Source organism: Gandjariella thermophila, from assembly GCF_005405885.1.
GTDB classification, from domain to species: Bacteria; Actinomycetota; Actinomycetes; order Mycobacteriales; family Pseudonocardiaceae; genus Gandjariella; species Gandjariella thermophila.
The window spans coordinates 1-57,671 of record NZ_BJFL01000020.1 but is presented as its reverse complement, the minus strand read 5'-3'; the positions used below and the strand labels follow the sequence as shown (position 1 = coordinate 57,671).

General features: G+C 69.4%; 55 protein-coding genes. 28 read left to right on the top strand and 27 right to left on the bottom strand.

The genetic code is table 11. The annotated features are described in order from the left end of the window. Positions 1-85 precede the first annotated feature (85 nt). The 9 genes from FFT21_RS18150 to FFT21_RS29220 form a co-directional block, all read right to left on the bottom strand. Positions 86-1,132 (bottom strand): GNAT family N-acetyltransferase, encoded by a 1,047-nt coding sequence (locus FFT21_RS18150; RefSeq protein ID WP_137815085.1) that lies wholly within the window; start codon positions 1,130-1,132, stop codon positions 86-88. Continuing rightward, the gene (locus FFT21_RS18145) at positions 1,129-2,103 is read right to left on the bottom strand and encodes a glycosyltransferase (protein ID WP_137815084.1); all 975 of its coding nucleotides are present in this window, start codon (positions 2,101-2,103) and stop codon (positions 1,129-1,131) included. Before FFT21_RS18145 ends, FFT21_RS18150 begins: the two co-directional genes overlap by 4 nt. Next, positions 2,100-2,753 carry a sugar transferase gene (locus FFT21_RS18140; protein ID WP_137815083.1) on the bottom strand — a complete coding sequence of 218 codons (654 nt, stop codon included), beginning with the start codon at positions 2,751-2,753 and terminating at the stop codon, positions 2,100-2,102. The genes FFT21_RS18145 and FFT21_RS18140 overlap by 4 nt, the downstream gene beginning before the upstream one ends. Further along, positions 2,734-4,143, bottom strand: coding sequence for a hypothetical protein (locus FFT21_RS18135; protein ID WP_137815082.1), 1,410 nt, complete (start codon positions 4,141-4,143; stop codon positions 2,734-2,736). Before FFT21_RS18135 ends, FFT21_RS18140 begins: the two co-directional genes overlap by 20 nt. Next, a complete protein-coding gene (locus FFT21_RS18130; protein WP_192909615.1) occupies positions 4,140-5,684 on the bottom strand; it encodes a lipid II flippase MurJ in 1,545 nt (514 codons plus the stop codon). The genes FFT21_RS18135 and FFT21_RS18130 overlap by 4 nt, the downstream gene beginning before the upstream one ends. 59 nt (positions 5,685-5,743) lie before the next feature. Next, positions 5,744-6,691, bottom strand: coding sequence for a GumC domain-containing protein (locus FFT21_RS18125; protein WP_137815080.1), 948 nt, complete (start codon positions 6,689-6,691; stop codon positions 5,744-5,746). Continuing rightward, entirely contained in the window at positions 6,688-7,797 is a 1,110-nt protein-coding gene (locus tag FFT21_RS18120; RefSeq protein WP_137815079.1) for a DegT/DnrJ/EryC1/StrS family aminotransferase, read from the bottom strand. The genes FFT21_RS18125 and FFT21_RS18120 overlap by 4 nt, the downstream gene beginning before the upstream one ends. A gap of 88 nt (positions 7,798-7,885) precedes the next feature. Then, positions 7,886-8,995 (bottom strand): Gfo/Idh/MocA family protein, encoded by a 1,110-nt coding sequence (locus tag FFT21_RS18115; RefSeq protein ID WP_137815078.1) that lies wholly within the window; start codon positions 8,993-8,995, stop codon positions 7,886-7,888. Between the two features lie 509 nt (positions 8,996-9,504). Beyond that, positions 9,505-9,936, bottom strand: a complete 432-nt coding sequence (locus FFT21_RS29220; RefSeq protein ID WP_192909614.1) for a phosphatase PAP2 family protein — start codon at positions 9,934-9,936, stop codon at positions 9,505-9,507. A gap of 27 nt (positions 9,937-9,963) precedes the next feature. Here FFT21_RS29220 and FFT21_RS29215 point away from each other — a divergent pair, with 27 nt between their 5' ends. The 3 genes from FFT21_RS29215 (at position 9,964) to FFT21_RS18100 (ending at position 13,495) form a co-directional block, all read left to right on the top strand. Beyond that, positions 9,964-10,134 (top strand): hypothetical protein, encoded by a 171-nt coding sequence (locus tag FFT21_RS29215; protein WP_192909613.1) that lies wholly within the window; start codon positions 9,964-9,966, stop codon positions 10,132-10,134. 536 nt (positions 10,135-10,670) lie between these two features. Further along, entirely contained in the window at positions 10,671-12,803 is a 2,133-nt protein-coding gene (locus FFT21_RS18105; RefSeq protein WP_137815076.1) for a hypothetical protein, read from the top strand. Continuing rightward, on the top strand, positions 12,803-13,495 hold the full coding sequence (locus FFT21_RS18100) for a hypothetical protein (RefSeq protein ID WP_137815075.1): 693 nt from the start codon (positions 12,803-12,805) through the stop codon (positions 13,493-13,495). The genes FFT21_RS18105 and FFT21_RS18100 overlap by 1 nt, the downstream gene beginning before the upstream one ends. Positions 13,496-13,510: 15 nt before the next feature. On the opposite strand, the gene FFT21_RS18095 is transcribed toward FFT21_RS18100, so the two are convergent. Further along, positions 13,511-15,241, bottom strand: a complete 1,731-nt coding sequence (locus FFT21_RS18095; RefSeq protein WP_225978529.1) for an EAL domain-containing protein — start codon at positions 15,239-15,241, stop codon at positions 13,511-13,513. Positions 15,242-15,757: 516 nt separating this feature from the next. Between FFT21_RS18095 and FFT21_RS30735 the strand changes: the two genes are divergently transcribed. Then, on the top strand, positions 15,758-16,879 hold the full coding sequence (locus tag FFT21_RS30735; protein ID WP_137815074.1) for a GAF and ANTAR domain-containing protein: 1,122 nt from the start codon (positions 15,758-15,760) through the stop codon (positions 16,877-16,879). A 45-nt stretch (positions 16,880-16,924) separates the two neighbouring features. Beyond that, complete coding sequence (locus FFT21_RS18085) at positions 16,925-17,680, top strand: GAF and ANTAR domain-containing protein (protein WP_137815073.1); 756 nt, start codon at positions 16,925-16,927, stop codon at positions 17,678-17,680. Positions 17,681-17,688: 8 nt separating this feature from the next. Here FFT21_RS18085 and FFT21_RS18080 read toward each other — a convergent pair whose 3' ends face one another. Genes FFT21_RS18080 through FFT21_RS18065 form a run of 4 tightly spaced genes read right to left on the bottom strand, consistent with a single transcriptional unit; the run spans position 17,689 to position 20,786 of the window. Further along, positions 17,689-18,792 carry an ABC transporter ATP-binding protein gene (locus FFT21_RS18080; protein ID WP_225978528.1) on the bottom strand — a complete coding sequence of 368 codons (1,104 nt, stop codon included), beginning with the start codon at positions 18,790-18,792 and terminating at the stop codon, positions 17,689-17,691. Beyond that, complete coding sequence (gene modB, locus FFT21_RS18075; RefSeq protein WP_137815072.1) at positions 18,789-19,607, bottom strand: molybdate ABC transporter permease subunit; 819 nt, start codon at positions 19,605-19,607, stop codon at positions 18,789-18,791. The genes FFT21_RS18080 and modB overlap by 4 nt, the downstream gene beginning before the upstream one ends. Then, complete coding sequence (gene modA, locus FFT21_RS18070) at positions 19,604-20,386, bottom strand: molybdate ABC transporter substrate-binding protein (protein WP_137815071.1); 783 nt, start codon at positions 20,384-20,386, stop codon at positions 19,604-19,606. Before modA ends, modB begins: the two co-directional genes overlap by 4 nt. Before the next feature lies 1 nt (position 20,387). Then, the gene (locus FFT21_RS18065) at positions 20,388-20,786 is read right to left on the bottom strand and encodes a TOBE domain-containing protein (RefSeq protein WP_137815070.1); all 399 of its coding nucleotides are present in this window, start codon (positions 20,784-20,786) and stop codon (positions 20,388-20,390) included. Between the two features lie 285 nt (positions 20,787-21,071). Here FFT21_RS18065 and FFT21_RS18060 point away from each other — a divergent pair, with 285 nt between their 5' ends. Together FFT21_RS18060 and FFT21_RS30730 are read left to right on the top strand one after the other, a co-directional pair. Next, the gene (locus FFT21_RS18060; RefSeq protein WP_137815069.1) at positions 21,072-22,637 is read left to right on the top strand and encodes an acyl-CoA carboxylase subunit beta; all 1,566 of its coding nucleotides are present in this window, start codon (positions 21,072-21,074) and stop codon (positions 22,635-22,637) included. A gap of 9 nt (positions 22,638-22,646) precedes the next feature. Next, complete coding sequence (locus FFT21_RS30730) at positions 22,647-22,859, top strand: acyl-CoA carboxylase subunit epsilon (protein WP_137815068.1); 213 nt, start codon at positions 22,647-22,649, stop codon at positions 22,857-22,859. Positions 22,860-22,906: 47 nt separating this feature from the next. Here FFT21_RS30730 and FFT21_RS18050 read toward each other — a convergent pair whose 3' ends face one another. From FFT21_RS18050 to FFT21_RS18040, 3 genes are all read right to left on the bottom strand, one after another. Next, on the bottom strand, positions 22,907-24,004 hold the full coding sequence (locus FFT21_RS18050; RefSeq protein ID WP_137815067.1) for an MAB_1171c family putative transporter: 1,098 nt from the start codon (positions 24,002-24,004) through the stop codon (positions 22,907-22,909). Positions 24,005-24,024: 20 nt separating this feature from the next. Continuing rightward, complete coding sequence (locus FFT21_RS18045) at positions 24,025-24,381, bottom strand: hypothetical protein (RefSeq protein WP_225978527.1); 357 nt, start codon at positions 24,379-24,381, stop codon at positions 24,025-24,027. Positions 24,382-24,631: 250 nt separating this feature from the next. Next, entirely contained in the window at positions 24,632-25,087 is a 456-nt protein-coding gene (locus FFT21_RS18040) for a helix-turn-helix domain-containing protein (protein WP_137815066.1), read from the bottom strand. 528 nt (positions 25,088-25,615) lie between these two features. On the opposite strand from FFT21_RS18040, the gene FFT21_RS18035 reads away from it, so the two are divergent. From FFT21_RS18035 to FFT21_RS18025, 3 genes are all read left to right on the top strand, one after another. Further along, on the top strand, positions 25,616-26,437 hold the full coding sequence (locus FFT21_RS18035; RefSeq protein ID WP_225978526.1) for an AfsR/SARP family transcriptional regulator: 822 nt from the start codon (positions 25,616-25,618) through the stop codon (positions 26,435-26,437). A 217-nt stretch (positions 26,438-26,654) separates the two neighbouring features. Beyond that, positions 26,655-27,200 carry a TetR/AcrR family transcriptional regulator gene (locus tag FFT21_RS29205; protein ID WP_192909611.1) on the top strand — a complete coding sequence of 182 codons (546 nt, stop codon included), beginning with the start codon at positions 26,655-26,657 and terminating at the stop codon, positions 27,198-27,200. Positions 27,201-27,399: 199 nt separating this feature from the next. Beyond that, positions 27,400-29,010 (top strand): MDR family MFS transporter, encoded by a 1,611-nt coding sequence (locus tag FFT21_RS18025; protein ID WP_225978525.1) that lies wholly within the window; start codon positions 27,400-27,402, stop codon positions 29,008-29,010. Between the two features lie 72 nt (positions 29,011-29,082). Here the strand turns inward: FFT21_RS18025 and FFT21_RS18020 are convergent, their stop codons facing one another. Then, positions 29,083-30,333, bottom strand: coding sequence for a cytochrome P450 (locus FFT21_RS18020; RefSeq protein ID WP_192909610.1), 1,251 nt, complete (start codon positions 30,331-30,333; stop codon positions 29,083-29,085). 214 nt (positions 30,334-30,547) lie between these two features. Between FFT21_RS18020 and FFT21_RS18015 the strand changes: the two genes are divergently transcribed. From FFT21_RS18015 to FFT21_RS17950, 14 genes are all read left to right on the top strand, one after another. Beyond that, positions 30,548-31,591 (top strand): methyltransferase, encoded by a 1,044-nt coding sequence (locus tag FFT21_RS18015; RefSeq protein WP_137815062.1) that lies wholly within the window; start codon positions 30,548-30,550, stop codon positions 31,589-31,591. Between the two features lie 35 nt (positions 31,592-31,626). After that, entirely contained in the window at positions 31,627-32,655 is a 1,029-nt protein-coding gene (locus FFT21_RS18010) for a cytochrome P450 family protein (protein WP_137815061.1), read from the top strand. Between the two features lie 2 nt (positions 32,656-32,657). Then, positions 32,658-33,899, top strand: a complete 1,242-nt coding sequence (locus tag FFT21_RS18005) for an activator-dependent family glycosyltransferase (protein ID WP_225978535.1) — start codon at positions 32,658-32,660, stop codon at positions 33,897-33,899. 40 nt (positions 33,900-33,939) lie between these two features. Next, positions 33,940-34,233 carry a muconolactone Delta-isomerase family protein gene (locus FFT21_RS18000; RefSeq protein ID WP_225978524.1) on the top strand — a complete coding sequence of 98 codons (294 nt, stop codon included), beginning with the start codon at positions 33,940-33,942 and terminating at the stop codon, positions 34,231-34,233. After that, the gene (locus tag FFT21_RS17995; protein WP_137815059.1) at positions 34,234-35,448 is read left to right on the top strand and encodes a class I SAM-dependent methyltransferase; all 1,215 of its coding nucleotides are present in this window, start codon (positions 34,234-34,236) and stop codon (positions 35,446-35,448) included. A gap of 63 nt (positions 35,449-35,511) precedes the next feature. Continuing rightward, entirely contained in the window at positions 35,512-36,780 is a 1,269-nt protein-coding gene (locus FFT21_RS17990) for a beta-ketoacyl-[acyl-carrier-protein] synthase family protein (protein ID WP_137815058.1), read from the top strand. Continuing rightward, positions 36,758-37,987, top strand: coding sequence for a ketosynthase chain-length factor (locus tag FFT21_RS17985; RefSeq protein WP_307722947.1), 1,230 nt, complete (start codon positions 36,758-36,760; stop codon positions 37,985-37,987). Before FFT21_RS17990 ends, FFT21_RS17985 begins: the two co-directional genes overlap by 23 nt. A gap of 5 nt (positions 37,988-37,992) precedes the next feature. Beyond that, positions 37,993-38,238 carry an acyl carrier protein gene (locus FFT21_RS17980; protein WP_192909609.1) on the top strand — a complete coding sequence of 82 codons (246 nt, stop codon included), beginning with the start codon at positions 37,993-37,995 and terminating at the stop codon, positions 38,236-38,238. A gap of 42 nt (positions 38,239-38,280) precedes the next feature. Beyond that, on the top strand, positions 38,281-39,054 hold the full coding sequence (fabG, locus tag FFT21_RS17975; protein ID WP_225978523.1) for a 3-oxoacyl-ACP reductase FabG: 774 nt from the start codon (positions 38,281-38,283) through the stop codon (positions 39,052-39,054). Positions 39,055-39,068: 14 nt separating this feature from the next. Further along, a complete protein-coding gene (locus FFT21_RS17970) occupies positions 39,069-40,025 on the top strand; it encodes an aromatase/cyclase (protein WP_137815055.1) in 957 nt (318 codons plus the stop codon). Between the two features lie 7 nt (positions 40,026-40,032). Continuing rightward, positions 40,033-40,323, top strand: a complete 291-nt coding sequence (locus tag FFT21_RS17965; protein WP_225978522.1) for an antibiotic biosynthesis monooxygenase family protein — start codon at positions 40,033-40,035, stop codon at positions 40,321-40,323. 66 nt (positions 40,324-40,389) lie between these two features. Then, positions 40,390-41,433, top strand: coding sequence for a methyltransferase (locus FFT21_RS17960; RefSeq protein ID WP_137815053.1), 1,044 nt, complete (start codon positions 40,390-40,392; stop codon positions 41,431-41,433). Continuing rightward, positions 41,430-42,344 carry an MBL fold metallo-hydrolase gene (locus FFT21_RS17955; RefSeq protein WP_225978521.1) on the top strand — a complete coding sequence of 305 codons (915 nt, stop codon included), beginning with the start codon at positions 41,430-41,432 and terminating at the stop codon, positions 42,342-42,344. The genes FFT21_RS17960 and FFT21_RS17955 overlap by 4 nt, the downstream gene beginning before the upstream one ends. A 31-nt stretch (positions 42,345-42,375) precedes the next feature. After that, positions 42,376-42,834 carry a nuclear transport factor 2 family protein gene (locus tag FFT21_RS17950; RefSeq protein ID WP_137815052.1) on the top strand — a complete coding sequence of 153 codons (459 nt, stop codon included), beginning with the start codon at positions 42,376-42,378 and terminating at the stop codon, positions 42,832-42,834. 131 nt (positions 42,835-42,965) lie between these two features. Here the strand turns inward: FFT21_RS17950 and FFT21_RS17945 are convergent, their stop codons facing one another. Beyond that, positions 42,966-43,733 (bottom strand): SDR family NAD(P)-dependent oxidoreductase, encoded by a 768-nt coding sequence (locus FFT21_RS17945; protein WP_137815051.1) that lies wholly within the window; start codon positions 43,731-43,733, stop codon positions 42,966-42,968. A gap of 92 nt (positions 43,734-43,825) precedes the next feature. Here FFT21_RS17945 and FFT21_RS17940 point away from each other — a divergent pair, with 92 nt between their 5' ends. Further along, complete coding sequence (locus FFT21_RS17940) at positions 43,826-45,175, top strand: carboxylesterase family protein (protein WP_137815050.1); 1,350 nt, start codon at positions 43,826-43,828, stop codon at positions 45,173-45,175. A 17-nt stretch (positions 45,176-45,192) separates the two neighbouring features. Here FFT21_RS17940 and FFT21_RS17935 read toward each other — a convergent pair whose 3' ends face one another. From FFT21_RS17935 to FFT21_RS17905, 7 genes are all read right to left on the bottom strand, one after another. Continuing rightward, entirely contained in the window at positions 45,193-46,299 is a 1,107-nt protein-coding gene (locus FFT21_RS17935) for a phenazine antibiotic biosynthesis protein (protein ID WP_225978520.1), read from the bottom strand. Continuing rightward, complete coding sequence (locus FFT21_RS17930; RefSeq protein ID WP_137815049.1) at positions 46,296-47,726, bottom strand: MmgE/PrpD family protein; 1,431 nt, start codon at positions 47,724-47,726, stop codon at positions 46,296-46,298. Before FFT21_RS17930 ends, FFT21_RS17935 begins: the two co-directional genes overlap by 4 nt. Next, positions 47,723-48,562 carry a cyclase family protein gene (locus FFT21_RS17925; protein WP_225978519.1) on the bottom strand — a complete coding sequence of 280 codons (840 nt, stop codon included), beginning with the start codon at positions 48,560-48,562 and terminating at the stop codon, positions 47,723-47,725. Before FFT21_RS17925 ends, FFT21_RS17930 begins: the two co-directional genes overlap by 4 nt. Continuing rightward, entirely contained in the window at positions 48,559-49,437 is an 879-nt protein-coding gene (locus tag FFT21_RS17920) for an HpcH/HpaI aldolase/citrate lyase family protein (protein ID WP_137815048.1), read from the bottom strand. The genes FFT21_RS17925 and FFT21_RS17920 overlap by 4 nt, the downstream gene beginning before the upstream one ends. After that, positions 49,434-50,579, bottom strand: a complete 1,146-nt coding sequence (locus FFT21_RS17915) for a CaiB/BaiF CoA transferase family protein (RefSeq protein ID WP_225978518.1) — start codon at positions 50,577-50,579, stop codon at positions 49,434-49,436. Before FFT21_RS17915 ends, FFT21_RS17920 begins: the two co-directional genes overlap by 4 nt. Before the next feature lie 309 nt (positions 50,580-50,888). Further along, positions 50,889-51,461, bottom strand: a complete 573-nt coding sequence (locus tag FFT21_RS17910) for a YbhB/YbcL family Raf kinase inhibitor-like protein (protein ID WP_137815046.1) — start codon at positions 51,459-51,461, stop codon at positions 50,889-50,891. 34 nt (positions 51,462-51,495) lie between these two features. After that, positions 51,496-52,371: a CE1 family esterase gene (locus FFT21_RS17905; protein WP_192909608.1), complete on the bottom strand. Its 876-nt coding sequence runs from the start codon at positions 52,369-52,371 to the stop codon at positions 51,496-51,498. A gap of 398 nt (positions 52,372-52,769) precedes the next feature. On the opposite strand from FFT21_RS17905, the gene FFT21_RS17900 reads away from it, so the two are divergent. After that, the gene (locus FFT21_RS17900) at positions 52,770-53,846 is read left to right on the top strand and encodes an LLM class flavin-dependent oxidoreductase (protein WP_137815044.1); all 1,077 of its coding nucleotides are present in this window, start codon (positions 52,770-52,772) and stop codon (positions 53,844-53,846) included. Positions 53,847-54,059: 213 nt separating this feature from the next. Here the strand turns inward: FFT21_RS17900 and FFT21_RS17895 are convergent, their stop codons facing one another. Continuing rightward, the gene (locus tag FFT21_RS17895) at positions 54,060-56,231 is read right to left on the bottom strand and encodes a HelD family protein (RefSeq protein ID WP_225978517.1); all 2,172 of its coding nucleotides are present in this window, start codon (positions 56,229-56,231) and stop codon (positions 54,060-54,062) included. Between the two features lie 66 nt (positions 56,232-56,297). Here FFT21_RS17895 and FFT21_RS17890 point away from each other — a divergent pair, with 66 nt between their 5' ends. Both FFT21_RS17890 and FFT21_RS17885 read left to right on the top strand, forming a co-directional pair. Beyond that, positions 56,298-56,957, top strand: coding sequence for a TetR/AcrR family transcriptional regulator (locus FFT21_RS17890; protein ID WP_137815043.1), 660 nt, complete (start codon positions 56,298-56,300; stop codon positions 56,955-56,957). Positions 56,958-57,185: 228 nt separating this feature from the next. Beyond that, positions 57,186-57,671: fatty acid desaturase family protein (locus tag FFT21_RS17885; protein WP_192909607.1), on the top strand; the 486-nt coding region annotated here is incomplete at its 3' end.

Sequence of the window (57,671 nt, the reverse complement as noted above, 5' to 3'; positions counted from 1 at the left end):
CGTGCCCGGGGAACGCGCGGTGGTTTCGCACTGGCGCTTTCCCTGGCTCCTCCTCGTCCCAGGGCAGCCGGTCCGGAAAGAGCGGTCAGCAGAAGTACCGGTACAGCAGGGCGCCCGCCCTGGCCGTGATCTCGTCCGGAACCGCCCCCTCGGTCAGCAGCCCGGTCAGTTCACCGAGCAGGCGACCGGCCTCGTCCTGAAGCGGCGATGGCCGGCCCGCCGAACGCAGGGTGAGGATCCGCCGCTCCTCGCTGGCCCATTTGCGCTTGTACCGGACTAGGCCGGGCTGGTCGAGGTCGCTGAGTCCCCAGTCGAGCAGCCGCAGGCCGCGGTCGACACCCCACCGGATTCCGGCCCAGTAGATCGCGTCGTTCGGCCGCAGCACCAGGTACTCGGCCAGGGACGCGCCGAACTTGTAGTACAGCACGTCGTTCCAGACCAGGAAGATCGCGCCAGCGGCGAGGTCGTCGCCCGAGAACGCGAGCATAGTCACCACGGCGTCGTTCGGGGCGAACCGGTGCCAGAGGTTCTCGAAGAACGACAACGGCTGCGCGAGCAACCGGTACTTGCACTTGCGTAGTCGGACATGCAGGCGATGGAAGTGCCGGACGGCATCGATCTCGCTGCTCACCTCGACGCGGATCCCGTTGCGGTCGGCCGCGGCGATGTTGCGCCGGGCGGTGCCGCTGATCCGGCGCCGCAGTTCGTCCACCGGCGCATCGAGCCGGGTGGCGTGCCACGCGGCGTCGTCACCGCAGCGCAACCGGGTGTCCCAGGTGGGCGCGGCAGAGTCCAGGCAGCGCAGCGTGAACCGCGTGTCGTCGGTGAGCAACCCGTCGACCAGCGAGCACCAGGTCGGCCCGTCCGTGCCGAGAGGTTCGGCCCGGTCGGAGAACGGCAGGCTGCACAGCCGCTCGCCACGAAGGTCGTCGACGGCCACCCAGGCGAACCCGGCCGTGGGGGTGCCGCCGCTCGTCGCGATCCGCGCCTGGGGCGTGAACCCGTATGTCGCGCAGACCGCGTCCAGCCACGGCGGTGAGGTGAACAGGCTTCCGTGCGTGGTGCGCGCGAGCGCGGCCCAGCGCGCGTCGCTGCGCGGGTCTGCGGTGACGATATCAAACCGCGCATTCATGATCGTAGGTTGAACGGGGCCGGATTCGGGATCGACCGCACGGAACGGTCGAGGGTGGCCAGCAGGTCGTCGACGGTGATCTCGTCGGCTTCCCGGCACACGGCCAGGCCGCGGCGGCTCAGCTCGGCGGCGAGTTCGCGCTGGTGGTCGTCCACGGCTTCGCCGTAGCGGCGCAGCCGGGGAACGAGCAGGGGGAGCCGGCCGGCGCCGAGGACGGCGAGCGCAGAGCCGGTTCCCGCATGGCAGACGACGATGTCGGCCTCGGCGAGCGCGGCGGACAGCTCGCGAGCCGGCAGGAAGGGCCGCGGTTGGATGCGCAGATCGTCGACCGGGGTGTCCCCCGTCTGCCACAGCACCTCCACGTCCCGCCCGGTCGCCTGGTGCAGTGGCCCATTGGGGGCGAGGAGCTGTACCAGGGGCATGATGAGGCGCCGGAACGGGAAGTCGGTGGCCGAGCCGACGGTCACCACCACCCGGACCCGCTCGCCGAGTCGGCGCGCGGCGGCAACCGGCTGGTAGCGGTCGAACTCGCTGCCGCCGTAGCGCCAGCGCCGGTCCGCCCAGCGCGGATGTTGGGTGTAGAGGTGGACGCCGGGTACCCACTGCAGGACGCGGCCGGTGAGCGACGGACCGCTCACCCGGGTGGCGCTTTCGATGTAGTGGCACTCGACGCCCCGCGCGGCGAGATAGGGCAGGTAGCCCAGAGCGATGGCGGAACCCGTGGACACCGCACGCGTGATCTTCCGCCGCCGCCAGAGGCGGTGCGCGGTGGGAAGGCAGCGGAGAACGCCACGCACGCTGCGCACGCCGACGTACGGGACGAATTCGACGTCCTGCTCGGCCAGCAGAGACACGCTCTGCTCGTTGGCGTGGGTGACCCAGACGGTCGCTCCGTCGGCGGGCAGCCGGGTGGACAGGCCGTGCAACTGGGCGAGGTGACCGCCCGTGGTGGCCAGCAGCAGAGTGGTCATCGGGCACCGTCCCCACGAAGCATCGCCGGGATGGTCCGGGCCAGGATGCGGACATCCGTGCCCAGGCTGCGGGTGCGGACGTAGTCACGGTCGAGCCGGAGCATGTCCAAGGTCCCCATCCTGCTGCGCCCACCGGTCTGCCAGGGCCCCGTGATTCCGGGTTTGACGGTGAAGCGCTCCGCGAATTCGGTGGGGAACATCTCCGCCTCCCAGGTAAGGCAGGGACGGGGGCCGACAAGTGTCATCTCGCCCCGCAACACGTTGATGAGCTGGGGCAACTCGTCGAGGCTGGTGCGCCGCAGCCAGGAGCCGACGCGGGTGACCCGCGCGTCGTCGGCCAGCTTGGTGCTGCCGCCGACCCGGGTGTCCTCACCCCGCAGTTCACGGGCGATCAGGTCGCGATGCGCGGCGTCACTACCGTCAAGGCGCATGGTGCGGAACTTGTAGAGGGTGAAGACCTCGCCGCCCCGGCCCACCCGCGGTTGGCGGAACAGTGCCGGGCCCCGGCTGGTGAGCCGGATCAGGACGGCCACGACAAGCATCGGCAGCCCCAGCACCGCGAGGGCTGTCGTCGCGAGCACGACGTCGATCGCCCTCCGGGCCGCCTCCCCCGGAGATGTCCCCCGGACCTCATGGATCTCGATCGTCATTGGTCCCCCCAGTAGTGATCGCAAGGAGCGTGAACAGCAGGTCGCCGGCCCCGCGCAGCACCAGGTGGATGTCGATGAGCGACAGGACCAGCACGATCCACCACCCCACCTGCAGGGTGATCGCGCAGGCGCCGACCGCACCGGAATCCGCGCGGACCCGCCCGGTCGCCCGAAGCACGGCGAAGGACAACCAGCCGAAGGCGACGAGCAGCGGGATCCCGCCCACCCAGAGGAACTGCAGGTATCCGGATTCCAGGAAGATCTCGTTGCGCCAGGTCTCCGGTGCCGGCAGCACGGAGTTCGGCGAGACCCCGGTGACGAAGCCGAAGTCGCCGAGGCGCGGGAGGTAGAACGTGGAGAGGTTGTCCCATCGCCCGAGCCAGCTGCGGGGGACGCCGTACCCGTCGCCGAAGCCGTCCAGCCGGCCCAGGAACGCGGGGGCGCCGACGAGCACCGCGACGGCCGCGATCGGAAGCATCCGGACCAACCTGCCGCGCAGACCCGGGAACCGGCGCAACAGCACCACGGCGGCCACCGCCGCCGCCACCCAGGTGGAGAACTGGCCGGCCGCCAGCACGCCGGCGCCGAGAGTGAGGCCGAGGACCAGCCGTTCCCGGCGACCCAACAGTCCGTTACCGGCACAGCAGATCACCATGGTCAGGCTGATGGTGATGTAGTCCCCGGTGGCGATGGACGACCCCAGGGTCGTCGTGCCCCGCTCACCGAGCACGCCCGAATCGGACGGCCACAGCGTCGCCAGCGCGGACACCACCGGCCCGACGTGCAGCGTCTGCAGGACCGCGAGCACCGCGATCGCCGCCGCCGGCCACACGACGAGCCGGATGCAGCGGACCGTCTGCGGTTCCGTCCGCACGGTGCACCGCACCAGCAGATACAGCGCGGTGAGCTTGCAGACCGGCAGCACCGCGGCCAGGTCGTCGCCATGCGGGTGATGACCGCGCAGCATCATCGACGCCAGCGGCCACACCGTGGCGAGCACCACGAACATGGCCAGCGGCAGGTCGACACGCCGCGCGCGCAGCGGCAGCGGGCGGCCCTGGACCCAGCGGAGGAACCCACCCAGGCCGGCCCCGGCGAGCAGCAGGGCGAGCAGCGCCTCGTTGGGCCGCACCAGCGGGATGAACTTGCCCCGGTCGATGCCGGCGACCAGGGGCAGTGTGGCCAGGTAGAGGTAGGTGGCGAAGATCGGGCGGTAGGCCGCGGCCGCGACCAGCGCGACAACCGCGAGCCCGGCCGTCAGCAGCGGCCCCGTTGCCGGCGCGGCCACCCCGGCGAGCACCGCAACAACGACCGCTGCCGCCGCCGGCCACCGGGCGTCTCTGGTCCGGGGCGCGCTCGCCGGTGCGGCCGCCCGCAGCCCGGACGTCATGACGCCCGCCTCGTGGACGGCCGGGTGGTCGCCCGGAACATCGCGGCATAGGTGCCCAGCGCGACCACCCCGCAGGCGCTCATCTCGGCGAAACGCGTGAGCCGGCCGCTGGTGGTCGCCGCCAGCAGCCACCAGCCGGCCGCCAGCACCGGGAGCATTCCCGCCGCCGCGACGGCCGCCGCGGTGACCGGGCGACGGTCGGCGAACCGTTCCGGGTGGATCGCGGCCCGCAGCCTGGTGATGACCGCGCCCGCGCCGGCGAGGTCGCCGACCAGCAGCGCGGCGGCGAGCATCATCAGGCGCGGCGTGCCACCGGGCAGCGTCAGCGAGGCGAGCCCGACCAGTGCCGCGAACCCGAGGTAGGCCAGGCTGGCCAGCCGGGGGCCGTTGAGGTCGACCCGCGCGAACAACGCGTGCCGACCCATCTCGTGGATTCCGGCGACCACCTGTGCCACCGCGATCACCATGACGCACCCGGCCAACTGGTCGACGAAGCTGGCGGACCGCAGCTCGCCGTTGGCCAGGAACTGGGCCAGCGGCCGGGCGAAGAACAGCAGCAGCAACAGCACGGGCAGGCTGACGATGGCGACATGCGTCAGCGCCTGGCGCCACGCCGAGGCGAACCCGGGATGGTCGGATCGCTGGACGGCGGCCGACATCCGCGGGAGCACGGCCGTGGACACCGCGCGGGCTCCCAACGCGGTCGGCACGTTGTACACGAGGTAGGCCGCCTGCAACACGACGACGCCGCCGGGCACCGTCCCCGCCAGAGTAAGCAGGATGAAGAATGCGACCTGCGGGCAGGCCGGGACGACGATGGCACGACGCAGCCGCCGAGCGACCTCCGCGACGTCCGGATCCGACCACCAGCGGAACCTCGGCCGGGTGAGCAGGCCGACCCGCGCCGCGCCGAACACCTGCAGCCCCGCATGGGTGGCCACGGCGAGCGTGCCACCCAGGCCCAGCGCGAACACCAGGCCGAACGGCACCTCCGCCACCTCGCGCCCGGTGCCGTACACCAGGCCGGCGACCGTCACCGTGGTCATCAGGCCGATGTTCTCCACCGCCGGTGCCGCGGCGGCGAGCGCGAACCGGCCACGCGCCTGCTGGGCGGCGGCGGCCAGCGCCACCACCGCGTACAGCACGATCTGCGGGGCGACCAGGAGGATCAGCACGGTCGCCTGGCCCCGAGCCGCGGTGCGGGCCGCGGCGTCGGCGATGCCGAAGGTCAGCAGCCACGCCAGCGCCGGGGAGGCGATCATCGCCAGCACGGCGATCGCCCCGGCGACGCTGAGCAGGAAACCACCGACCCCACCGAGCACCGCGCCGGCCCTGGCGACGCCCCTGGCGGTGAGCGTGCCGACCGTGGCCGGCACCACCACCATCGCAAGCGCGGTACCCGCGATCGACGCGTACGTGAAGGTGGGCACGAAGCTCGCCGTCACGAAGGTGTTCGCGAAGTAGGTGGGCCCGAGGACGGCTCCGACCACGGCGACGCGGGCAAGGCCGGTGAGCCGGCTGGCCAGGGTCCAACCGGCCACGGTCACCGAGTCCCGCGCCGCCGTCCGGGTTCGTCCGGCGGTTGGCATCACCGTTCCGGTCATGTCGCGGCCCGCCCCCTGGCCCACCGCCGGCCCAGCACGGCGGCCGCCCCGGCGGCGATGACCAGGCTGGCCAGCGCTCCCGTGGCGGCGGTGAAAGCCGGTCGCGGGCTGACCGGATTCGCGACCGGGTAGGGCGGCACGACGACCTCGCGCCGGGGCGCGCTGACCGTGGCCACGTGCAGCTCGTCGAGCTGCTCGCGCAGCTTCCGCTCGTGGTCGGCGAGGCCCTGCACCTCGGCGTCGGCGGACGCGCCGGCCAGGCTGCCGACCAGTCCCGCGCTCTGCTGTTCGTGCACGGTCGCCGCGTGCACCCGAGCCTTGGCGAGGTTGTCCTGCACCTCGGCGAGCTGCTGGCGGAGGAACGCGTCGACCTCGGTCGCCTGGTCGGCCGGCGCGACCTTCAGGTAGTTGTCCACGATGTCCCTGACCCAGCGCAGCGCCGTGTCGCGGGAATGGTTGCGGGCCTCGACCTGGATGACCTCGCTGTTGTCCAGGAGCGTGACGGACACCTTCTTTTTCAGGTCGTCCAGGGACATCCCGCTGCCCGCCGCCACCGGGGCCAACACGCGTGGGCTCTGCAACAGCACGAGCTGGGTGGTCAGGCTGCGGTCCTGGCGGAGGAAACCGGTCGACTTCTCCTGGCTGATCTGGTAAAGGATCTCCGCGCGTGCGGCGTACCGGGCCGGCCACAGCAGGCCGGCTCCGAACCCCACCACCGCGCCCACCAGCACGATCGCCGCCGACAGTCCGACCAGCCGCCGGATCTGCGCGCGCGTCAGGCCGCGTGGGGTTGCCGGTTCGGGCGGCGAGCCGGCGGTCGGCGGCGCGGACCCCTGCCGTGGCTGCCCGTTCGTGGTCGCGCCATTGACGCCGTCCTTGGCGGTGGTGTCGTTGGCCCGGTCGCCATTGGACGCGGCGCCGCGAGCGCCGGTTGGTGCGGTCACCATGAGATCCCCCGCAGTACGTCGCAGATTCTGGCGATGTCGTCGGTGGTGAGGCTGGGGAACATCGGGAGGGAGATGACCCGCCCGGCCGCCCGCTCCACGACCGGAAGCGGTTCGGCGAACTCGGCGAACGCGGGCTGCTGGTGGCAGGGCACCGGGTAGTGCAGGCCCCACCCGATGCCCGCCGCGGACAGCGCCGCGCTCACCTTCGTACGGTCTGCGACCTGGACCACCGCCAGGTGGTGAACCGGCTCGGCGGCCGGATGCACCGCGACCGGCACACAGAACGGCGGAAGCCCCTCGCGGTAGTGCGCCATGAGCTCCCGGCGGCGGGCGTTGTCGGCGTCGAGCCGGTGCAGCTTCGCGGAGAGCACGGCGGCCTGAAGGGTGTCGAGCCGGCTGTTGCGGCCACTGTCCAGGTGCCGGTAGCGGTCGCCGTCGACCCGGCCGTGGTTGGCCAGCCGCCGCACCCGGCGGGCGAGTTCGGCGTCGCTGGTCACCACGGCGCCGCCGTCGCCGAGCGCACCGAGGTTCTTGCCCGGGTAGAAGCTGAAACCCGCCGCCACCCCGGCGGTTCCCGCGCGCCGCCCGGCCCAGCGGGCGCCGTGGGCCTGCGCGGCGTCCTCGACCAGCGCCAAACCGTGCCGCCGGGCGAGCGCGGTGAGGCAGTGGACGTCGACCATCTGGCCGTACAGGTGCACCGCGATGATCGCCGCGGTGTTCCGGGTCACCGCGGCGTCCACCGCCGCGGGATCGATGAGCAGCGTGTCCGGGCAGACGTCGACGAACCGGGGCCGCGCTCCCACCGCGCACACCGCCTCGGCCGTGGCGACGAAGGTGTTCCCCGGAACGATCACCTCGTCGCCATGGCCGATGCCCAGGGCGGCGAGGATCAGTTCCAGCGCGTCGGTTCCGTTGGCCACGCCGACGCACGCGGTGGCACCGCAGTAGTGCGCGAACTGTTCCTCGAACCGCTCGAGTTCCGGCCCGCCGACGAAGCGCCCGTGCTCCAGCACCGTCTTCCACGCGAGGTCCAGTTCCTCCCGCACCTGAGCATGGGCGCCGGCCAGGTCAAGGAACGGGATGGCGCGGTCCGCGGCTGTCACGACGCCCTTCCTTCCGCGATGACGCGAACACCCGCAGAAACACGGCGCGCGCCGTGGTCACGTTGGTTGCCGCGACTTGACGCCCGCATCAGGAAGCCACCTCCCCGTTGAGCACCACGCCGGCGAGCACCGGCGCCGCGTCCGCCAGCCGCGCCGGCAGCGGCCGGTCGGCGTCGTGCCAGTCGATCGGCACGGCGTGACCGGTGAGCCGCGCGTGGTCCAGGGCGCTGAGGATCCGCACGATGTCGAGCCCGCGCTCGCCCGGCGTGTCCGGTCGCCGGCCGGTGCGCACGCACTCGACGAAGTGGCTGTCCTGCACCAGCAACGGCTCGCGGAACGCCACGTGCGGGGAGACCACGTCGCCGGTCCGGTAGCCGACCGGACCGCCGGTCAGGTGCAGGCCGACCGCCGCCTTCGGTTGGACACCGCGGTCGTACACCCGGATGCGGTCTATTTCGGACAGATCGTCGTAGACGGCCATCTTCCGGTCGCCGACCACCGTGACGGAGCGGACCTTGTTGGGATTGAGCCAACTCACCCGCACGAACGCGCGCGTGCCGATCCGTTCGAAGTCGAGCGCCAGGTAGGCCACGTCAACGTGCTGGTGGCCGAGGTCGTGATGAGCCCAGGCGGACACCGACGACGGCATGTCGTCGAGCAGGAACGAGATGATCGACAGGTCGTGCGGCGCCAGATCCCAGACCACGTTGACGTCGCTCTGGTAGATGCCCAGGTTCAGCCTTGCCGAGTCGATGTGCAGCACGCTGCCCAACTCGCCGGACGCGATGATCTCCTTCAGCTTCCAGACCGCGGCGTTGTACTCGAACGTGTGGCCGACCATCAGCACGGCATCACGCTCGGCGGCCGCGGCCACCATGGCCTGCGCGTCCTCGACCGACGTGGCGAGCGGTTTCTCCACCAGCGTGGGCCTGCCGGCGCCGAGCGCGTGCAGCGCCACCTGCGCGTGCGTGGTGGGCGGCGTGGCGACGACGACCGCGTCGACATGGTCGAGGACCTCGGCGAGGTCGCCGGCGGTGGTCGCGGTGGGGAACTGTCTGCGCGCCTCGTCCAGCCGTTCCGGGCGCTGGTCAACGACGGTGACCTCGACTTCGGGCAGGCCGCAGAGCACGCGGACGTGCTTCGCCCCCCAGTATCCGTAGCCGACGACGGCAACCCGGGTGGTCTCTCGTGATGGCATCACCACCACCCGCTTCCGTTGCCGCGTGGCCGTGCGCGACGCAGCGTGAAACCACGCACGTGAATCATTTGGGCCCCCCGTGTGTTCATTATCGATAAGCGGCGACGGAAAAATTCGATCGCCGATCGGTATGCTATGAGCGCGACCACCGGGCGCGCACGGTCGAATACACGGAAGGACTGGCAGAACACTCGGCCAGGCGGGGAATCGCGGGACGTCGGTCACGCGGCGGATTCGGCGTCCGTGATCGGTGGGCGTGCGCCGAGGCTGCGTGCCGTGAGGGGGGCTGCCACGGGTCACCGACAGCGGGAGGGGGCCGTACCCGCACCGTGGTCACCCTGCGTCAACATCACGGCGGGCTCGATCGGGTCAGTGGCTCGGGCGGGACACCCGGACGCGTACACGGCCGTAGCAAGCGGCGTCACGGAGCCGAGATTCCCGGAGGTCACCCCGTGCCCGATCGGACCACGATCGGATCGCGGCCGATCCATCCGGCCGGCCGCGCGGTGCTATCGGCGTCCGCCGAGGCGCTCGGTGACGAAAGCGACCACGACCACGACCGCGAATCCGGTGCAACCGCCGCCGGCGATATCGGTGGCGTAGTGCAGATGCAGGCGGATAAGAGCAATGGCCATACCGGCGGCGAGAACCGCCTGCACCAGGAATACGGAACCGACGACGACCGCGACGCCGCGACCCGGACGGCGCAGCCAGATCAGGGCCAGCACGGTGAGCAGGGAGACCACGGCGGTCGTGTGTCCACTGGGAAAGGACCAGTAGTCGTTGATCGTGCGCCCGAACAATGGCTTCAGACTCTCGGTCACCGCGATCGCCGCCGCTGGACCGAGCACCGCGAGCAGCACCATCCGCCAGCGCCCGACGGCATATCCCACGGCCGCCACCACGGTCACCGCGACCAGTACGGGCAGCAGGCTTCCCACGGTCGCCACCGCGTGCAGGACGGGGGCATGGCCGGCCACGTGGGCGCGCAGCCAGTCCTCGACGTCGGTATCGAGTTGGCCCGGGACGTGCTGCGCGCGGTACCGGACACCGAGGGCGAGGACGACCAACGCGCAGGTGCCGACGGCGAACCGCGCCGGTCCCCGGAGTTCCGGCGGCACCAGCGCCGACCGCACTGACCGCGCTTCCCGTACGTCCATGCACACCCTCCGTCGGCCCGCCAAGCCCGTCCGCCTGATCTGCCGGCAAGCATTCAACCGCGCGAGCACCGCGCCGTTCGCAGCGCGGCCGCGACATCCGGGACAACCCCACGAATGGTGGAACGGGCGATGGCGCGGTCCCACCACCCCCGGCAGTGGCCGAAGAAGACATTGGCCCCAAGAAACCCACTATCCACTCCGGACCCAATACTCACTATTCCGGTAATCCAGGGAATACGTTCGGACCCTCACGTTCACCTGTCTGGACCTAGACGTGTACCCGCCGTTCGGACCACGCTTTCGGAGACGGCCTGGAGGAAAGTTCCCAGGACTCCGAAACCGCATTAGCGCGCGGCATTTACCAAGGTAGTCGCCCCATGCCAAAACACCCTATTGCCACCCAGTCCTCCACCGACCCCACCGCCCTTTCGGTATGGGTCACGTGGGATCGAGATCAGCCGTCCGCGACCGAGCATCGGGTGTACCGGAACGGCGTTCGGATCGCCGTGGTACCCATGACGGTCGACAAATGGGACGGCTGCGCCTGGCGGGACAGCACGGTCACCGCGGGGACGACCTACGACTACTTCGTGACCGCCGTGGTCGGCGGGATCGAACTGCCCGCGACCCAGCACGCCCAGATCCGGGTGTCCGGCAGCGGCGGCCCCGTCTTCACAGCCAACGGCACCACGCGGGCGGCCATCCAGGCGGCGGGGGACGCGGCGAACGCCGCCGGCGGCGGGGTGGTGCAGCTCGCCGGGACACCGAGCGCGCCGGTCACCTACGCGCTGGACGGCATGGTGGACGGCACCGCATGGTCCAATGTGGTCATCCGGGGCGGCGGCAAGACCGCGACGATCATCCAGCCTGCCCCCTCGTGGATCGGTAACCCCGGGTCCGGCGGCGTCAGTCCGACCCTCATCCGCTTCGGCAGGACCGTGAACACGGCCGGGTCACTGGCCGCCGCGATCAACCCCGGCGACCGCACGACCCAGTGGACCTCCGTCGCCGGCCTGGCGGTCGGCGACGTGATCAAGTTCAACCAGCGGCAGCCGCAGACCGGCGACCCCAACACCTTCCTCGCCCGGTGCCGCAGCCTGGGCATCGTCCACGACCCGACCGGTATGGACGACCGTTTCCCCTGCGAGACCAACGAGATCGTGGCGATCAGCGGCACCTCGGTGACGTTCCGGTACCCGTTCGCCTGCCACTTCACCACCTCCGTGGTGCCGCAACGCATCGTCTGCTCGCGGGTCGGTGTCGAGCGGTGCACGGTGCAGGGCAAGTCCAGCACCAACATGGAGTTCTTCTGGGGCGTCGACCTCGGCGACTCGGCGTTCTCCCACGTCGCCGACGTCCTGGTGCGCTGGACCAACGCGAAGTTCATCGCCACGAAGGGGTACCGCAACCGCATCGTGGACGTGGACGGCCCGGACGGCGGCGCGGCGGGATACGGCAGCGCCGGCACGGACGGGAACACCGTCAAGTACCGCGTGCTCGCCGAGGAGGGTGCGAACCTCACCATGGTCGGCTGCGTGTGGGGCACCAGCGGGGACACCCACCAGCAGTCCTGGATGACCGGTGAGTTCATGCAGCGCGTCGTCGTCCGGCACTCCCAGTTCTTCGACACCCTGTCACACGCCGTCAACGAGCACGGCACGGGCAGCCGGTACTGGCTGGTGGAGAACTGTTACTTCCACCCCGGACCCAACGGTCGCGCCGTCTGGCACGGCAATGGAAGCTGGGGATTCTCCGGCGAGACGATCACCCGGAACTGTCTGGTCGACGGCGGGTTCGACGCGCTGTACTACCCGGAGAACCCGCGCTCCACGATCGTTCTGGACTGCACCCTCCGGAACTTCTCCAACACCGCACTGTGGATCAACGGGTGGGCCGGAAGCGGTATCGGAGGCATCCAGAACCCGGCCAACTACGGGTCGATCAAACTCGTCTTCCGCAGGAACACCGTCTCCACCACGCTCGACACCGGCTACGGCGTGGTGTCCGACCAGGGCGTGCCCACCACCGGTTACCAGTACCTGGGCGTGAAGGACATCGTTATCAACGGCAACTCCTTCGCGCAGGCCGGCCAGTTCCGGTCCGCGGTGTGGCTGCGCGGCGACTCGACGCAGACCAACCGGTTCCAGATCTTCGACAACAGCCGCACCTATCTCGGCAGTCCCGCGTGGCGGGCGACACTGCCCGCCCTGGTGCCGGGCGACTACCTCAACAACAACGGGGACGGCGTCACCTACGGCAGCCGGTCGGTGCAGCCATGGGAAGTCGAATCGTTCGCTTGGGAAGGCTACGACACGGTCATGAGCAGCAACGGAATGCCGGTCACTCTCACCGACGCGCCCGTCATCACCACCGACGCGTCGCTGTCCAACCATTTCCGGGTCACGCTCGGCGGCAACCGGCTGCTGGCCAACCCCACCAACGCGACGGACGGTCAGAAGGTCATCTGGGAGATCATCCAGGACGCCACCGGCAACCGGTCGCTGAGCCTGGACAGCGCGTTCACCTTCGGCACCACGATTCCCTCCTTCACCACCACGGCCACGCCCAACCGGCGGGACTTCCTCGGTGCCGTGTACAACGCCACCACCGCCAGGTGGTACGTCCTCGCAGTGGCGAAGGGGTACTGATGGCCGCCACGGTTCGTGCGGTGACCCAGGTCGCCTCCACGTCGGCGGGGTCGCTGAGCGCCGCCGCCCCGGCCGGAACCCAGGTCGGCGACCTGCTCATCGCCATCCACAACGCGAACAAGGGCGACCTGGCGTCCATGACGGCCCCCGCCGCCTTCACCCTGAACGGCTCCACCACGCTGGTGTCGCAGTGGCCGCAGTTCGCCCAGGTGTGGCTCGCGACCCGGGCATCGGCGGGCGCCGGGCCGTACCCGTTCGCCGCGCCGAACGCCGCCGACGGTCACTCGGTCGTCCTGATCGCGGTGACCGGCTACGACTCCACGACCCCGCTCGCGGTCGGGGCGACCTGGAACAGCTCGGCGAGCGTGGCCACCGCGCAGGTGGCGCCGTCGGTCAGCCCGGCGGTGACCGGCGGGCTGCTGCTCTGCGGCTGGTCGTCCGACGTGTTCAACAACGTCGTGTCCTACACCACGCCCCCGGGCATGACGACGATCGCCAACATCGAGGGATCGGCCAACTACATCGCCACGGCGGCCGCGTCGCAGTCGCTGGCGTCCGCCGGCGCGACCGGGACCCGCACGGCGACGTGTTCGCGGGCAAGCCAGTACATCGCGGTGTCGCTGGTCGTCGCCTCGGCCGTGGTCGCCCCGCCGCCGACCGACACGTCGACGTTCTTCCCGTTCTTCGGCTGACCGTCTCGTGGCGGGTCAGCGGGCGCCGCTGACGTGCCGGCGGCGCCCGGGCCGGGGGTGCGCGGGTAAGGGGCTGCCGCGCAGCACGTCGACCCGGTCGGTGTCGAGGCGGCCCATCACCCAGCTCGTGCCGGGCAACGCCTTGGCGTGCCGCTTGAGTGGGGCGAGCCGGGCGGACACGTCGCGGTAGTCGCGCACCGCGCCGGCCGAGCACACCAGGGTGGCCAGCGACAGGGTCACCTCGCGGCCGGCGGCGGTGAACGGCGTGTCCAGCAGCGTGCTGGCTAGCGGCCCAAGCTGCTCCAGGCCGGCGGCGATGAGGAAGTCGTCGCCGCCGACGTGGCCGACGGCGACGCCGGGCAGGGTGGCGGCGACGTCGGTCAGCGCGCGGCCAAGAGCACGGATCAGCTCGTTGCCCGCGGCGAACCCGCCGGTGTCGTTGACGGACTTGAAGCCGTCCACGTCCAGCCAGCCCACCGCGAAGGTCTCGCCGGCGGCCAGCCGGCGCTCGATGTCCTGGCCGACCTCGTCGCTGCCCGGCAGCCGGGTCAGCGGGTTGAGCGCGGTGGCGTAGCGGACCTGGTGGTCGACCAGCCCGCGCACCACGTCGCCGACCTGGACCACGCCCAGCACGGCGTAGTGGTCGTCGACCACGACGATGTCGTCGTGCCGGCGGACGCGTTCCACGCCGGCGAGCATCTGCAGCAGGCCCAGCGCGGTGCAGTCGGCCCGCACCACGAACGGCGGGTCGGCCAGGCGCCGCGCCAGGCGGCGGGTGTAGAGGGCGTGGCCGTGGGGGCCGCTCAGCGAGAGCAGGAACCGGGTGCGGTCGAGGAACGCGCGCGGCCGCCGCTGCTCGTCGGTGAGGATCACGCTGTTGGCCAGCGGGCGGTCGGCGAGCGCGGACCAGGCGGTGTGCGCCGTGACGTCCTCGCGCAGCATGGTCGCCGCGTGCACGAAGTCGGTGACCAGCGGGCCGGGGTCGCGGGCCGGCGACACGGCGCTCTCCGGCTCGATCAGCGCGGTCATCGTCTCGGACAGGGTGGCCGCGGCCAGCGGTCGCCGGCTGGCGGGCGCCAGCAGGTCACCCTGGGCGAGGTGGCCGCCGGCCGCGCGCAGCGCGGTGAGCTGCGCCTCGGTGGCCACCCCGATGCCCACCACCTGGGCGCCGATGCGGCTGGCCAGGTGCGCGATCGAGCCGGCCACCGCCCGCTGCGCCGCGGCGTCGGGCAGCCGGGCCACGGTCGCCGCGTCGAGCTTCAGTAACTCCGGGCCGGCCTCGATGATCAGCCCGAGCGGCGTGCCCGCGTCGCCGAGGTCGTCGAAGGCGACCCGCAGGCCGGCGCGGCGCAGCAGGCTCAACCCGTGGATGAAGTCCGCGCGGGCGAGACCGTCGAACGGGGCGCCAATCTCCACCACCACGTCCCTGGGCCGGTGGCCGCCCTCGCGCACCGCGTCGAGCACCGGGCCCAGCTCCTCCGGGCGGTCCACAGTGGACGCGGCGAGATTGACGTGGGTCGGCAGCGCGGTCCGGTACTCGGCGGCGGCGCGGATCGCGGTCGCGGCCAGCGCCACGTCGACCCTGGCGCGCGGGTTCTCCCGCCCCACCTGGCGGCGAAGGTCATCGGCGGTGCGGGCGGTGACGCGGACGGTCGCCTCCATGGCGACGACGCCGCCGGTGTGGAGGTTGAGCAGCGGCTGGTACGAGACGCGCACATGGTCCAGCGCGACGGCCACGGCGCCCATCCTGGCGCCTTCCACCGGTGCGGAACGAGGGGTTTCACGAGGTGTTCACGCGCATGCGAGACGACCTTTGGACGCGCGGGTACCGCGTTGGTCCTGCGGGCCACCGGTTTCCGAACGCTCGACGCTAACCCGCCGTCAGCGTCCTCGGTGGGGTCGGTGCGCCGGGGAACGTCCGGCGCGTGCGCGGTGCTGCCGATGGCGGTGATCACCTCGTTGACCCGGCCGATCGCGGCTTGGGCGTGCATGCGGATGTCGTTGCGGTCGGTCTTGCCGGCGATCGCATGCAGGTTGAGGGCCACCTCGTAGAGGTCGTCGATGATCCGGTCGAGTTCCTGCACCATCTGGCCGTGGAGGTCGGCGAGCGCCCGCCGGGTGGCCTCCGCGTGCGCGGTGACGGAACTCCCGCGACCGTGACCGTCCGGGCTGAGTTCCTCGGCCGGCGGCCGCCGCACCTCACCGCCGATACGCGGCGGGGGCTGCTTGCGGGCACCCCGAGGGGCGTTGTCGGAACCGGGCATGGATGCCGCGAGCAACGCCGCGGCCAGCGAAATGCCTGGCCAGGCCATGCTCACTCCCCCTAGGTGGGTGCCACCGGGGTCCCGAGCAACACCTGGTCGTCAAGTGCTTTCCGGCCATGCGATTACGGCCGTGTCCAGAATAGGTCCAAACAGGCACCGCGGCAAATATCGACTGATGCGTCCGCCGCCGCGAGACTCGAATTCGATTCGCGAAATGGGCGGGACCTCGGTCGTGGTCGTGGACGGCCTTTCGCCCCGTGACTTTCCGCCCGCTGGGACTAGCCTCCGATGTGTACATGGGAGGTGTACACACGGTCGGAAGCGTTCATCCGGACCCCTGTGGCGCGCCGGCTGGCACCCAAGGTCTAGCGGAGCCGGTGGTGCATGCGGCATGGCTGGGGATCGCTTTCGGCTGGCACGGGCGTTGGCGGCGATCACGGTCGAGCTCTCGGAGCCCGCGGAGTTGCCGGCCCGGCTGTGCGGAGTGTGCCTCGAGGTACTTCCGGTCGACGGAGTCGGCGTGACGCTGGTCACGCGAGATCAGGAAGGGCGGGCAATGCTGGGCGCGAGCGACGCGGTCGGGGCCCGGATCGAGCAGCTGCAGTTCGACCTCGGCGAGGGCCCGTGCGTGTCCGCGTTCAGCGACGCGCGCCCGGTGCTGGTTTCGGATCTGGGCGCGGCCGATCCGAGCGGGCGGTGGCCGATGTTCACCAGGGCCGCGCAGGCTCTCGGGGTCGGCGCGCTGTTCGCGTTCCCACTGCAAGTGGGTATCAGCGGAATCGGCGTGCTGGACTGCTACCGCGCCAATCCGGGCGCGCTGGAGGCGGAGGCCGAGGCGCTGGCGGTGGCCGACGCGGTGACCCTGGCCCTGCTGAACTACCAGGCGCAGCTCACCACGGAGGGTGGCCCCGGTGACGGTGCCGACCTGTTCGACCTGTCCTGGCGCAACCACGCGGTGGTCCACCAGGCGACCGGCGCGCTGGCGGCGCGGCTGAAGATCGACACGGGGGAGGCCCTGGCCCGGCTGCGCGGCTACGCCTTCCGCCACGCCCGCCGGGTGGACGAGGTGGCCGAGGACGTGATGGCCGGGCGGCTGGACCTCGGCGAGGAACAGGAGTGACGCCGTGTCGGCGTCGAGCAGGTACGCGATCGCAGGGGAGGAACCATGACGACCCGCGCGACTCGGGAGGCGGTGCTGGCGGCCGCTTTCGTGGACATCGCCGACACCATGGTCGCCGACTTCGACGTTCTGGACCTGCTGCACCGGGTGGCGCGGCACTGCGTGAACCTGCTCGACGCGTCGGCGGCCGGCATGCTGCTCACCGACGGGCATGGCAGCCTGCGGCTGCTCGCCTCCTCCAACGAGCAGGCCCGGTTGGTCGAGCTGTTCCAGCTGGAGAACGACCAGCACGGCCCGTGCGTGGAGTGCTTCCACCGCGGTGAGCCGGTCACCGCGGTGGGTCTGTCCCGGTGGGCCGACCGGTGGCCGGGGTTTGTCCGGGAGGCCGCGCACCAGGGGTTCAACACCGTGCACGCGCTGCCCATGCGGCTGCGGGACCAGGTCATCGGGGGGCTGAACATCTTCCGCGTCGAGACCGCGCCGCTACCCGCGGACGACCTGATGCTCGCCCAGGCACTCGCGGACAGCGCGACGATCGCCATCGTGCAGCAGCGGGCCATCGCTCGCACCGAGATGCTGGTCGAGCAACTGCAGGGCGCGCTGAACAGCCGAGTGATCATCGAGCAGGCCAAGGGCGCGCTGTCCGGCACCAACCACATCAGCGTCGAGGAGGCGTTCCGTCGGCTCCGTGACTACGCGCGGGCGCACAACCTGCTGCTCACCGACGTCGCCCGTGCGGTCGTCACCGACCAGAGCCGAGCGGTGGAGGTGCTCAGGTTCGCCGGCCGGCCGCGGTCCTGAGCCCGGTCCTAGGCCGGATACGTGTGGGTTTCGGTGGCCTTCACCGCCGCCCACAGCGCGTTGCCCTCGGTGAGGTCGAGTTCGGCGACCGCGGCCGGGGTGACGTCGGCGAGTACGTCGGGCGTGCCGGCCAGCCGGACTCGGACGGTGTGCGCGTGCTGCTCGACCCCGGCCACGGTCACCGGCCAGGTGTTCCGCGGGCTGCCGTCCGGCCGGCCGGCGTGCAGGCTGACCGCTGTGGGCGGGAAGGCGACGAACACCTCGCCGTGCGCCGGCTCGGCGGTCGTCAGCGTGCCGCCGCCGACAAGGTCGACCAGGGTGCCCTCGGCCCGGCCCCGGTAGACGTTGAGCCCGACGAGGGTGGCCACGTAGTCGGTGCGCGGGTGCCGGGCGATGTCCGCGGGCCGGCCCTGCTGCACCACCTCGCCGTTCTCCACGACCAGCAACTCGTCGGCCAGCACCATGGCGTCCAGCGGATCGTGGGTGACCAGTACGCAAGCCCCGGGATAGTCCCCGAGGTGGCGGCGCAGTTCGGAGCGGATGTGGACGCGGGTGCCGGCGTCCAGCGCGGCGAGCGGCTCGTCCAGCAGCAGCAGCGCGGGCTCGGTGGCCAGCGCGCGGGCCAGGGCCACCCGCTGGGCCTGGCCACCGGACAGCGACCGCGGCCGGCGGCGGTCGTGGTCGGCCAGGCCGACCCGGCGCAACCAGTCCCGCGCCCTCCGCTGGGCGGTCCGGCGCGGCACGCCCCGGGCGCGCAGCCCGAAGGCCACGTTGTCCAGCACGGACAGGTGGCCGAACAGCAGGTAGTCCTGGAACACCACGCCGACCGACCGGTGCTCGGGCCGGACGAACGTGCGGTCCTCGGGGGCGTCGAGCACCCGGTCGCCGAGCCGGATGCGGCCGGCGGCCAGCGGTTGCAGCCCGGCCAAAGCGCGCAGGGCGGTGCTCTTGCCCGCGCCGTTCGGGCCGAGCAGCGCGAGCGTGCGGCCCGGTTCGAGGTCGAACCGGGTCCGCAGCCGGAACCTGGCGCCGCGCCGCACGTCCAGGTCGGCGTGCAGGCTCATCGCGTTTCCCTGCCGGATGCCTGCCCCGGCGGGCGCGGTGCTGGTCATGCGCTGGCTCCGATCCACCGTTCCCGCAGGCTGACCAGGATCACCACGGACACGGTGAGCAGCATCAGGCTGAGCACCGCCGCGCTGTCCGGGTCGGTCTCCAGCGCCAGGTAGACCGCGAGCGGCATGGTCTGCGTGGTGCCCGGGAAGTTGCCGGCGAAGGTGATCGTGGCGCCGAACTCGCCGAGGGCGCGGGCCCAGCACAGCACCGTGCCCGCGGCGATCCCGGGCGCCACCGCCGGCAGGGTGACCCGCCGGAAGGTCAGCCACCGGGACGCGCCGAGGGTGGCCGCCGCCTCCTCGTAGCGGGGATCCGCGCCGCGCAGCGCCCCCTCGACGGCGATCACCAGGAACGGCATCGCGACGAACGCCTCGGCGACCACCACGCCGGCGGTGGTGAACGGCAGCGAGACACCGAAGGCGGCGTCCAGGTACTGGCCGATCACGCCGCGCCGGCCGAACGCGAGCAGCAGCGCCACCCCGCCGACCACGGGCGGCAGCACCAGCGGCACGGTGACCAGCGCGCGGACCACGCGCCGGCCGGGCAGCGCCGTGCGCGCCAGCAGCCACGCCAGTGGCACGCCGAGCAGCAGCGAGATCGCGGTGGCCGAGGTCGCGCACACCAGCGACAGCCGCAGCGCCTGGCCCACCCCGGGGGCGACCAGCCGCTGCGGCAGCGTCGCCCACGGCGCCCGGACGAGCAGGCCGACCAGCGGCAGCACCAGGAAGGCGAGGCCGAGCACGGCGGGCGCGGCGAGCACCACCGGAACCCCCGCCCGCGCTCGGGCGGTACGGGTGCGGGCGGCCGTGTTCACGGCGCGCCGAAACCCGCCCTGCCGAGCACCTCGCGCCCCTGCGGCGACAGGACGTAGTCCACGAACGCCCGCGCGGCCGCGGCGTGCGGCGCCCTGGCCAGCGTGGCGATCGGGTAGTCGTTGACCGCCTTCGCCGCCTCCGCGAAGTCGACGCCGTCGACCTTGCCCTTCGTCGCGGCGACATCGGTGCGGTAGACCAGCGCGGCGTCCACCTCGCCGAGCTGCACCTTGGTCAGCGTGGCCTTGACGTCCTGCTCCAGCGTCACCGGCTTCGGCGTCACGTTCGCCGCCTGGAACGCCTGCTTCGCCGCGGCCCCGCAGGGCACCTGCTCGGCGCACAGCGCGAGCCGCACGTCCGGCCTGGTCAGGTCGGCCAGCGAGGCGATGTGCTTCGGGTCGCCCCTGGCCACCGCGATCTGCAGGGTGTTGCGCGCGAATGTGACCGGCTGGCCGCCGACCCCCCCGGCGTCGCGGACCTGCTTCATGTTCGTCGGGCTCGCCGAGGCGAACACGTCGGCCGGGGCGCCATTGTTGATCTGCTGGGCCAGCGCGGAGCTGCCGCCGAAGTTGAACTTCACCGACGTACCGGGATGCGCCGCCTCGAACCGCCTGCCCAGCTCGGTGAACGACTCGGTCAGCGACGCGGCGGCGAACACCGTCACGTCCCCGGTCACCGCCCCGCTTCCCGAGTTCGACGGCCCGGCCGGGCCACCGCCACAGCCGGCGAGCGCCAGGACGGCGGCGGCGAGGGCGGCCAGCGGGCGCCACGTTCTGCTCACGTCATGCCTCCGGGATTTCCACGGTGATCTGCGTAGACTTGATCGCCGCGACGGCGACGACGCCCACCTCCAGCCCGAGTTCGTCCGCCGCCTCCCGGCTCATCAGCGACACCAGCCGGAACGGCCCCGCCTGCATCTCCACCTGGGCCATGACCCCGTCCTTGGTGACCCGCGTGACGATGCCGCGCAGCCGGTTGCGGGCCGAGGTCCGGATCGCGGTCCCGGGCGGCGGGGCGTCGGCGAGCTGCTGGGCGAGTTCGGCCAGCTCCCGCCCGTCCACGGTGAGCCGGCCGCCCTCACCGCGGTGCACCGTGAGCCGGCCCTGGTCCGCCCAGCGGCGCACGGTGTCGTCGCTGAACCCCAGCAGCTCGGCGGCCTCGCTGATCCGAAATTGCGGCACAAACGCCGACGATACTCCCGCAGACGCGGTCAGCGGCACCCTTCGGTTCCGCTCGCGCGGAGGTCAGGTGTGCGTGACCTGCCGGGGCGCCATAACCCGCGGCGCGGTTACCAAGCCGGGCGATCCGCGCTCAGGCCTTGGGCAGGGGCGCGGGCATGACGGCCTGGCCACCTCGGGTAATGCTGATACGTCGATATCAATGGTGTCTTGTGCCGTCTTGCACCGAAATTCTAGCGCAGGGTGGGACACTCGATCCGACATTGTGGTAAGGGACAGGAGCCGATCGTGGATCTCGGAGAGAATGGCGCGGTCAGGGCAAAGGTCGCCGAATTGCACGCCCTTCGGACCGCGCTTGCCCAAGGCGACCACTCAGCAACCGAAAGGCAGCATGCCAAGGGAAAGCTGACGGTTCGAGAACGCATCGCGCTCCTACTTGATGAGGGCTCCTTCCAGGAGGTCGAGCCACTACGCCGACACCGTGCGACGGGATTCGGGCTCGACGAGGTGCGCCCGCACACCGACGGCGTGGTCACCGGGTGGGGCACGGTTCACGGCAAGCCGATCTTCGTCTACGCACATGATTTCCGTATCTTCGGCGGTTCGCTTGGCGAGGCGCACGCCGCCAAGATTCACAAGATCATGGACATGGCGATCAAGGCAGGTGCCCCCCTGGTCGGCCTGAACGATGGCGCGGGCGCCCGGATCCAGGAGGGTGTCACGGCACTGGCCGGTTATGGTGGGATTTTCCAGCGGCACGTGAAGGCGTCCGGGGTCATCCCGCAAATATCGGTAATCCTCGGGCCGTGCGCCGGAGGTGCGGCTTATTCGCCAGCCTTGACCGACTTCGTGTTCATGGTGCGTGACACCGCACAAATGTTCATCACCGGACCGGACGTGGTCCGGGTGGTCACCGGCGAACAGGTCGACCACGACGCCCTCGGCGGTGCGGACGTTCATGGTGAGGAATCCGGGGTCACGCACTTCGTGTACGACGACGAGCGGGCCTGCCTGGAGGACGTCCGCTACCTGCTGTCGCTGCTTCCGTCCAACAACCGCGAGTTGCCGCCTCGGCAACCCTCGGATGACCCGGTCGACCGGCCCGGCAAGCTACTGCTGGACATCGTGCCCGCCGACACCCGTCGGGCCTACGACATGCGCCGGGTGATCGAGGAGATCGTTGACGACGGCGAGCACCTGGAGGTCCACGAACGCTGGGCTACCAACATCATCTGCACCCTGGGTCGACTGGCCGGCGAGGTGGTGGGTTTCGTGGCCAACCAGCCTGCCGTGCTCGCCGGTGTGCTGGACATCGCCGCGAGCGAGAAGGCCTCCCGGTTCGTGCGGCTCTGCGACGCGTTCAACATCCCCCTGGTCACGTTACTGGACGTGCCGGGCTTCCTGCCCGGTGTCGCACAGGAACACGGCGGCATCATCCGGCACGGAGCCAAACTACTGTATGCCTACTGCGACGCCACCGTGCCCCGGATCTCCGTCGTGCTGCGCAAGGCGTATGGCGGCGCCTATATCGTGATGGATTCGCAGTCCATCGGAGCCGACCTGTGCTTCGCGTGGCCGACCAACGAGATCGCGGTGATGGGCGCCGAAGGCGCGGCTAACGTGATCTTCCGGAAGCAGATCGCGTCGGCTGACGATCCGGAGGCTATGCGGCGCCGCATGGTCAAGGAGTACCGCACGGAGCTGATGCATCCGTACTACGCGGCGGAACGCGGACTTGTGGACGACGTCATCGACCCGGTGGACACGCGTAGCGTGCTCATACGTTCGCTGTCGGTGCTGCGGAGGAAACATGCCGACCTGCCGTCGCGCAAGCACGGCAACCCACCTATGTAATGAGGGCGTATGAGAACCGAGCCGCTGGTCCGCGTAAGGAGCGGGAATCCTGACCCGACGGAGCTGGCCGCGTTGATCGTCGTCCTGACGCTGTTCCGGCGAGCCGCGCCGGAACAGCAACGACCCGCCCAGGGAGCTCCGAACTGGTCCGACCAGCGGTTGGAATACTGCCCGCCGTGCTCGTGGGCCCAGCCGAGCGGGGCCTTCGGCCGGTCGACCTAGATTCCGAGCGCGGTCCCCAGGAGATTCTGGGCCCGGTCTTGGCGGCGTCACGGCTTTCCCTCCTGAGCCAGGGCCTGCGAGAGACGGACCAACTGCTGCTCGTCGGAGTCGAGTTCGTCCGTGTCGGGAGCGGCGACGAGAACCGCGCTCCGGGAGGCAGGTTGATGACCGTGTGTTTGGCGTCGTAGCGCCGTCCGGACACACTCGACCTGCTCGTGGATGGGCCGCCCATGATCCAGGCCGGCCTCCACCAGTTGTGGACTCAGCTGTACCAACCCATCACGGCACTCGACCAGCCGGCGCCACCATCGCCGGTGTACGTGCATGGGGGACCACCTGTTGACCCAGCGATGCTTGGGCGCACTCTGCAGCGCGTCATTCGGAAACGCGATGTTGAGCTGATGCCATAACGGCCAGAGTTCGTCGTGGACCCGCCAGTGCCTCAGCCAGGTGCGCAGTGCGGCCAGTCTGGCGGCCAACCCGACGTAGGACACGCCAACCAGAAACACGGCAGTCCCCGCCGGAGCACCCTCATTGATCAGTGCGACAAGGTGCACGCCAAATCCCGGATGTCCCGCCCATCGTACGACCGTTGCCACGCAACGGACCACAGCGGTCAGGAAGTAACAGAAAAGTCCTACGGCAGCAATGCGTAGACCGATCCGGCCACGAGGATTCGCCTCTTCGGCGTATCGAAGGGCCAAGCGAGCGATCTGGATCGACATGTAAGAAATGTATGCATTACCAAGCAGGAAAAACGGTGCCAGCCCGGTTACGCTCATGTTTTCTGGCAGTCCGCCGACACCGGAGTAAGCCTGAGCCTGAACCGGCTCTGGCGTGGTGAACATCGCGATAGTCATCCCCGCGCAGACGGACAAGACAACCGCACCTTCGATCACCGCCCGCCGCAGGCCGCCCCCGGCTGAGAGGAGGAAGAACAACATCATCAAATACAGGGACACGGTGAGCGAGTAGTTAACTATCAACTTCAACGTCGGTACGGCGGTCCATCCCGTGATCGACTGGATCTTGAAGATGACCTCGGGTATTGTGAGAAGTTGGATTATCAGGCATACCACGATGGCGTACAGGCCTGCGTCGCGTGGCGTACGGACCAACCGGTACAGAAACCACGCCAGCGTCACGCACCGAAGGAGTACGGTGCTCATAGCCAGTTTCGTCCATCCCCGAGGGCGCGCTGGACGTGCCGCGCTCGTGTCGATCGGCTGGGCAGGTTCACCGAACGTGCGACAGCAGCGGATTCCAGTAGAATGCTGGCCACCGTTTCGGCTTCCCATTCATAGGCACTGCCGTGATAGGTGGTGCGTCGACGCATGGCGCGGCGGATGACCTCGATCGGGATGTTGGGCATCAGCGCCTGCAGGTCTTCTTCCTCGCTCGTCTCGGCGGGATGGTTGGACAGTATATGTCCCAGTTCGTGCGCCTTGATCTGCTCGTGGTGGGCTGGTGTGGTGGCAGCCTGATACAGGATGACATCATCCGCCGCCCTCTTGATCCACAACCCAGACGGTCCTGGCACCGGTAACGGGTAGGCCAGGACGGTGATCGGTCGACCACGGTGCTGGCTCAGACGTGCGCATAACTCGTCCATACTGGCCGGGGAGTCGAGCCCAACGGCCCGTAGTTCTTTTCGCAGACGCCGCCGCAGGCGAAACTCCCCTATTCTCCGTTGCAGGAGCGACTCCACCCGATCTTCCCCCTTTTTTTGGCTCAGCGTCAGAGTGTTGTGGCAAACTACGACCGCCGGCATGCTATCCAGGCGGAGGATCCTCCGAATCGGGCTGACCTTCCTTCGGTTTGAGCTGGCTCTCCTTGAACTCCACGAACTCCAGCACGTGTTTGATATCTTCTGCCGGTAGGCGGGCAGTACGGTACGCGATCTCAAGCACCTGCCCCTTGGCCAGTAAGGCAAGAAGCTCATAGTCCCGAGCGAGCTCACGTCCACGCGGTGAGTTGTTGAAGTATTCTGCTTCGACCCCGAAGTAGGCTATGAAGTCCTCAACCAGCTTGTGGCTTGGCTCGCTGGTCCCGTTGAGCAGCGCGTAGATGTAGCTCTTGGATACCGGGCGGCCCTGCCTTGTCATGTCCTTGGCGACCTCGCTTGGCGTGTACGGCCGACCGTCACCATGCCGTTTGGTCAGCATCAGGCGCCGTAGCTTGATCGCGAAGGTGTCGCCTTCGTGGTCGCCGCCCTCGGTCCCGGTCACACTGCCCACCCCCTCGAGCGTCCATCATAGTGGATCCTGTGGGGGCGGAGAGTCCTCCATAGTTGACCGCGAGTCTTCGATCGCGTACGCTGGCACAGCGTTGGTCCATCATATCGGACTCGCCCGGCGGAGGGCGCGATTCGTGATGCGCTCGGGGAGGAATAGCGAATGGCATGTCGTCGACACGGCGACCGAACAGCGGCGGGCATTGCTCGGGTGAAGCCGTGTAGGCACTGAGGTCGCTCATTCGGCCAGCACGTCCACGCCGCCTCGTCGGTGAAACAATCAGCGCGGCCGTTGGGCTGGTAATTCTTCAGGTTGACGTTGGCGTCGACCTGAACGCCTACGTTGCCTGGTTGGCAGGTAGATAGGCGGCCGTACGGGCTGCGATTATCTGTGAGATTGTTGGCGCGGGTTCAACAAAAACCTGGGGGTAGATTGACGGTGTGCGCCAAGCGTCTTAATATTGCTGATTTACAAGTGACCGGCGGAGCCGATGAGGATTTTCGTGCAGTGGTGCCGCCGCGGATGGACGAGGCCATCGACGACCGGTCGGTGTGCATCAGGGTGCTAGGACCGACGTCGGTCACACTGCGCGGCAGGTCGATCACGCCGACCGCGCCCAAGCCGAGGCAGTTGCTCCTGCTGCTGGCCCTGCGGCGTGGCCAGGTCGTCCCGGTGTCGACGCTGATGGAGGAAATCTGGGGGGACGATATCCCGCGCACCGGCACGACCACCTTGCAGACCTACGTCGTGCAGCTGCGCCGGCTGATCGCGGACTCGCTGCCCGTTCAGTCCCAGCGGGCGGCCAAGGAATTGCTGGCCACCCGGCTCAACGGCTACCAGTTGATGGCCACCTCGAGTTCGTTCGACCTGCGCGAGTTCGAGCGGCTGGCCGCTGATGGGGACACCGCGCTCAACCTGGGCGACGCGGCAGGCGCGTCCCGATACCTGGGCCAGGCGCTCGACCTGTGGCGTGGCCCGGCGTTGATGGATGTGTCAGTCGGGCGGGTGCTGGCCATCGAGGCGATCGGCATGGAGGAGGCCCGCATGCGGGTGCTCGAGCGGCGCATCCTCGCGGACTTCCACCTCGGCAAGCACGCGGCGCTGATTCCGGAGTTGCGCATGCTGGTGGAGCAGAACCCGATGCACGAGAACTTCTGCGCGCTACTGATGATCGCGTTCCAGCGTTCCGGTGCGGCCTGGCGTGCGCTCGAGGTCTTCCGGAATCTACGCAAGAACCTGGTTGAGGAGTTCGGCGTCGAACCGTCCGGTCGCCTGCAGGAACTGCACCAGGCGGTGCTGGCGAACACGCCGGAGCTGTCGCTGCGGGAGTACGGCCTGGCGTGACGCGGGGGCCCGCGGAAGTCACCGCCGCCCACGTCCTGCCCGCGTGCCGGTATGCGGGAGATCGGGCACACCGGCCTGCCTGCTGTGCCCGTTCGCGGCCACGCCCGCCCGGCGACCAGCCTCAACACCTCGTTGTGCCAGCTCCTTCAGCGTGTTGCAGGCCTCGGTCGACGTGTGCGAGACTCAACCAACCGGTTGGTGGAGTCCTGGAGTTGGCGTGTTGGAGCGTGTTGACCGGCGGGGTGAGATCGTTCGCGCTGCCTTCCGGCAGGTGGCGGAGGTCGGATTCGAGGGGCTACGGCTGCGGCAGATCGCCGAAGAGGTCGGCATTGACCATTCGACGCTGCATCACCATTTTCCGGGGAAGAAAGAAATCGTCGCGGGAGTCGCCGAATACGCGATCAGGCAGTTCGGCACGACCCTGCCGGAAGCAACTGGTCCGGACGAGTCACTGCGGGAGTATCTGACGCATCTGCGGGAGCTGCTGGCGAGTTCGCCGGAGGTCTTCGTCGTGACGGCGGAGCTCAGCCTGCGTGCTCGCCGGGACCCGGCGGTCCGGAGGGTGATGGAGCATCACGAAGCCAACTGGCGTCGGTCGTTGCGCGAGTTGCTGGTCGCGGGGGGTGAGCGGGGCGTGTGGTCGGATCGCGTGGACACAGACGGCGCGGTGGAGTTGGTGATCGGGGCGGTCAAGGGCGTTCAGCTGAACCCGGAATCGGCCGGTGTCGTGTTCGCCCAGTTGGATTCCTTGTTCGCAAGATAATGACCGCGGGCTGAGCCTGGTGAGCGTGCGGTCAGTGTTGACCAAGTTATGAATATTTCAGCGTTGCCAGTTGGTCGACGACTGGCAGAGCCTACTGGTGTTCGCCTAGAAGAGAGTACGTATCATGTCTGACCGCCTATCGGTCCAGAATTCTGAATCGAATCCGGCGATACTTTCCCATCGGCAGATCCTGTACGTGGTGTCCGGCCTGCTCATGGGAATCTTCCTGATCGCCATGGAGCAGACGGTCGTCGCGACCTCCGTCCGCGTCATCGCCGACGACCTCGGCGACTACACCGAGCAGGCGTGGGTGACCACCGCGTACCTGGTCACCTCCACGATTGTCACACCGCTGTACGGCAAGGTCTCCGACATTTTCGGGCGCAAGCCCTGTTATCTGTTCGCCATCTCGCTGTTCATGCTCGGTTCGCTCGCCTGCGCGTGCGCGACCTCGATGTACGAACTCGCCGCCTTCCGGGCGGTGCAGGGCATCGGCGCCGGTGGCCTGGGCGTGTTGGCGTTCACGATCCTCGGCGAGATCGTCGCGCCCCGGGAACGCGCCCGCTACCAGGGCTACTTCCTGGCGGTGTTCACCGGTTCCAGCGTGCTGGGACCGGTCATCGGCGGCTTGTTCGCCAACGCGCAGAGCATCGCCGGTATCACCGGCTGGCGGTGGGTGTTCCTCATCAACGTGCCGTTCGGTCTGGCGGCGCTGGCCGTCGTGGTGAAGGTCCTGGACATCCAGCACTTGCGCCGCGAGGGCGTCCGCCTCGACTGGATCGGCGGCGTGTTGCTGACCATCGCACTGGGCCCGATGCTCGTGGTGGCCGAGTTCGGCCAGGTCTGGGGCTGGGGGTCGGTCCCGGCCGTCGCCTGCTTCGTGGTGTTCGGCGTCGGCCTCCTCGCCTTCCTCTGGACCGAGCGACGGATGGGCGCGAACGCGCTGCTGCCGCTGCACATCTTCCGGAACCCGCGGTTCTCTCAGGGCACCGTTCTCGCCTTCATCCTCGGTGCGCTCATGATCGGCACTTTCAGCCTGCTGCCGCAGTATTTCCAGGTGGTGCTGGGCGCCGAGCCGACCCACGCCGGCGTCCTGCTCCTGCCGATGATCGCCGGTACCATCGTCGGTGCACTGGTGTCGGGCCAGGTCATCTCCCGCACCGGGGGTTACCGGGTGCACTCGCTGGTCTCGGCGGTCGTCACGGTGGCCAGCATGTTCCTCATGTACGTGCTGTCGGGGACCGAGAACCAGTGGGCCCTGCTACCGGTGACCTTCGCCCTCGGCGCTGGCATCGGGTGCTTCAACCAGCCGATCACGCTGGTGATGCAGAATATTCTCCCGGCCCGGGACCTGGGCATTTCAACGGCGGCGGCCACCTTCTTCCGGCAGATCGGCGGCACGGTCGGTGTCGCGGTCTTCCTCGCGTTGTGGTTCGCGCTCACGCCGTCGGCCATGGCGGGCCAGGTGGGCTCCGCGATTCGGCAGCCGGCTTTCCGCCAGGAACTCGCCCAGACGGCGAAGGGCGTGGCCGACCCGGCGGCTCGGCAACTCGTCGCCAGCCTGAACTCGGGTAACACCGACGCGGCGCAGAACGTCGTGCACAACACGTCGGTGCTCCAGGCTCTGCCCGACTCGGTCAGCTACCCGCTCAGGCAGGCGTTCGCCGATTCGATGAGCACCGTCTTCCTGGTCGCGACCGCGTTCGCCGTCGCCGGTCTCGTCGTCATGGTCTTGTGGAAGTCGGTGCCGCTGCGCGCGAAGGCCGGCGCTCAGGAGGCCGCGAAGGAGAGGGCGGCAGCCAAGGGCTAACCGCGGGTCAGCGGAAGGCGGCGGAGGCGCATGCCTCCGCCGCCTTCCGCCGCACGTCACCGCGTGGCCTGCTCAGCGCAGGCGCGCCTGGAGGAAGGAGAAGTCCCGCAGCGGCAGCGAACGCCGGCGGACCGGCTCCCCCACCAGCTCCAGGGTCGGCATGCGCTCGGCGACGGCCATCAGCACCGCGGTGATCTCCATACGCGCGAGGTTGCGGCCGAGACAGTGGTGGATGCCGCCGCCGAAGGCCAGCGACCGGGGGGAAGGTCGGTGTGGATCGAACCGGTCCGGGTCGGCGTTGGCCGCCGGGTCCCGGTTCGCCGCGGCGAACAGGACGCGGACCTGCGATCCGGCGGGCACCTTGTGGTCTCCGAACCGGACATCCTCGGCGGCGATCCGGAAACCGGCGGACATCGGCCCGGATGGATCCCACCGCAGCACTTCGTCGGTGAACCGCATGGCGCCCTCGTAGGTCTTGAGGTCCGGCCGGTACTCCGGATGCCGCAGCAGCGTGAGCACGCTGATGTCGATCGCGGTGGCGGTGGTCTCGTACCCGGCGGTGAGCAGGGCGACGAGCATCGCTTGCAGTTCGTCGTCGCTGAGCTGGCTCCTGTCCTCGGCCTGGATCGCGGCGAGCGCCGAGACGAGGTCGTCCCGCGGGTTGGCGCGCCGCCGCTCGACCAGCTCCCACAGGTGGCCGGTGAGCCGTGCGAAGGCGTCGTCAGCGGCCTTGATGGCCGCCGCGTCGGCCGAGGGATCGATGACGTTCATGATGGGCGGGATCAGCTCGGCCAGCAGCCGGTCGTCGTCCAGGGGGAGGCCGAGCAGCTGGGCCAGCACCCGCAGTGGAACCGGCACCGACAGCTCGTCGTGCAGGTCGATCGGCCGACCGGCGGAGCGCTCGGCGACGGCGCCGACGTGGTCGGCGGCGATGCGCATGACGTCCTGCGTCAGCGCCTCGACCCGACGCGCCGTGAACGCCTTGCTGACCAGCTGGCGCAGCCGGGTGTGCTTGGGTGGATTGGAGTTCACCAGCGACCTCACCAGCATGAGGAACGGGTCGACGCGGTTGCCCTCCGGCATCATTCCGATCAACGCGTCCTCGTCCGGCGCCGGGAAGAGCGTCGGGTTCTTCAGCAGGTACTCGCAGTCGGCGAATCTCGTCAGCACATGGGCGCCGAGTTGTTCGCTGAAATACACGGGCGCGTTCGTGCGCAGCCATTCGTAGAGCGGGTAAGGATCCGCTAGTCCTGGAGACAGCAAACGGTCCATGACCGAGGACGCGTCCCGAAGGTCCTCGTGCTCGTCGACGTAATTGTTCACGATTCCGCTCCCTGGCGGTCCGGCAGGCATCGGCCTCGAGCCTGGACGCGACATTGGGCCATTGCCAAATCGTATGACCTGCGCCCACACAACGGCTTGAGGCTGACTAGGGCGGCGTGACCGAGCCTCTCCGCCGAGACTCATCCACGGCTCAAGGTCCTGTCAAGTTTCCGACCCTAGTCTTCGAGAAAAGGTCGCGAGATTGGGGACGAGGATGGCTTCGAGCGCCGACTACGAACGCATTTTCATGCTGCTGTACTCCAATGTCGCCGGACAGGCACTGGCTGTCGCGCTTGACCTCGAGATCGTCGACGCGATCGACTCCGGGCTCACCGATCCGACCGAGTTGGCCCGCGGCCTGAACGCCGACCCGCGGAACCTGACGCGGCTGCTGCGCGCGCTGGCCGGGCTGGGGCTGTGCGCCGAGGACGACACCGGGCGCTTCAGCCTGACCGAGAGCGGCAAGCTGCTCCGCAAGACGGACCCGAACTCGCTGGCGAGCCTGGCCAAGCTGACCACCGTGCACATCGGCGACCTGGTCTCCTGGCACGAGATGAAGAGCTCCGTCCTGACCGGGAAGTGCGCGTTCAAGGACCGCAACGGGACCGACTTCTTCGGCTACCTGACCGCCCATCCAGAGCTGTACGAGAGCCTCAACCTGGCCATGCGGCAGGGTTCTCGGCTGATCGCCAAGGACATCGCGCAGGCCTACGACTTCCCGGAAGGCGCGGCGGTCACCGACATCGGCGGTGGTGACGGCACCCTGCTCGGGAATGTGCTCGCCGCCCACCCTGGGCTCACCGGCACCCTGTACGACACGGCGGCCGGGGTGGCCCAGGCCAAGGTCACGCTCGACGAGGTGGGCGTGGCGGACCGGTGCACGGTGACGGCCGGCGATTTCTTCCAGTACGTGCCCGCCGGATCGGATGTCTACCTCATCAAGAGCGTGCTGCACGACTGGGACGACTCGGCCGCGCACGAGATTCTGGTGAACTGCCGCCGCGCCATTCCGGACCACGGACGGTTGCTCATCCTCGAACCGGTGCTGGACGACTCGGTCGCGGCGTCGGGCGCGGTGTACTCGCGTCTGAGCGACCTCAACATGATGACCGCGCTGGGCGGCCGGGAGCGCAGCCGGGAGGACTTCGAGAAGCTCTGTGCCAAGGCGGGTTTCGACGTCATCCAGGTGCGGAAGCTGGAGCGGTTCGACCTGTCACTGATCGAAGCGGCGCCGGCCCCCGTCGAAGGCCAACGATGACCGCGCAGTGCACGGAAACCGAGTTCGACACGCGGTTGCTCGCCGAGCGCGCCGTTCAACAGGTCCATGCGTTCCACGGTGACCTCGTCGCGCGGATGCTGCTTTCCGAACAGGACGGCGACGGCGCGCTCGCGTCACGGCTGCGCACGGAGGAGCCGCTGTACAGGTGTCGGGACGGCTCGGTCGCCCTGACCGACGGAACTGTTGCCGCCGACGTGCTGCGCGACACCCGGTTCACGAGTGTTCCCGCGGAGCCGGGCACCGCGCAGTACACGTTGGCCTGTGTCGACGAGGTGATCCGGGCCGAATCCGGTGTCGTCGCGCCGGAGTCGCCGTCCACACAGGACGAGGTGAATGGTGCCGTCAGCCGGGTACTGCGAGCGCGCCCGTCGGCGGAGCTGGACCTGGTGACCGAGGTGATCAGGCCGGTGGTGGCGGACGTGCTCGGCGACGCCCTGGACGTTCCAATCGTTCGACGGCAACGCTTTCAGCGGCTGACGGAGCTGGCGGGCAGGGCCATGGACGCGTCCGTCTGCCCGCCACGGCTGACGGACGGGTACGCGCTACGGGATTCTCTGCGGGAGTTGCGGGACCTCTGCGGTGCGGAAGCCTACGCGGTCGCCGTCCTCGGCGCCGAGATGGCCGTCAACCTCGCCACGAATGCTGCGCTCGGCATGCTCAGGGACCTGCCTGCGGCCGATGACCTGACCACGCTCGTTCCTCGCCTGCTGTTCCAGGACCCGCCCGTGCGTCTGCACAGGCTTTTCACCCGAGAACCCGTGGATCTCGCCGGCCAGCGGATCGAGGCCGGCACGCGGGTTCTCATCCTGAACGGCGCGGTCCGGCGCGAGCGGAGCGGCGCGCAGGCCACGGCACTGACCGTGGCTGCCCATCCGCGGCTGGCTCCGATGGCGATCGGGATCGCCATCGTGGTCGGCGCGGCACTGCGTGGCCACCTCGGTCGCCTCCGACTGATCGGTGGCCCCGCCAGGCGACTTCGCGCGCCGGTCACTCGCGCCATCGTCCGGCTGCCGGTGAGCGTCACGGATCGGGAGGCGCGGTGACCATGCGCGTACTCCTGACGTCGCTGCCGGCCGAGGCGCATTTCAACACCATGGTTCCGCTCGCGTGGGGCCTGCAGGCCGCAGGACACGATGTGCACGTCGCCGTCAAGCCGCAGCTGGTCGACCGCGTGACGGGCGCCGGCCTCGTCGCGGTGCCGGTGGGCTCCGGTGACGAGCACGGCGGACTGCTGGGCCGGCTCGGCGCCGATCTGGTGGCCTTCTACTCGAGCATCGATTTCACCGGCATGCGCGACGACTCGGCGCAGCAGGTGCTGAGCGCCAACGACGTGCTGACCGGCACGTTCTACGCACTGGCCAACGACGCGTGTTTCATTCGGGAAATGGCCGAATATGTGGACTTCTGGCAGCCGGATCTCATCATCTGGGAGCAGTTCACGTTCTCCGGCGCGATTGTCGGCGCCGCGAAGAATATCCCGCACGGGCGGTTGGTGTGGAGCCCTGACCTCTTCTACCAGATGCGGCGGAAGGTTTCGTCCGCGCTGGCCGAACAGCCCCCGTGGCTGCGTGACGACGCGCTTGGCGACTGGCTGGCGGCCGCGGTCGGAAAGTTCGGTCGCGAATTCGACGAGGACCTACTCTTCGGGCAGTGGCAGATCGAGCTCTCGCCGCCCGAGCTCCGGATCCCGTCGCCACGGCAGAGCATTTCCGCCCGCTACGTGCCCTACAACGGGTCGTCGGTGGTGCCGGAGTGGCTGCGCGAATCCCCGAGCCTGCCCAGGGTCGCGGTGACGATGGGCATCACGGCGCGGGGCGGCAACTACGCGAACCCGGTCGACGTCGAAGCCGTGGTCCGGGAGCTGGCCGAGCTGGACGTCGAGGTGATCGCGACGCTGGGCGAGGCGGAGCAGGCCGAGTTCGGCCCAGTCCCGGACCGGGTTCGCCTCGTCGACTTCGTTCCGCTGCGCGCGCTCCTGCCGACCTGCGACGCGATCATCCACCACGGCGGCTCGGGCACCTGGGCAAGCGCGCTGGCGGCCGGCGTGCCGCAGATCATCGTCTCCAACCTGTGGGACAACGTCTTCCGCGGCCGGCAACTCGCCGAACTGGGTGCCGGGATCTACCTGTCGCCCGCCGAGGCGAGCCCACGGGTCGTGCGGGACAAGCTTGTGCCGCTGCTGACCGAGGACCGGTTCCGGGCCGGCGCGCGGCGGCTCAGGGACAGCATGCGATGCCAGCCGAGCCCGGCCGACATCGTGCCGCAACTGGAGGAGATCGCGAAGTGACGCCGCCCCGTGCGTCGACCGTGTGACCGGAGGAACTGAATTGGCTCTTTTCGCCGTGCTCGTGGCACCCCTGCCGTCCAGCCAGGTGCTGCCCGAGTTCCGCAGGATGCTGCCCGATGGCTTCGAGTACCACCGGAAGCTGATCGACGAGGGAGTGATCCAGCACAGCTGGATCCGCGTCGGCACCCAGGGTGGGCTGAACATCTACGACGTCGAGTCGCACGAACAGCTGTTGAAGGCGCTCTACTCGAACCCGATCAGCCACCACCTCAAGTTCGAAATCATCCCCCTCGCGTCCCCCGACAGCTTCGACCCGAGCACCTGGAGCGAGTAGGTGACTCCCGCGAGCGGCGGACCCGACGAGGTCACGAAGGAGTACCCGGTGGACGGTCTGAGCCTGGACGAGATCGAGCGGCTCATCGGGGCGGCAGACGGCCGCGACGACGACCTGTGGAAGACGATCAGCGGCCTCGGCGTCGCCCGGGTGGCGCGGCTGCTGGTCGAGGAGATCGTGTTCCGGGCCGATCCCGCGAACGTGCACCGCACGTTCGACGTCGGCCTGGAGCTCACCGGTGAGGGCATCGCCGAACCCGTCGGCTACGTCTTCCGGGTGCGTCCGGAAGGGCAGATCGAGTTCTTCGAGGGCACCAGCGCGACCGCGGTGCACGTCATCAGCTACGACTGCGCCGATCTGGTCCGCGATGTCTTCGGCCACGCCCGAACTCCCCGGCCCAGCCGGCGGGCGCTGCGCCCGCGGTTCGAGGAGTCGCACGACCCCTCCAGGGACCGCGACCTGCTGGAGTCGGTGCTGTACTCGCAGCGCGCCACGACAGCGGTGCTGTCCGGCATCGACGCGGCACCGCCCGATCTTGGCGAGCTGTCGACCCGGTACCTGTCCGACAAGTGGGGCGGACTGCACTGGTTCACGCCGCACTACGAACGGCACTTCGGCGGACTGCGGCACGAGCGGTTGCGGATCCTGGAGATCGGTATCGGGGGATTCGAAGGGCGGAGCACCGGTGGCGGGTCGCTGCTGATGTGGCGCCGGTACTTCCCGCGCGCGGTGGTGTTCGGCATGGACATCTTCGACAAGTCCGGTCTCGACCAGCCGCGCATCAAGACGCTGCGGGGCGACCAGAACAACGCGGACTGGCTCACCGGGATCGCCCGGGAGTACGGGCCGTTCGACATCATCATCGACGACGGGAGCCATATCAACGAACACGTGCTGCACTCGTTCTCCGTGCTCTTCGAGCACCTGCGGACCGGCGGCACCTACGTGATCGAAGACATGTGGACGTCCTACTGCCCGGGGTACGGCGGTGACGACGCGGCGGTGGCGGGCCCGTCGACGTCGGTCGGACTGGTCAAGAAGCTGGTGGACGCCCTGCACCACGAGGAGCACCACGTGGCGGCGGGGGTGGCCGCGGAAGGCGTCGCCTCGAAGGTGGCCGGCCTGCACGTCTACCGCAACCTGGCGTTCATCGACAAGGGGATCAACATCGACGGCGGGATCCCGCGGTTCATCCCGAGGCGGGGACTGGTGTGACCACCTGCCCGTGACGCCACGCGTCACGTCGTGACATGGATTGCACTTCGAGCGAGGTAGGAAATGTCTCAACGAGTCGCTGTGACGGGACTCGGAGTCGTCGCGCCGGGAGCGATCGGCACGGAAAACTTCTGGTCGTTGCTGGCAGAAGGGCGCACCGCGACCCGGAGGATCACGTTCTTCGATCCGGCTCCGTTCCGGTCCCAGGTAGCTGCGGAGATCGACTTCGACCCCGCCGAGATGGGTTTTTCTCCTCGTGAGATCCGTCGGATGGACCGGTTCGCCCAACTGTGCGTGGTGGCGGCGCGGGAGGCGGTGGCCGACAGCGGCGCCGACTTCGCCAACGCTGATCCGTATCGCGTGGCCGTGGTGATCGGAAGCGCGGTCGGCGCCACGATGTCGTTGGACTCCGAGTACCGGATCGTCAGCGACAGCGGGCGGTCCTGGCTGGTGGACCACGACTACGGCTCACCTCGGCTCTACGAGCAGCTCGTGCCCAGCTCGATGGCTGCCGAGGTGGCGTGGCTGGTGGACGCCCAGGGCCCGGTCACGGTGGTGTCCACCGGCTGCACCTCGGGCATCGACGCGGTCGCCTACGGCGCCGAGATCATCCGCGATGGGCGCGCCGACCTCGTGATCGCCGGCGCGAGCGACGCGCCGATCTCGCCGATCACCCTGGCGTGCTTCGACGCGATCAAGGCGACCACGCCGCGCAACGACACGCCGGCGGAGGCGTCGCGTCCGTTCGACAACACCAGGAACGGGTTCGTGCTCGGCGAAGGTGCGGCCGTGCTGGTGCTGGAAAGCGTGGCGCACGCCCGCCGGCGCGACGCGACGATCCACGGCGAGATCGCGGGCTTCGCCTCGGCGGCCAACGCGTACCACATGACCGGTCTGCGCAAGGACGGGTACGAGATGGCCCATGCGATCACGACGGCGCTCGCCGAGGCGAGGGTGTCGCCCGCGAGCGTCGACTACGTCAACGCACACGGTTCGGGTACGAAGCAGAACGACCGCCACGAGACGGCGGCATTCAAGAAGAGCCTGGGATCGGCGGCCTACAACGTGCCGGTGAGTTCGATCAAGTCGATGATCGGGCACTCGCTCGGCGCGATCGGCTCGCTGGAGATCGTGGCATCGATTCTGGCCATGAAGCACAACGTCGTTCCCCCGACCGCGAACCTCCAGCACCCCGACCCGGAGTGCGATCTGGACTACGTGCCGAGGACCGCGAGGGAACACCGGACCGACGTCGTGCTCACCGTGGGCAGCGGATTCGGGGGGTTTCAGAGCGCCATGGTCCTGACGAGTGGGCGGCACGATGAGCGATAAGGTGGTAGTCACCGGTATCGGCCTGCTCACCGCCAACGGCCTGAACACCGAGGACGTGTGGTCGGCCACGCTGAGCGGTCGCAGCGGACTGGCGACGATCAGCAGGTTCGACGCCGACCAGTACCCGGCTCGGATCGCGGGCGAGGTGTCCGGCTTCGTTCCAGAACAGCACATCCCCGGCCGGCTGATCCCGCAAACGGATCACATGACCCGGATGGCGCTGGCCGCGGCCGAGGGGGCGGTGCGAGACGCCAAGGTGGATCTGACGAACCTTCCCGAATTCGGCGCGGGAGTCGTCACCGCCGCGACCGCCGGTGGTTTCGAATTCGGCCAGCGCGAGCTGGAGAACCTGTGGAGCAAGGGGCCGGAACATGTCAGCCCCTACCAGTCGTTCGCGTGGTTCTACGCGGTCAACACCGGGCAGATCTCGATCCGGCACGGCCTGAAGGGCCCGGCCGGGGTCCTCGTCGGCGATCAGGCGGGCGGCCTGGACGCGGTGGCGCAGGCGCGACGTCAGGTGCGCAAGGGACTGGAGCTGATGATCACCGGCGGCGCGGACAGCGCGCTGTGCCCCTGGGGCTGGGTCGCCCAGCTCGCCAGCAACCGGATCAGTCGCGCGGCGGAGCCGGACCGGGCGTATCTGCCGTTCGACGGTCGAGCCTGCGGCTACGTCCCCGGAGAAGGCGCCGCCATGCTCGTCCTGCGGCCGGCCGCCGGTCGCGATGTGGTGCCGGCCGAGGCCTATGGAGAGATCGCCGGCCACGCCGCCACATTCGACCGCAGGTCGGCCGCCGGGACCTCCCCCGCGCTCCGCAAGGCAATCGAGATCGCCCTGGCCGATGCCTCGCTGACGCCCGGCGAGATCGACGTGGTGTTCGCCGACGGGCATGCCGTGCGGGGGCTCGACGACGCTGAGGCGGCGGCGGTCGCCGACGTGTTCGGCGCGCGACGGGTGCCGGTGACGGTGCCCAAGACGATGGTGGGGCGCCTCTATTCCGCCGGCCCGGTCCTGGACCTGGCCTTGGCTCTCCTGGCCATCCGGGACGGCGTGATCCCGCCCACGGTCAACAGCACCCCCGACCCGGACCACGTTCTGGATCTGGTTCTCGGCGAGCCTCGTGCTCAGCAGCTGAGCACGGCCCTGGTACTCGCGCGGGGGTACGGCGGATTCAACTCAGCGATGGTCGTGAAATCCATGGAGGGATGATTGCAGTGCCTGCACAACAGGTCACGGTCGATGACCTTCGACAGGTTCTGGCTGAGGTCGCGGGTGCGCCGAACCCGGTCGACGCGTCGATCGGTGCGGACGCCGCACTGGAGGACCTTGGCTACGACTCGATCGCCGTTCTGGCGGCGGTCGCGAAGATAGAGCGCGATTACGGCGTGAAGGTGGACGAAGAGGGACTGCCCACCGCGAAGAGGTTGTCCGACCTCGTCCAGCTCATCAAGTCGGCCTAGTTGTTCCCGCACGGTCGTGGAGGTGGAGAATTGTCGAGAATTGTGGCGAAGGTAGCGCTCGTCACCGGTGGGACGAGCGGAATCGGTCTGGCCATCGCGAAGCAACTCGCGCAGGCCGGTGCTCGGGTGTACCTGTGCGGGCGGCGTCGCGACGCGGTCGACGACGTGGTGAAGCAGTTACTCGGTGAAGGCCATGACGTGGCCGGGAGCCCGTGCGATGTGCGCAACGTGGACGACGTGCGTGCTCTCGTGCGGGCTGTGACCGAGAAGTACGGGCGTGTCGACATCCTGGTGAACAATGCCGGTCGTAGCGGCGGCGGCGTGACGGCCGAAATCTCGGACGAACTCTGGGCAGATGTGATCGACACCAATCTGAACAGCGTGTTCCTCGTGACCAGAGAAGTGCTCAAGAACGGCGGTATCCTCAATTCCGGTTGGGGCCGCGTCATCAACATCGCGTCGACCGGCGGCAAGCAGGGCGTTGTGCTGGGTGCGCCGTACTCGGCATCGAAGCACGGAGTAATCGGCTTCACGAAAGCTCTCGGCCTGGAGCTTGCCAAGACCGGCGTCACGGTGAACGCCGTGTGCCCGGGTTATGTCGAGACGCCGATGGCCGAGCGGGTGCGTAAGGGATATGCCGAGGTGTGGGACACCACCGAGGAGGAGGTGCTCGGCAGGTTCAACGCCAAGATACCGCTCGGGCGGTACTCGACGCCCGAGGAGGTGGCCGGACTGGTCGGCTACCTGGTGTCGGACGCGGCAGCTCCGGTGACGGCGCAGGCGATCAACGTGTGCGGCGGTCTCGGCAACTACTGAGGTTTGGACGTGTCATGCAGCGCAACGAAGTCACCGGGGTTCGGACCGAACACTCGAGGACCATCGCGGCCCCCGCCGCGACCGTGTACGACCTGCTGGCTGATGTCCGCGGCTGGCCGGTGATATTCCCGCCCACGATCCACGCCGAGTCGACCGACCTGGGCGGAGGGGACCAGCGGATCCGGCTGTGGGCGACCGCGAACGAAACGGTCAAGACGTGGACGTCGCTGCGCCGGCTGGACCCGCGGGGCCTGCGCATCGAATTCGCTCAGGAAACGCCGCAGGATCCGGTGGCCGCGATGCGCGGCGTGTGGACGGTCCGGCCGCTCTCGGCGGACACCTGCCGGGTCGAACTGGGCCACGAGTTCTCCGCGGTGGACGACGACCCGTCGGCCCTGTCATGGATCGAGCGCGCGGTCGAGACCAACAGCGCCAAAGAACTCGCCTCACTCGAGGCGGCCGCCACCCGCGCGGCCGGCGCGGACAAGCTTGTCTTCGAGTTCTCCGACAGCGTCGAGGTCCGCGGGCCGGTGCGGGACGCCTACGAATTCATCGACCGGGCGGACGCCTGGGCGGAGAGGCTGCCGCACGTCGCCGGCGTCAACCTGGCGCTGGTCGCGCCGGATGTCCAGCTGTTGGAGATGGACACTGTCGCCAACGACGGCTCGACGCACCGAACGGCGTCCTACCGGGTCTGCTTCCCGGATCGCGCGATCGTGTACAAGCAGACCACCTTCCCGCCGTTCCTGGGCGGCCACGTCGGGTGCTGGTCGTTCACCGAGTCCGACGATGCCTCGGTGGTCACGTCGAGCCACACGGTGGTGCTCAACCCAGCGGAGCTGGGACGCCTGCCGGAGTCGGCCCGTTCCGTCGACGCGGCCCGGCACTTCGTGACGCGGGCGCTGAGCGCGAACAGCCAGGCGACGCTGCGCCTGATGAAGGATTTCGTCGAGGGAAACGCCGGGAGCTGAGTGTGCCGTGTTGATTTTCGTCAACCTGTTCCGGGTTCACGGCAACCCGGACGACTTCGAGCGGACCTTCGCCGACACCTCGGCATTCATGACGAAGAAGGACGGGTACCGCAGGCACCGTCTCGTCCGGGTCAACGGTGACGAGCCGCGCTACCTCAACATCGCCGAGTGGGCCGACGAGGGCGCGCTGCGGGCCGCGGTCGCGGATCCCCTGTTCGAGCCGCACGCCCGGGCGCTGCGCGAGCACGCGTCGTCGGAGTCGTTGCTGTGCGAGGTCGTGCAGGAGTACCAGGCGTGAGCCGCACTCCGGTCTTGTGCTGATCACGAGAGAACCATCGGGACCTGGATAGGAAGCGGAGTTCACATGTCGGAGATTGTTGACGGGCCCACGGACCCGGCGTCGGTGATCGCGACGATGACGGAGTTCCACAGCGGCCTGCGGATCGGGCATATGCTGAGCGCGGTTGCCGAGTTGGGAGTCGCCGACCACCTGGCCGGCGGCCCGCTGACCGTCGACGAGTTGGCGGCTCGCACGGACACGCACGCCGACTCGCTGTACCGGGTGCTGCGCGCGCTGGCCAGCAAGGGCGTGTTCACCGAGGTCTCGCCGCGCACGTTCGGCCTGACGCCACTGGCCGACACACTGCGGACCGACTCCGAGCGTTCCATGCGGGACGTGTTCCGGCTGCAGGGCAAGCCGTTCATGCGCGACGCGTACGGGGCGATCGAGCACACCATCCGCACCGGCGAGCCGGCGTTCGAGCACGTCAACGGCACCACGTTGTTCGAGTACCTGGCGGCCCGGCCGGACATGACGGCGCTGTTCAGCAGGGCCATGGGTAACGGCGCCCGCCAGGTGCAGCGGGCCGCCGTGGCGGCCTACGACTTCGGTGGTATCCAGCGCCTCGTCGACGTGGGCGGCGCGCACGGCCACCTCATCGCGATGATCCTCGACCGTTACCCGGAGATGCGTGCCGTGCTCTTCGACCAGCCGCACGTCGTCTCCGGCGCCGGGAAGTTCCTGGAAAGCACCGGGCACGCCTCGCGGATCGAGGCGGTCGGCGGCAGCTACTTCGAGTCGGTGCCGGCCGGCGGCGACGCGTACGTGCTGTCCCACGTGCTCCACCAGTTGAACGATGACGAGGCGCTGGTCGTGCTGGGCAACATCAGGAACGCGATGGCCCCCGGCGCGAAGCTGCTGATCATCGACCCGATCCTGCCGGAAGGTGACACGCCGCATCCCGGGAAGTTCATGGACATCACGATGCTGGCCCTGACCCGCGGCCGGGACCGCACCGAGCAGGAACTCCGCGACCTGCTGGGCAAGGTGGGCCTGCGGCTCGTCGAGACGGTGGGTCTGACGGCGCCGTCCAGCATCGCGGTGGTGAAGGAGGCCTCGCCGGCGTGACGGGTCCAGGCACGCTGACGGAGTTGGCTGACGGCGCCTACGCGTACATCCAGTCGCCGGGCGGCTGGTGTGTGAGCAACGCCGGTGTGCTCCGGGGGCGGGACGGTCTCGTTGTCATCGACACCGTCGCCACGCTCGGCCGGGCACACGCGTTCCGGGACACGCTGGAACAGCTGGGGCAGGGACCGGTCCGCTTCGTCGTGAACACGCACCACCATGGCGATCACATCTTCGGCAACTGCGTGTTCGCGCCTCCGGCGACCGTGATCGCGCACGACGCGGCCCGCGCCGAGATCGACAAGGCCGGCCTGGGACTGCAACAGCTCTGGCCCGACGTCGACTGGGGCGAGATCTCCCTGGTGCGGCCGCATCTCACCTTCCCGGACCGGCTCGAACTCGACCTCGGCCCGCGGATCGTCGAGCTGCTGCACGTGGGGCCGGCGCACACGACGAACGACATCGTGGCGTGGCTGCCGGACTCGCGGGTGCTGTACGCCGGCGACGTGGCGATGAAGGGAGTGACGCCCTTCGTCCTGATGGGATCCGTCACCGGTTCGCTGCGGGCGCTCACCCGGCTGCGCCAACTCGGTCCGAGCACCATCGTGTGCGGCCACGGCCAGGTTTGCGGCCCGGAGGTGCTCGACGACAACGAGGAGTATCTGCGGTGGCTGCTCGATGTCGCGCGGGCCGGCGTCGCGCGGGGCTGGACGCCGCTGGAGGCAGCCCGTCGCGCGGACCTGGGCGCGTTCGCGCTGCTGCTGGACCCGGAGCGGATCCTGGGCAACCTCCACCGGGCCTACGTCGAACTGGTGAGCCCGGAGCTGCCGCTCGGCACGGAGTTGTCGGTGCTCGACGCGTTCCACGAAATGATCGACTTCAACGGTGGCCGGCTGCCCCGATGCGACGCCTAGGCCCGGACGAACGGACAGTGGAGATTGTGTGATGGCTGAGTTGTCAACAGTCGAGACCGGCGTGCGCCGGCACATCGTGTGGGCCGAGCTCGGACAGTTCTACGCCGAGCAGATGGCGATCCTCGACGATGGGGACGCCGAGGGCTGGGTGGACACCTTCACCGAGGAAGGGGTCTTCGTGCCGCCCAACGGCGCGCCGGAGGTGAAGGGGCGCGCGGCGCTGCTCGCCGGCACGCGGAGCACCGTCGCCCGGCTGAAGGAGGCGGGCACGGTCCGCCGCCACGTGCTGACCAACATGAACCTCGTCGAACTGGCCGACTCCAGCGCGCGGACGACGTCCTACGTGCTCATCGTCGACTCGGTCGCCGGCGAGACCCGGATCACGATGTCCACCGTCATGCGGGACGAACTGGTCTCGGACGGCCGCCGCTGGTACGTGGCACGGCGTGTGGTGCGCCGGGACGACGTCGTCGCGCCGAGTCCGTCGTAGCCGAGCCGTACCCGGATCGGCCGGGTGAGGGGTGGGTGCGAGCCGCCGGCGACAGCTGGTGCGTTGACAGGGACGGCGGCTCGCAACGCCCTGAGCGGGTACCACCAACTCCGCTGGCGGCGCGCCTCGTGTCACGTGACGCTGAGCCCGCCGTCGACCACGAGGACCGTGCCGGTGGCGAACGCGGCTTCCGGCTTGACGAGCTCCCCGACCCACCACGCGATCTCGGCGGTCTTGCCCACTCGCCCCAGCGGAGTCCGCTTCGCGATGTCGGAAAGGAACCGGTTGTAGTGCTCCGCGTCGGCGCCCATCGGGCCGCCGGGGCCGCGGTCGATCACGCCGGGCGCGATCGCCACGACCCGGATGCCCAACGGCGCCAGTTCAACGCTCCACGTCCTGGTGAGGAAGTCCAGTCCCACCTTCGTTGCGCCGAACGCGGAGAAGTGGGGCCACCCGCGCCGGCCCAGCGACCCGGCGGACGACACGTTGACCACGACGCCTCGGGAGTCGGCGAGGGCGTCGAGGGCCTGCCTGGTGAGCAGCATGGGTGCGCGCAGGTTGACCGCGATCTGACGGTCGATCGAGTCGCCGGAGAGCTCGCTGAGCGGGCAGGGCTCCGCGATGCCGGCGTTGTTGACCAGGATGTCGATCCGGCCGAACCTGTCGAGCGCGGTGGCGACGATGACCGCCGGCGCCTCCTCGGCGGTGATGTCGACGGCGAGCGGATGGATCGAGTCGTGCCCGGCCGCGGTCTCGGCCAGGGTCTGCTCGGTCCTGCCGACGATCATCACGTGGCAGCCCTGGGCGGCGAGTTCCCTGGCGACGGCGCGGCCGATGCCCGACCCGCCGCCGGTAACGATGGCCACGCGCTGCGGGTTGCGGTCTGCGTTGGTGGTCATGGCCGCAAGCGAACACGCTGTTCCTTGAGCAAGGCTTGAATTCGACTTTCATGACGGAAATGTATTCGTGACGACCCTGAGGAGTGTCGGCGATGAGTGGCCTGGTGGTGGAGACGTCGTCGGGACCAGTGCGCGGATTTCTCGACCGCGAGGTGCCGAACTGGCGCGGCGTGCCGTACGGGCGGATCGAGCGGCGGTTCCGCCCAGCCGTCCCGGCGCAGCGCGGCGACCTTGTCGACGCGACCCGCTGGGGCCCGATCAGTTGGCAGGTGCCGATCTACTCGGGGATGTCCTGGCAGGTCGTTTACCCCGACGCGGTCGAACACGAGGAATGCCTCAACCTGAACATCTGGTCGCCGGGCGCCGACGGCGGGTCCCGGCCGGTACTGGTGTGGCTGCACTCCGGTGGCCACGTGTACGGCAGCGGCAGTTCGCCGTCGATGGACGCCTGGGTCTACGCCGCCCGCCACGACGCCGTCATCGTCACCGCGAACTACCGGCTCGGGCCGTGGGGCTGGCTCTACCTCGGCGATCTCGACCCCGACTACGGTGACAGCGCCAACCTCCCGGTTCTGGACCAGATCCTGTTGCTCCGCTGGGTCCGCGACAACATCGCGCAGTTCGGCGGTGACCCGGCCAATGTGACCATCTTCGGCGTCTCCTCGGGTGCGTCGGACGTGGGAACGCTGCTGGGCGCCCCGGCGGCTCGCGGGCTGTTCCACAAGGCCGCGCTGTACAGCGGCAACGCCGAGACGCCGGTGACCAGGAATGAGGCGGTGCGCCGGGCGCGGCGGTTCATGGCCGAGGCCGGATCGCTCGCGGACACTCCGGCGGCGCTGGCCGCGGTGCCCAACGTGGCGCTGCGGCACATCCACCGCAAGCAGTTGAAGAACGACGGGCGGGTGTACTACGGACCGTTCGTCGACGGCGAGGTCCTGCCCAAGATGCCGATTGACGCCGTCGGTGACGGGCTCATGGCCGACGTTCCGTTGCTGGTGTCGGTCGTCGCGGCGGAGGCCAGGATGTACGACGCCTTCGCACCCGACATGGTCGACCGCATGTACGCGGCGCGGTCGGGTCCGGATCCCGACGCCGCCCATGACGCCAAGGTGGACTTCCTGACCGAGAAACTGTATTTCGAGCCGGCCGAGCGGCTGCTCGTGGCGGCGCACAAAGTCGGCACCCCGGGCTGGTGGCAGGTGTTCGACTACGTGCCCTCCAACTCGCCGATCGGCAACAACCCCATCTTCGGGGGCCGGCCGGTGCACGGCGTCGACGTGCCAGCGCTGTTCATCGACCCGGACGGCGCCGAGGGCACCGACGTGGACCGGGCGGTGGGCGCCGAGGAGCAGGGCGCGCTGATGGGGCTGGCGAGGGACGGGCGCCTTGGCTGGGAGCCGTGGTCCCCCGCGCAGCCCACGCCGCACCGGATCGGGCCGTAGCGGCGACGGACCCGGCTTTAGTAGATGCCCTCGATCACGCGCTCGCCGCCGAACGTCTCGACGGGCTTCGGGCCGGCTACCGAGTCACCGATCTGACCCGGCCGGCCCGGGACCCGGACGGCGCTGTCCCGTTCGAGGTTGTTGGGCAGGAACATGCCCTTGCTGATGTGGTTCATCACGACCTGGCCGCGCTCGCCGTACGCGACCGGCTGCCGCGTCCGCGGGTCAACCACCCGGAAGGTCACCACCGGGCTGCGCGGGTCGTAGATGATGTCGTCGTCCGGGCTGAGCCCGTCGCGTTCCCGAGCGCCCTCCAGGATCAGCGCGCTGTTGTACCGGCTGATCATGGTGACGTTCGGGAAGTGCTCGTAGGCGAGCTGGAACCGCTCATCCACGGTCATGTGCGCGCCGCCCCAGAACACCACGTCGATCTTGGAGTTGATCAGTTCGGCGAGCCGCGGCCTGCCGGCGCACGCCCGCAGCAGCGGGGGAGTGGTCACCAGCATGCCGACGCGCTGGCTTTCCAGGACGTGCTCGATCTGGTCCAGCACGTGTTCGACGTACGCCTTGACCTCGTCGTCCTTGCCCTGGCCGATCAGCTTCTTGACCCACCGCGGATCGATGTCGATGGAGAACTTGACGGTGTTCTGCCGCGCGACGACCCAGTCATACTGAGAGCCGATCTTGTGGGGTCCGGTCGGCGCCGCCACCAGGATGTTGGCCGGTTCCCGCCCGGCGAAAACCGGGCCCGCGAGCATACGGTCGACTGCGGCCTCGATCCAGTCCGGCATCAGGATGACCCGTTTCGGCGCGCCGGTGGTGCCGCCGGTCTCGAACACCTTCGGCGCCGGCGGGTTGGGCCCGTAGCCGCGGGGGATCAGGTCCTCGACGGCGACGTGCCGCAGCTCGTCGACGACGTTCGGGAACAGCGCCAGGTCCTCGTAGGTGCGCACGTCGTGCAACGGGTCGAAGTCGAGCTGCTCTGCTCGACGGAGCCAGAACGGGGACCCGGTCTCGGCGCCGAAGTGCCATTCGAGGGCGACCCTGAGGTACTCGTCGGGGTCGGTCGGATGGACTGCGGGATCAAGCGTCGCCCATTTCGGGTCCGCGCTGATGCCGGTCACGAAATACCTCCGGAGTGGTGCGTTCTGAGCAGGTGCATGGTCGGCCGAACGTCCGTGGCCTCGACCAGTCGACGGATCTCGTGGCTGATCAGCGCCGTGGTCGCGGCGTCGTAGCGGCTCTCGGCGTTGAGGGAGAACTTCAGGTCCAGCTCGCCGTCGGTGAGCGGGCGACCGGGGCCGCCCCGATTGGTCAGGCAGGCGACCTGTTCGGTGCGGCCGTCCAGGAGATGCGCGGTCACCCTGGCCGGCAGCTGGTCGGGAAAGATCCTGGTGCATTCGGGGTCCGCGTGGCACCGCACCTTGCCGGCCAGGTCGAGCACGTCGGCGCGACGGACCGCTGCGTCGGTGAAATCGTCGACGTACACACCGAGACCGCCGCCGCCGGTCAGCGCGGCGGCGACCGTGTACGGGCCGGAGAAGGCCGCCGCGTACCCGGTCGCCGGGGCGGCCTTGTCCGCCGCCGGTTCGGCGATCGTCCGCAACACCGGTTCGGCCACACCGAGTTCGATGGCGAGCACGTCATCGGGCCGCACGCCCCGGCGCCGCAACTCGATCGCCGCGTCGATGCCTGCGTGGCAGAAGTGGTTGCACGGGTACGGTTTGACGTGCACCTGGTCGGCGTGCCAGCGGTCGCCGAGCGCGGCGGTGACCCGGTCCGGTCGTGCGCGCTCGCCGCAGAACGCGCGGAAGAAGCCGAAGCGCCCCTCGAGCGCGGTGGGTGGCCCGGTGAGCCCGGCAACCGCCAACTGGGCCGCGGTGACCCCGCAGTGCGCCGCCCACCCGGTCTGTATCCGCTTGACCGTCCCCCCGGTCCGGTTCGCTTCGATCAGCCCGCTGGACATGCTGGCCGCGATGCTCCCGGCGGCCGCGATCGTGGCGGCGTCGCCGGCCAGCACCATCGCCGCCGCCACCGCGGACCCCACAGCGCCGCAGATGCTGGTCGCGTGTTGCCCTCGGTCGAAAAAGATCGAGTTCCGCTGTTCCTCGTCGTATCCGGCCATGCCCAGCCGGATGCACACCTCGGTGCCCACCGCCGTGGCGTCCAGCAGGCGTGGGCCGTCCAGACCGGCGGCCTCGGCGACGGCGAGCACGGCGGGTACGACCGACGCGCTGGGATGCAGCACCGATGGCAGATGCGTGTCGTCGTAGTCCATGCAGTGCGCCAGCGTGCCGTTGACGAACGCGGCCGAGGCGCTGGGCATGCGCTCGTGGTGGCCGATCGCGGTGGACTCGGGCCGGGCGCCCCACTGGCCGGTCACGGCGAGCACGGTGTGCAGGATGGGTTGCGCCGAGCCAAGGACCATCACGCCCACGGTGTCGAGCACGGCCCGCGTGGCGACGTCCCGCCGGGCCGCCGGCAGACCCTGCCGGGCGGCATGTTCGCTGAAGTCGGCCACATCGTCGATGAGCCCCCGGATGCCACTCATCGATGACCGCTCACGAGGGCGAGCGGGCGCAGCGGCGAGCCGGTCGCGCCGACGATGTTCAGCGGCGCCAGCACGAACGCGAACTCCGCGATCCCGCGGGCGGCGAGTTCGCCGAGACGAAGGTGCTCGATGATGTGTGTGCCGTGCTCGACGAGCAGGATCCGGTGCACCGGCAGGGTGGCGTGGCCGCGGCCCGGATGCACCTGCTCGAACGCGGAGGTGTCCGCGCCGGCCGCGACGATCCCGTGCTGGACCAGCCACTGCGCGGCATCCGGGGTGACTCCGGGCACGCCGGACTCGAACCCGAGATAGCGCTGCGGGTCCGACCACAGGCCGCTCCAGCCGGTGTTGACCAGGCAGACGCCACCCCGCTGCGGACGCACCCTCGCCTGCTCCGCGGCCTCGGCCAGATCCTCGGCGGTGATGCCGTAGCCGCCGGGGAGGTGCCGCACGCCGTGCAGCTTCGCCACGTCCAGCAGCACGCCGTGGCACAGCCTCGGCTGGATGGCGCCCACGCCGTGGACCGCGAACGCGCCGCCGGTCTGGGCCGCCATGGCGTCCACGCCACCGTGCAGCAGGCCGTGCTGGGACACGTGGGCGAGCGCGTCGATGTGCGTGCCGACGTGACCACCGGTCACGATCACCTCGTTCGCTGCGGACCCGCCGTCCGCCCGAACCATGTCCCCGTGGCGCCGCGAGAGCACCATGCGGAAGCCCGGATGGTTCGGCGAGCAGGGCATTCCGTTGGTGAGCGGCTGAGCGAGGTCGATCGCCTCCACGCCGGCCGCCACCGCAGCCAGCAGCGGGTCGCCGATCCGTTCTGAGTTGCCTGTCACGTCACATTCCCAACCAGGTCCAGGGCGCTGGCGAGTCGAAGGGTCTGCTGTGCGTTGGCGATGGCGGGCGGACCCACCATCTTGCCCTTGCTGTTGATGACGATCGACTGGTTCTGCGCCTCCGCGAGCGCGGCCGCCGCGCAGATCTCCATCGCCTCCTCGATCTCGTATGGCTGCGGCGTGTACACCCGGTGGATGACCGGCACCTGCGACGGGTGAATGGCCATGCGCCCAATGAATCCGAGCTGCTTGCCGTGCAGGCTGGTGGCCAGCAGTCCGTCCAGGTCCCGCGGATCGGGAAACACGCTCTGCAGCGGGTTCGGCAGGCCGGCGGCCCGCGAGGCGATGATCACCCGGGTTCGGGCGGCGTCCATGGTGGCGCCGTCCATGCTGGCGTACAGATCGGCACGCAGGTCGGATTCGCCCAGTCCCAGCATGCCGACCGACGGCGAGGCGGTGGCGAGCCGGTAGGCGTGCTCCAGCCCGTTCGCCGTCTCGATGAGCACGTGGATGACGGCCGAGCTGCCCGCCTGGCGCAGCAGCTTCGCCACCTGCCGGACCTCGCCGACCCGCTGCGTCTTGGCAAGCCGCACACCGGTCAGACCGACGCCGGCGACCGCCAGCACGTCCTGCTCGCAGAGCGTCGAGCGCATCGAGTTCAGCCGGACAAAGGTCGGTTTGGCGGTGGGCCGCGACGTGATGGTGGCGGCCGTTTCGCGGGCCAGAGGCTTCAGTGAAACCGGAACGGCGTCCTCGAGGTCGATGATCACGGCGTCCGCTTCGGAGTCGTATGCCCGCGCGATCCGGTCCGGCTGGTGACCGGGCACGTACAGACAGCTCCGGTAGACGGGGTACTCCGGCTGAGAGCCGCTCATGCGCCGGTCTCCTCCTTAGCCGAGCGGGGCAGCAACTCCCCGGTGTGTTCGCCCAGCCGGGGCCCGGCCCACCTGATGCTTCCGGGTGTCTGTGACAGCCGGAACGGCACCGCCGGCATGGTCACCGTGCCCAGGTCGGCGTCGGGCACCGAGGCCAGCAGTGACCGCGCCTGGAACTGCGGGTCGCTGGCGATGTCGCTGACCTCGTAGATGGGCGCGACCGCCGCGTCGACCCGCTCGAAGCCGGCCAGCACGGCGTCCCGGTCGTGCGCCGAGACCCAGCGTTGGATCGCCTCGTCGATGATCTCGCGGTGCTCGGCACGGCCGGAGCCGTGCGCGAACCACGGCTCGTCGCACAGCTCGGGCCGCCCCACCAGGCGCATGACGCGCTCGGCCACCGACCGCGCCGATGCCGACACCGCCACCCACCGGCCGTCCCGGCACCGGTACACACCGCGCGGGGCGTTGTTGTTCGAGCTGCTGCCCAGCCGGGCAGGCTTCACGCCGAGCTGGTCGTACTCGGTGAGCTGGGCGCCCAGCGAGCTGATCAGTGTCTCGGTGATCGCGACATCGGCGGTTTGCCCGCGGTCCAGCCGGTCGCGGGCGCGCAGCGCGATCAGCGTCGCGCAGGCGGCGTGCAGGCCGGCGACGACGTCACCCAGCGGGAAAGGCGGCAGCAGCGGCGGTCCGTCCGGTTCGCCAGACATGGCCGCCAGGCCGCTCATCGCCTCGGCGAGCGTGCCGAAACCCGGTTTGCGCCGGTACGGTCCGTCCTGGCCGAACGCGGTCACGCGGGTCAGCACCAAGCGCGGGTTGGCCTCGGTGAGCACCTCCGGGCCCAGACCCCACCGCTCCAGCGTGCCGGGCCGGAAGTTCTCGATGACGACGTCGGCGCCGGCGGCCAGGTCCAGGAACCGCGCCGCGTCCGGAGCGTCGGCGAGGTCGAGCACCACGCTCTTCTTGTTGCGGTTGAACACCTTCCACCACAGCGGAACGCCGTCCCTCGACCGGCCGTACCGGCGGAGCGGGTCTCCCGACGGGTGTTCAACCTTGATCACCTCGGCGCCGAAGTCGGCCAGTAGCCTGGCGGCGAAGGGCCCTGCGAGCAGGGTGGACACGTCGATGACGGTGAGACCGGCCAACGGCAGTTGCGTATCCGGCACAGCGCGCCCTTCTCGTCCTTGCGTAGACATCTCCCAGCGGGCCCATGTTCGCGAGGTCGACTATCGGGCTACTTGAGGATCTGCCGAGGACACGCTGAACCGGCGGAGTCGCCTGCCCGCGGTGGGCGGGAGCCAGGTCGTGGGGGTACGTCGAGGGCGGGACCGGCGGGCCGGTCCCGCCCTCGTGCACGCCGGCAACGCCGGCTCGCACCCCGTCGACCGTACGGCTGCTTGGGCAGTTGAGCGGTCGACGGGTGCCGTGTGGCGGCCGGTCGTGCGGTGAACGGGTCAGGGGCGTTCGTAGAAGCCGTCGAGACGACCGCGCGCGAGGACGTCACCGGCGGCGGCCACCACGTCGCGCGGCTTGGCGGAGTCCAGGGCGGCGTCGCTCGGTCCCGCGGTCAGCGGCCTGGCGAGAGCGAACAGTTGGAACACGTACCGGTGTGGACCGTGCCCTTTGATCGGCGCCGGCCCGAGGTAACCGCGGCCTCCGCCCGAGCGCAGCACGCGCACGCCGCTGGCGGGGTTCCGGGCGTCGAGAGCCCCCTGGGCAAGGCTGGTCACCGAGGCGTCGAGCAAAGCGACACCGTGGTTGAACGGCACGGGTGTTGGCGCGTCGGGGTCCTCAATGACCAGCAGCAACTGTGCGGTGTCGGCGGGCGGGGGGCTCCAGGTCAGGGCCGGTGACAGGTCCTTGCCGCCGGCCCGTTTGCCGGCGTGCACGGTGGGAATCGTCGCCTCGTGCTCGAAGTCGGGACTGCTCAGCGTCAGCGTATTCTCGCTGGCCAGGTTCGGTGAGTTCCACGCGAGGCCCGCCTGCCCCGCTCGCCGGTTCCTCAGCAACTTGCCCAGCAGTGCCATGGGTTTCTCCTTGTCGCGATGAGATGTGGGTGGGTCAGAGCCGCCGAGCGGCCGCGCGCACCAGCAGGGGTTCGGCGAAGCGGCAGATTTCCTCGGCCCCGTCGAACTCCTGGGTGGTCGGTTCGTCCCATTCGGGCAGGCTGGGCGCACCCGGCCAGTTGTGGCCGCCGCCGAACACCGTCCATGCCACGACCCGGGTGCCACCGACGCCGCCCGCTGTTGTGGTGCGGCTGGAGAATTCGGTGGTGTCCGTTCTGGCCGAACCGGGCGGGCACCGGTTGATGGCCCGCCAGTGCTCGGCCGTTTCCCGAAGCGACAGCGTGGCGGTGCGTGAGCGCCCGTGGAGTCCGCGGTGCCGGGAGTATCCGCGGCCGATCGGTGAGACCTTGTCAGCCGTGCCGTGGACCAGCATCGCCGACACGGCGTGCGTCGGCCGGATGTCACACAGGGCTGCCGGCAGCCCGCCTGCGACGGCCGCCAGGACCGCCACCTGGTCGCCCGCCTCCAGCGCCAGGCGGTGGGCCATGAACGCGCCGTTGGACATTCCTGCCACCACGGACCGCTCGGGCGATGTGCCGTACCGTTCGGCTGACCAGTCGATGATCGCGCGAAGGAAGACGACGTCGTTCACCCCCGCCGCCTCGGCCCTCGTGACGCCACGGCCGTCCGCCCAGCTCCCCCGGTGGCCGTCGGGGTAGGCAATCGCCCATCCCCATGCGTCCGCTTGCTTGTCGAAAGTCGTCCAGCGGCGCATGGTGTGTCCACTGGCGTCCGGATGGTTGCCGTGCAGCACGAGCACGAGCGGCATCGGCCGGTCATCCGGCGCCGCCTGAGGCAGGCGGATCGTGAAGCTGCGATCCCGGCCGCCTATCCTCAGCTCGCCAGCAACCAGCTCGCCATCGCTCGCCACGTGCTGTCCCCCTTGGCCCCAGATATGCGCAACGAAAACCGGGTAGCTGTGTTGCGCTTTAGCTGTCTCGCACTTTAGCGGAGACCGGAGGGAACCGGGCGAGCATGGGAGATGACTCGACAGCCGGTGGTTGGCGGACGTTCCCGCGACCGGACGCGGCGGCGATCGCGAACTGACGCTGTCGCAAGCCTAACGTCTTGATCGTGAGGAAGTGCACACCGTCGCCGATCTGGCCGGTCCGCGCCACCGCCGGCGGCGTGCATGGTCTTTCGGGTCTGCCTGGAGCAATCCGGTGGTGCTCAAGCGTGCCTCAATGCCGAGATGCCAGGCTCGGGGCACGACCCGCGGACCGCGCGCGGGTTCGATCCTCCTCATCACGTGAGAGCGGGAGACCAATCATGCGTTTCGGCATCAACTTCTTCCCGACCCTCGGACCGGCTGACAGGTCCGCCGCGCAGTACTACGACGAGTGCCTTCGGCTGACCGAACTCGCCGACGAACTTGGGTACCACCATGTGAAGACGGTCGAGCACTACTTCTTCCCCTACGGCGGCTACAGTCCCGATCCCGTGACGTTCCTCGCCGCGGCGTCGGCGCGAACTCGCCGGTTGCGGCTCGTCACCGGGGCGGTCATTCCGGCCTTCACACATCCGGTGAAGCTCGCGGCGAAGCTCGCCATGCTGGACAACATCTCGCGGGGACGGTTGGACGTCGGGTTCGGTCGCGCCTTCCTGCCGGACGAGTTCGAGGCGTTCCAGGTTCCGATCGACGAAAGTCGGGACCGCTTTGACGAGAATGTCGAGGCGATCCGCCGCCTGTGGAGCGAGGAGGACCTGCTGTGGCGGGGCCGGTTCCACCAGTTCGGTCCGGTCACCCTGCTGCCCCGTCCCTACCAGGAGCCGCATCCGCCGATCCTGGTGGCCGCGGCGTTCACGCCCGCCTCCTGCGAGCGGGCCGGGCGCAACGGCTACGGACTGCTGCTCGTCCCCTCGATCTCGTCCCGGGAGCGGGTGCAGGAGATGCTGCGCCTCTACCGCGCGGCACGGGCCGAGGCCGGGCACGACCCGCAGAAAGGCCAGATCCACATGAGCTACCTCGCGGCCATCGCCGAGGACGGCGCGCAGGCCCGCCGGGCCGGTCAGGAGCAGTCCGAGCACTACTCCGCGCGTCTTGTCGACGCCGTTGCCTCCTGGGGGCGGACACGCAGCGACGCCTACGCCGGGTACGAGCGACTCGTCGAGCAGGTGCGGAAGACGGACTACTGGCAGCAGTTGGCGGAGAACAAGGTGCTGGCCGGTACGCCGGACGAGGTGGCGGGGCAACTCGAGGCAATTCGCGAGTGGTTCGGCGACGTCACGGTGAGTCTCCAGGTGAACTCCGGGACCACGAGCTACGAGGAAGCCGAGCGCAGCCTGCGCCTGTTCGCCGACCACGTGCTGCCCCGACTCGACACGACCGCACCTGCCCACGCCTGATCCGATACCCTGTGCCAGCACTTTTGCACCGCCACTGAACCTGAGGCCGGCGCCGCTGTTTTCCAAATCTCTTTTCAGGAGTCCGCCGCGCAACGCTCAGTCAACTGAGGCCCTTGGTTTGATCTTCCGTCTGTCGCGGGAAGGAATGGTCAACCAAGGGCCTCATCCGTGACCATCCGGTCCGTGCCGGTCACCCGAAGGCGAAAAATCAAGCTAGCGACTCATCGCGGGTTCCTGTGCGAGCGGTTCCGGCAGGGGATCGGCATGGATGATGTGCAGGTTGCTGACCGCTCGGGTCAGGGCGACGTACAGGCGCTGGAGGCCGCGGTCCTCCGCTTCGGCGATGCGGGACGGTTCGACCACCACGACCGTGTCGAATTCGAGTCCCTTGGCGAGGGTGACCGGAGTGAGGGTGAGCCGTGCGGTATCCAGGTCTGTTCCGTTGGGGCCCAGGACGGTGTGCTGGAATCCGCTGTCGGAGAGGGCTTGATGGATCTCGGGGATGTCGTCGTCGGCGGCGATGAGGCCGACCGATCCTTCCTCGGCCAGTGCGCCGGCACATGTCGCGATGATTGCCTTGGCCGTCTCCTCGGGCGCGGTTTGGGTGATGCGGAGGGCGTCGGCGGAGTGACGGAACGATGCTGGGCCGCGTATTTCTGGGGCGATATGTGGCAGGAGGCGGGCGGCGTAGTCGATGACCTCCGCGGGAAGGCGGTAGCCGCGCGTCAGTTCCTCGATCTGGCCGTCGGGTCGGTCAAGGTGAGTGAGGACCGCGGTCCAGTCCTGGACCGCGGCGGGGCTGGTGGCCTGTGCCAGGTCGCCGAGGACGGTGCAGGAGCCGGCCAGGCGGCGGGCGATCGCCCGGAGCTGCATCGGGCTGAGGTCCTGGGCCTCGTCGACCACGACGTGGCCGAGTTTCGCGGGGCGCTCGATCAGCGCCGCGGCCTCGGCCAGAAGAGCCAGATCATGGCTGCTCCAGGTCATCGCATGCACGCTGCGCGGGCGAGGCTGGACCAGGATGGCCTGCTGCTCGTCGGGGGAGAGGATTCCGTCCGCGGCGTGCGCCAGGTGGGCTTGGTTGGTGAGGAGATCGAAAATCAGCCGGGTGGGGTCGACCGTGGGCCACATCCGCCGGACGGCCCGACTGACCGCCTTGTGGCGACGAAGCTGCTGGCGTGTGGCGGGGACGGCGGAGGTCCCGGACTGCTCCATCTGGCGCAACACGTGCAGGGCCAGGCGCTCAGCCAACAGCTCCCGACCAGCGTTGTAGTCGATCCCGCGGCTGACCACGGCGTCGAGTTCCCGGGCAAGTTCCTCGCCGGGCACGCGCCACGTGCGGTGCTGATACTTGACCTCCAGCGTCTCCCCGAGCGGTTGGATCCGTGACCGCAGGTGACGTTGGATGACCTCGGCCATGCGGGCATCGCCCTTGAGCCGTGCCGCCCGCGGAGCGTCGACACGGCCGACGGTGATGCCCGATCCGGTGAGCTCGTCGATGGTGGTCTGGATGGCCTCTACCTCGCCGAGAGCGGGCAGGACGTTGTGAATGTAGGAGAGGAAGGAGCGGTTGGGACCGACGACGGCGACTCCGCCCTCCTTCCGCAATCGTTCCCGCTCGGCGTAGAGCAGATATGCCAGACGGTGCAGGCCCACCGCGGTCTTGCCGGTGCCGGGCGCGCCCTGGATGCACAGCGTGCGCTCCAGCGGAGCGCGCACCAGGACCATCTGTTCGGGCTGGATCGTGGCCACGATGTCGCGCATCGGGCCCTTGCGGGGCCGCTCGATCTCGGCGGCCAACAGGCCATTCCCGCTGGCGGAGGCGACCTGAAGGTGCAGCGGTTCGTCTTCGTAAGCGGTCAACACACCGCTGTGATCGAAGCCGTACCGGCGGCGCACCCGAACTCCCATCGGGTCCTGGTAGCTGGCCTCGTAGAAGGCCCGCGCCAGCGGGGCACGCCAGTCGACGACCATGGGCTCGCCGTCGTCGTCGCGGACACCACGGCGGCCGACATAGACAAGATCGCTACTCGACGTGTGGGTATGGGCTCGAGTCGCGCGATCCCTGTCGGTGCCGCTGTCGTACACCTCTCCCGGCGGGTACTCCAGGCGCCCGAAGAACAACGGCGCGCCGTCGGGGTCGGACAGCTCCTTGATCACCTGGACCTGGAACTGGCGCAACACGTGGTTGAAGTACTTGTCCGTGATGGCGTCGCCCTCGCCCGCGCCCGTGGCCAGCATGGTCTGGACCTCCTCGCGCATGCGGGTCAGCGTTGCGCGACAGGTGTCCATGTAGTCGCGTTCGGCGCGGATCTCGGGCTCGACAGCGTCGTCCTGGCCAGGCTGGTGCATGGTCGTGTTAGACCTCACAGTGAGAAGCAGGTACACTTAACTCAGTAAAGTATACAACCGAGACAACTTATTAACCAAGTTAAGCTTGGATAGGCTAGGCACATGGACGAACTCGGACTGCGGGAGCGCAAGAAGATCCGCACCCGCGAGGCGATCATGGAAGCAGCCTTCGCCCTGCTCCAGGAATCGGGGTTCGACGAGGTCTCCGTCGCCGACATCGCCGCCGCTGCCGGGGTGTCCAAGCCCACGCTGTTCGCCTACTTCCCGACCAAGGAGGACCTCGTCCTCCGCCGGTTCATTGGCGACCGCGGGGGGCCCGCGCACATCGTCCGGGACCGCCCACGCGGCGTGTCCGCGCTGCGGGCGCTGCGCCAGAACTTCCTTGATCGGCTCGCCGAGCGCGCCCCATTGACCGGCCTGAACGACACCCCGCCGGCGATCCTGTTCCACAACCTGCTGTACTCCACGCCCACCCTGATGGCCCGCCTGACGGGCTACATGCTCGACCAGGAACGAGACCTGGCCGACGAGCTACTGGCCTCCGGAGAGTGCGGCGACGAGTTCACGGCACGCATCGTGGCCGCACAGGTCTTCGGCATCCAGAGAATCCTCGCCGACCACAACGCCCGGGACATACGCTCCGGACGCAGCGCCGACGACGCCTACCACGCGGCGGTCACCCGTGCCCATACGGCCTTCGACCTTCTGGAGAACGGCTTGGCGGAACGAGGCGTGCCCGAAAGTGCGCGTGTGGGGCGGTGATGATTCCCGGTTCCGGGTGATGCGGTCGACGTAGAGCAGCTCGAGTGACCGAAACCCCACGTGAGGTCGATGGTGGACAGGTGGTTCGGGGAGTGCGCCGTCAGGGACTCGAACCCCGACCTGGCCGGGGCACCGCGTAGGGTCGTCGCCGGAGCACCCGCGAGCGGGCACTCTCGTGTTGCCGCGGACCTCGGCGACATACCACCGGATGTTGCCGATGGAGGGCCGATGCAGCCAGCCGAACCAGTTGCCCGTGTCCGTAGTGACTATGCGGAGTTGCTTCGACGTGTGAAGGCGGCTGGGCTGCTCGACCGCCGACCGGCCCATTTCGCCATCCGGACCGCAGTGATCGGTCTCCTCTTCGTGGGCGGCTGGGTGGCCTTCGCTCTGTTGGGGCCGTCCTGGTGGCAGTTGGTCGTTGCGGCCGGCCTCGCGGTGGTCTTCGCTCAGGTGGGCTTCCTCGGCCACGATGCGGGACATCGGCAGGTGTTCAGGTCCCGTCGGGCCAACGACGTCGTCGGGTTCCTCAGCGGCAATCTTGGAATCGGTCTGAGCTTCGGCTGGTGGGTGGACAAGCACAACCGGCACCACGAGCGTTATTCAGGCCGGCTTGATCACCTCAAAGTAGGGCAACGACCCCGATCAGATAAGATCGTTTTCCTACCACAGAACACGACTTACAGGCGGGGCCGTTGCGTTACCAGTCTACTACAG

Bases quoted from the DNA above. Each gene is read 5' to 3' on its own strand.
- FFT21_RS30730 (WP_137815068.1), top strand. From the start codon at position 22,647: ATGAGAACCGAGCCGCTGGTCCGCGTAAGGAGCGGGAATCCTGACCCG.
- FFT21_RS17900 (WP_137815044.1), top strand. From the start codon at position 52,770: ATGCGTTTCGGCATCAACTTCTTCCCGACCCTCGGACCGGCTGACAGG.
- FFT21_RS18015 (WP_137815062.1), top strand. From the start codon at position 30,548: ATGGCTTCGAGCGCCGACTACGAACGCATTTTCATGCTGCTGTACTCC.
- FFT21_RS18105 (WP_137815076.1), top strand. From the start codon at position 10,671: ATGACGGTCGACAAATGGGACGGCTGCGCCTGGCGGGACAGCACGGTC.
- FFT21_RS18145 (WP_137815084.1), bottom strand. From the start codon at position 2,103: ATGACCACTCTGCTGCTGGCCACCACGGGCGGTCACCTCGCCCAGTTG.
- FFT21_RS29215 (WP_192909613.1), top strand. From the start codon at position 9,964: ATGGCCGGCCACGTGGGCGCGCAGCCAGTCCTCGACGTCGGTATCGAG.
- FFT21_RS30735 (WP_137815074.1), top strand. From the start codon at position 15,758: ATGGATGCCGCGAGCAACGCCGCGGCCAGCGAAATGCCTGGCCAGGCC.
- FFT21_RS18150 (WP_137815085.1), bottom strand. From the start codon at position 1,132: ATGAATGCGCGGTTTGATATCGTCACCGCAGACCCGCGCAGCGACGCG.
- FFT21_RS18115 (WP_137815078.1), bottom strand. From the start codon at position 8,995: ATGCCATCACGAGAGACCACCCGGGTTGCCGTCGTCGGCTACGGATAC.
- FFT21_RS17970 (WP_137815055.1), top strand. From the start codon at position 39,069: ATGCAGCGCAACGAAGTCACCGGGGTTCGGACCGAACACTCGAGGACC.
- FFT21_RS17920 (WP_137815048.1), bottom strand. From the start codon at position 49,437: ATGAGCGGCTCTCAGCCGGAGTACCCCGTCTACCGGAGCTGTCTGTAC.
- FFT21_RS17940 (WP_137815050.1), top strand. From the start codon at position 43,826: ATGAGTGGCCTGGTGGTGGAGACGTCGTCGGGACCAGTGCGCGGATTT.
- FFT21_RS18085 (WP_137815073.1), top strand. From the start codon at position 16,925: ATGACGACCCGCGCGACTCGGGAGGCGGTGCTGGCGGCCGCTTTCGTG.
- FFT21_RS18035 (WP_225978526.1), top strand. From the start codon at position 25,616: ATGGACGAGGCCATCGACGACCGGTCGGTGTGCATCAGGGTGCTAGGA.
- FFT21_RS17960 (WP_137815053.1), top strand. From the start codon at position 40,390: ATGTCGGAGATTGTTGACGGGCCCACGGACCCGGCGTCGGTGATCGCG.
- FFT21_RS17990 (WP_137815058.1), top strand. From the start codon at position 35,512: ATGTCTCAACGAGTCGCTGTGACGGGACTCGGAGTCGTCGCGCCGGGA.
- FFT21_RS17890 (WP_137815043.1), top strand. From the start codon at position 56,298: ATGGACGAACTCGGACTGCGGGAGCGCAAGAAGATCCGCACCCGCGAG.
- FFT21_RS17910 (WP_137815046.1), bottom strand. From the start codon at position 51,461: ATGGCACTGCTGGGCAAGTTGCTGAGGAACCGGCGAGCGGGGCAGGCG.
- FFT21_RS17930 (WP_137815049.1), bottom strand. From the start codon at position 47,726: ATGAGTGGCATCCGGGGGCTCATCGACGATGTGGCCGACTTCAGCGAA.
- FFT21_RS17950 (WP_137815052.1), top strand. From the start codon at position 42,376: ATGGCTGAGTTGTCAACAGTCGAGACCGGCGTGCGCCGGCACATCGTG.
- FFT21_RS18140 (WP_137815083.1), bottom strand. From the start codon at position 2,753: ATGACGATCGAGATCCATGAGGTCCGGGGGACATCTCCGGGGGAGGCG.
- FFT21_RS17945 (WP_137815051.1), bottom strand. From the start codon at position 43,733: ATGACCACCAACGCAGACCGCAACCCGCAGCGCGTGGCCATCGTTACC.
- FFT21_RS18100 (WP_137815075.1), top strand. From the start codon at position 12,803: ATGGCCGCCACGGTTCGTGCGGTGACCCAGGTCGCCTCCACGTCGGCG.
- FFT21_RS18005 (WP_225978535.1), top strand. From the start codon at position 32,658: ATGCGCGTACTCCTGACGTCGCTGCCGGCCGAGGCGCATTTCAACACC.
- FFT21_RS18095 (WP_225978529.1), bottom strand. From the start codon at position 15,241: ATGGGCGCCGTGGCCGTCGCGCTGGACCATGTGCGCGTCTCGTACCAG.
- FFT21_RS18080 (WP_225978528.1), bottom strand. From the start codon at position 18,792: ATGACCAGCACCGCGCCCGCCGGGGCAGGCATCCGGCAGGGAAACGCG.
- FFT21_RS18135 (WP_137815082.1), bottom strand. From the start codon at position 4,143: ATGACGTCCGGGCTGCGGGCGGCCGCACCGGCGAGCGCGCCCCGGACC.